Source organism: Comamonas avium (assembly GCF_014836675.1).
GTDB lineage: Bacteria > Pseudomonadota > Gammaproteobacteria > Burkholderiales > Burkholderiaceae_C > Comamonas > Comamonas avium.
The window spans coordinates 114,015-169,968 of sequence record NZ_JACSQK010000003.1 but is presented as its reverse complement, the minus strand read 5'-3'; the positions used below and the strand labels follow the sequence as shown (position 1 = coordinate 169,968).

General features: G+C 59.5%; 53 protein-coding genes and 1 tRNA gene (2 of these 54 only partly in view). 27 read left to right on the top strand and 27 right to left on the bottom strand.

Going from position 1 to position 55,954, the window contains the following annotated elements:
• Both H9646_RS06110 and H9646_RS06105 read right to left on the bottom strand, forming a co-directional pair.
• Positions 1–270: the start of a class I SAM-dependent methyltransferase gene (locus tag H9646_RS06110; protein ID WP_191722460.1), read on the bottom strand. 996 nt of this gene lie to the left of the window's left edge; only the first 270 of its 1,266 coding nucleotides appear in the window; its start codon is at positions 268–270; its stop codon lies off the left edge, out of view.
• A gap of 127 nt (positions 271–397) precedes the next feature.
• On the bottom strand, positions 398–1,012 hold the full coding sequence (locus H9646_RS06105; protein ID WP_191722459.1) for a hypothetical protein: 615 nt from the start codon (positions 1,010–1,012) through the stop codon (positions 398–400).
• Positions 1,013–1,130: 118 nt separating this feature from the next.
• On the opposite strand from H9646_RS06105, the gene H9646_RS06100 reads away from it, so the two are divergent.
• On the top strand, positions 1,131–1,424 hold the full coding sequence (locus H9646_RS06100) for a polyhydroxyalkanoic acid system family protein (protein ID WP_191722458.1): 294 nt from the start codon (positions 1,131–1,133) through the stop codon (positions 1,422–1,424).
• 151 nt (positions 1,425–1,575) lie between these two features.
• Here the strand turns inward: H9646_RS06100 and H9646_RS06095 are convergent, their stop codons facing one another.
• A complete protein-coding gene (locus tag H9646_RS06095; RefSeq protein WP_191722457.1) occupies positions 1,576–1,830 on the bottom strand; it encodes an acyl-CoA-binding protein in 255 nt (84 codons plus the stop codon).
• Between the two features lie 145 nt (positions 1,831–1,975).
• Between H9646_RS06095 and H9646_RS06090 the strand changes: the two genes are divergently transcribed.
• Complete coding sequence (locus H9646_RS06090) at positions 1,976–4,051, top strand: molybdopterin-containing oxidoreductase family protein (RefSeq protein ID WP_191722456.1); 2,076 nt, start codon at positions 1,976–1,978, stop codon at positions 4,049–4,051.
• 6 nt (positions 4,052–4,057) lie between these two features.
• Here the strand turns inward: H9646_RS06090 and H9646_RS06085 are convergent, their stop codons facing one another.
• Positions 4,058–4,969, bottom strand: coding sequence for a LysR family transcriptional regulator (locus H9646_RS06085; protein ID WP_191722455.1), 912 nt, complete (start codon positions 4,967–4,969; stop codon positions 4,058–4,060).
• A gap of 135 nt (positions 4,970–5,104) precedes the next feature.
• Here H9646_RS06085 and H9646_RS06080 point away from each other — a divergent pair, with 135 nt between their 5' ends.
• A complete protein-coding gene (locus H9646_RS06080) occupies positions 5,105–6,007 on the top strand; it encodes a pirin family protein (RefSeq protein WP_191722778.1) in 903 nt (300 codons plus the stop codon).
• Between the two features lie 110 nt (positions 6,008–6,117).
• Positions 6,118–6,747 (top strand): isochorismate family cysteine hydrolase YcaC, encoded by a 630-nt coding sequence (gene ycaC, locus H9646_RS06075; protein ID WP_191722454.1) that lies wholly within the window; start codon positions 6,118–6,120, stop codon positions 6,745–6,747.
• A 95-nt stretch (positions 6,748–6,842) separates the two neighbouring features.
• On the opposite strand, the gene H9646_RS06070 is transcribed toward ycaC, so the two are convergent.
• Positions 6,843–7,226, bottom strand: a complete 384-nt coding sequence (locus H9646_RS06070) for a winged helix-turn-helix transcriptional regulator (RefSeq protein ID WP_191722453.1) — start codon at positions 7,224–7,226, stop codon at positions 6,843–6,845.
• A 168-nt stretch (positions 7,227–7,394) separates the two neighbouring features.
• Here H9646_RS06070 and H9646_RS06065 point away from each other — a divergent pair, with 168 nt between their 5' ends.
• The 3 genes from H9646_RS06065 (at position 7,395) to H9646_RS06055 (ending at position 11,367) form a co-directional block, all read left to right on the top strand.
• Positions 7,395–8,402, top strand: a complete 1,008-nt coding sequence (locus H9646_RS06065) for a zinc-dependent alcohol dehydrogenase family protein (RefSeq protein ID WP_191722452.1) — start codon at positions 7,395–7,397, stop codon at positions 8,400–8,402.
• Between the two features lie 178 nt (positions 8,403–8,580).
• The gene (locus H9646_RS06060) at positions 8,581–10,275 is read left to right on the top strand and encodes an ABC1 kinase family protein (protein ID WP_225214021.1); all 1,695 of its coding nucleotides are present in this window, start codon (positions 8,581–8,583) and stop codon (positions 10,273–10,275) included.
• 9 nt (positions 10,276–10,284) lie between these two features.
• The gene (locus H9646_RS06055) at positions 10,285–11,367 is read left to right on the top strand and encodes a DUF3108 domain-containing protein (protein WP_191722451.1); all 1,083 of its coding nucleotides are present in this window, start codon (positions 10,285–10,287) and stop codon (positions 11,365–11,367) included.
• Positions 11,368–11,370: 3 nt separating this feature from the next.
• On the opposite strand, the gene H9646_RS06050 is transcribed toward H9646_RS06055, so the two are convergent.
• Together H9646_RS06050 and H9646_RS06045 are read right to left on the bottom strand one after the other, a co-directional pair.
• Complete coding sequence (locus H9646_RS06050) at positions 11,371–11,976, bottom strand: cytochrome b (protein WP_225214020.1); 606 nt, start codon at positions 11,974–11,976, stop codon at positions 11,371–11,373.
• Between the two features lie 207 nt (positions 11,977–12,183).
• Entirely contained in the window at positions 12,184–13,206 is a 1,023-nt protein-coding gene (locus tag H9646_RS06045) for a fumarylacetoacetate hydrolase family protein (RefSeq protein WP_191722775.1), read from the bottom strand.
• A 126-nt stretch (positions 13,207–13,332) separates the two neighbouring features.
• Here H9646_RS06045 and H9646_RS06040 point away from each other — a divergent pair, with 126 nt between their 5' ends.
• Both H9646_RS06040 and H9646_RS06035 read left to right on the top strand, forming a co-directional pair.
• The gene (locus tag H9646_RS06040) at positions 13,333–14,154 is read left to right on the top strand and encodes a DUF3108 domain-containing protein (RefSeq protein ID WP_191722450.1); all 822 of its coding nucleotides are present in this window, start codon (positions 13,333–13,335) and stop codon (positions 14,152–14,154) included.
• 166 nt (positions 14,155–14,320) lie between these two features.
• Positions 14,321–14,617, top strand: a complete 297-nt coding sequence (locus H9646_RS06035; RefSeq protein WP_191722449.1) for a BTH_I0359 family protein — start codon at positions 14,321–14,323, stop codon at positions 14,615–14,617.
• A 65-nt stretch (positions 14,618–14,682) separates the two neighbouring features.
• On the opposite strand, the gene H9646_RS06030 is transcribed toward H9646_RS06035, so the two are convergent.
• The gene (locus H9646_RS06030; protein WP_191722448.1) at positions 14,683–17,022 is read right to left on the bottom strand and encodes a putative bifunctional diguanylate cyclase/phosphodiesterase; all 2,340 of its coding nucleotides are present in this window, start codon (positions 17,020–17,022) and stop codon (positions 14,683–14,685) included.
• A 53-nt stretch (positions 17,023–17,075) separates the two neighbouring features.
• Between H9646_RS06030 and purU the strand changes: the two genes are divergently transcribed.
• From purU to H9646_RS05995, 7 genes are all read left to right on the top strand, one after another.
• Entirely contained in the window at positions 17,076–17,924 is an 849-nt protein-coding gene (gene purU, locus H9646_RS06025; RefSeq protein WP_191722447.1) for a formyltetrahydrofolate deformylase, read from the top strand.
• A gap of 148 nt (positions 17,925–18,072) precedes the next feature.
• Positions 18,073–18,993, top strand: a complete 921-nt coding sequence (locus H9646_RS06020) for a LysR substrate-binding domain-containing protein (RefSeq protein WP_191722446.1) — start codon at positions 18,073–18,075, stop codon at positions 18,991–18,993.
• Between the two features lie 249 nt (positions 18,994–19,242).
• On the top strand, positions 19,243–20,727 hold the full coding sequence (locus H9646_RS06015) for an FAD-linked oxidase C-terminal domain-containing protein (RefSeq protein WP_191722445.1): 1,485 nt from the start codon (positions 19,243–19,245) through the stop codon (positions 20,725–20,727).
• Positions 20,728–21,119: 392 nt separating this feature from the next.
• Positions 21,120–22,571: an efflux transporter outer membrane subunit gene (locus H9646_RS06010; RefSeq protein ID WP_191722444.1), complete on the top strand. Its 1,452-nt coding sequence runs from the start codon at positions 21,120–21,122 to the stop codon at positions 22,569–22,571.
• A gap of 4 nt (positions 22,572–22,575) precedes the next feature.
• Positions 22,576–23,667: an HlyD family secretion protein gene (locus tag H9646_RS06005; protein ID WP_370551128.1), complete on the top strand. Its 1,092-nt coding sequence runs from the start codon at positions 22,576–22,578 to the stop codon at positions 23,665–23,667.
• A 6-nt stretch (positions 23,668–23,673) separates the two neighbouring features.
• On the top strand, positions 23,674–26,478 hold the full coding sequence (rbbA, locus tag H9646_RS06000) for a ribosome-associated ATPase/putative transporter RbbA (protein ID WP_191722443.1): 2,805 nt from the start codon (positions 23,674–23,676) through the stop codon (positions 26,476–26,478).
• 83 nt (positions 26,479–26,561) lie between these two features.
• Positions 26,562–27,689, top strand: coding sequence for an ABC transporter permease (locus tag H9646_RS05995; RefSeq protein WP_191722442.1), 1,128 nt, complete (start codon positions 26,562–26,564; stop codon positions 27,687–27,689).
• A gap of 19 nt (positions 27,690–27,708) precedes the next feature.
• On the opposite strand, the gene H9646_RS05990 is transcribed toward H9646_RS05995, so the two are convergent.
• Positions 27,709–28,977 carry a serine hydrolase domain-containing protein gene (locus H9646_RS05990; RefSeq protein ID WP_191722773.1) on the bottom strand — a complete coding sequence of 423 codons (1,269 nt, stop codon included), beginning with the start codon at positions 28,975–28,977 and terminating at the stop codon, positions 27,709–27,711.
• A 385-nt stretch (positions 28,978–29,362) separates the two neighbouring features.
• On the opposite strand from H9646_RS05990, the gene H9646_RS05985 reads away from it, so the two are divergent.
• Both H9646_RS05985 and H9646_RS05980 read left to right on the top strand, forming a co-directional pair.
• Positions 29,363–29,713: an ankyrin repeat domain-containing protein gene (locus tag H9646_RS05985; RefSeq protein ID WP_225214019.1), complete on the top strand. Its 351-nt coding sequence runs from the start codon at positions 29,363–29,365 to the stop codon at positions 29,711–29,713.
• A 92-nt stretch (positions 29,714–29,805) separates the two neighbouring features.
• Positions 29,806–30,240: a hypothetical protein gene (locus tag H9646_RS05980; protein ID WP_191722441.1), complete on the top strand. Its 435-nt coding sequence runs from the start codon at positions 29,806–29,808 to the stop codon at positions 30,238–30,240.
• A gap of 291 nt (positions 30,241–30,531) precedes the next feature.
• Here H9646_RS05980 and kdgT read toward each other — a convergent pair whose 3' ends face one another.
• Positions 30,532–31,491: a 2-keto-3-deoxygluconate transporter gene (gene kdgT, locus H9646_RS05975; RefSeq protein ID WP_191722440.1), complete on the bottom strand. Its 960-nt coding sequence runs from the start codon at positions 31,489–31,491 to the stop codon at positions 30,532–30,534.
• 299 nt (positions 31,492–31,790) lie between these two features.
• On the opposite strand from kdgT, the gene H9646_RS05970 reads away from it, so the two are divergent.
• From H9646_RS05970 to H9646_RS05955, 4 genes are all read left to right on the top strand, one after another.
• Positions 31,791–32,561, top strand: a complete 771-nt coding sequence (locus H9646_RS05970) for an SDR family oxidoreductase (protein ID WP_191722439.1) — start codon at positions 31,791–31,793, stop codon at positions 32,559–32,561.
• 123 nt (positions 32,562–32,684) lie between these two features.
• The gene (locus H9646_RS05965) at positions 32,685–33,542 is read left to right on the top strand and encodes a fumarylacetoacetate hydrolase family protein (protein ID WP_191722438.1); all 858 of its coding nucleotides are present in this window, start codon (positions 32,685–32,687) and stop codon (positions 33,540–33,542) included.
• Between the two features lie 331 nt (positions 33,543–33,873).
• Positions 33,874–34,710, top strand: coding sequence for an IclR family transcriptional regulator (locus tag H9646_RS05960; protein ID WP_191722437.1), 837 nt, complete (start codon positions 33,874–33,876; stop codon positions 34,708–34,710).
• A 248-nt stretch (positions 34,711–34,958) separates the two neighbouring features.
• Positions 34,959–35,105, top strand: coding sequence for a hypothetical protein (locus tag H9646_RS05955; RefSeq protein WP_191722436.1), 147 nt, complete (start codon positions 34,959–34,961; stop codon positions 35,103–35,105).
• A 148-nt stretch (positions 35,106–35,253) separates the two neighbouring features.
• Here H9646_RS05955 and H9646_RS05950 read toward each other — a convergent pair whose 3' ends face one another.
• Positions 35,254–36,219 (bottom strand): siderophore ABC transporter substrate-binding protein, encoded by a 966-nt coding sequence (locus tag H9646_RS05950; RefSeq protein ID WP_191722435.1) that lies wholly within the window; start codon positions 36,217–36,219, stop codon positions 35,254–35,256.
• 201 nt (positions 36,220–36,420) lie between these two features.
• Between H9646_RS05950 and H9646_RS05945 the strand changes: the two genes are divergently transcribed.
• Complete coding sequence (locus tag H9646_RS05945; RefSeq protein ID WP_191722434.1) at positions 36,421–38,637, top strand: FepA family TonB-dependent siderophore receptor; 2,217 nt, start codon at positions 36,421–36,423, stop codon at positions 38,635–38,637.
• 168 nt (positions 38,638–38,805) lie between these two features.
• Here the strand turns inward: H9646_RS05945 and H9646_RS05940 are convergent, their stop codons facing one another.
• Positions 38,806–40,095, bottom strand: a complete 1,290-nt coding sequence (locus tag H9646_RS05940; protein WP_191722433.1) for a DUF445 domain-containing protein — start codon at positions 40,093–40,095, stop codon at positions 38,806–38,808.
• Between the two features lie 310 nt (positions 40,096–40,405).
• Here H9646_RS05940 and H9646_RS05935 point away from each other — a divergent pair, with 310 nt between their 5' ends.
• Positions 40,406–42,562 (top strand): TonB-dependent receptor domain-containing protein, encoded by a 2,157-nt coding sequence (locus tag H9646_RS05935; RefSeq protein ID WP_191722432.1) that lies wholly within the window; start codon positions 40,406–40,408, stop codon positions 42,560–42,562.
• Between the two features lie 161 nt (positions 42,563–42,723).
• On the opposite strand, the gene H9646_RS05930 is transcribed toward H9646_RS05935, so the two are convergent.
• From H9646_RS05930 to H9646_RS05920, 3 genes are all read right to left on the bottom strand, one after another.
• Positions 42,724–43,131 carry an FKBP-type peptidyl-prolyl cis-trans isomerase gene (locus H9646_RS05930; RefSeq protein ID WP_191722431.1) on the bottom strand — a complete coding sequence of 136 codons (408 nt, stop codon included), beginning with the start codon at positions 43,129–43,131 and terminating at the stop codon, positions 42,724–42,726.
• 32 nt (positions 43,132–43,163) lie between these two features.
• Positions 43,164–44,315, bottom strand: coding sequence for an aminotransferase class V-fold PLP-dependent enzyme (locus H9646_RS05925; RefSeq protein WP_191722430.1), 1,152 nt, complete (start codon positions 44,313–44,315; stop codon positions 43,164–43,166).
• A 155-nt stretch (positions 44,316–44,470) separates the two neighbouring features.
• Positions 44,471–45,193, bottom strand: coding sequence for a YggS family pyridoxal phosphate-dependent enzyme (locus H9646_RS05920; protein WP_191722429.1), 723 nt, complete (start codon positions 45,191–45,193; stop codon positions 44,471–44,473).
• A 100-nt stretch (positions 45,194–45,293) separates the two neighbouring features.
• Here H9646_RS05920 and H9646_RS05915 point away from each other — a divergent pair, with 100 nt between their 5' ends.
• Positions 45,294–46,337 (top strand): type IV pilus twitching motility protein PilT, encoded by a 1,044-nt coding sequence (locus H9646_RS05915; RefSeq protein ID WP_191722428.1) that lies wholly within the window; start codon positions 45,294–45,296, stop codon positions 46,335–46,337.
• Between the two features lie 23 nt (positions 46,338–46,360).
• A complete protein-coding gene (locus tag H9646_RS05910; RefSeq protein ID WP_191722427.1) occupies positions 46,361–47,497 on the top strand; it encodes a PilT/PilU family type 4a pilus ATPase in 1,137 nt (378 codons plus the stop codon).
• A gap of 62 nt (positions 47,498–47,559) precedes the next feature.
• Here the strand turns inward: H9646_RS05910 and H9646_RS05905 are convergent, their stop codons facing one another.
• The 3 genes from H9646_RS05905 to H9646_RS05895 form a co-directional block, all read right to left on the bottom strand.
• The gene (locus H9646_RS05905; protein ID WP_191722426.1) at positions 47,560–48,216 is read right to left on the bottom strand and encodes a BON domain-containing protein; all 657 of its coding nucleotides are present in this window, start codon (positions 48,214–48,216) and stop codon (positions 47,560–47,562) included.
• A complete protein-coding gene (locus H9646_RS05900; RefSeq protein ID WP_191722425.1) occupies positions 48,216–48,812 on the bottom strand; it encodes an SIS domain-containing protein in 597 nt (198 codons plus the stop codon). The genes H9646_RS05905 and H9646_RS05900 overlap by 1 nt, the downstream gene beginning before the upstream one ends.
• 92 nt (positions 48,813–48,904) lie before the next feature.
• Positions 48,905–49,303 (bottom strand): YraN family protein, encoded by a 399-nt coding sequence (locus tag H9646_RS05895; RefSeq protein WP_191722424.1) that lies wholly within the window; start codon positions 49,301–49,303, stop codon positions 48,905–48,907.
• Between H9646_RS05895 and rsmI the strand changes: the two genes are divergently transcribed.
• The gene (rsmI, locus tag H9646_RS05890) at positions 49,303–50,226 is read left to right on the top strand and encodes a 16S rRNA (cytidine(1402)-2'-O)-methyltransferase (protein WP_191722423.1); all 924 of its coding nucleotides are present in this window, start codon (positions 49,303–49,305) and stop codon (positions 50,224–50,226) included. The genes H9646_RS05895 and rsmI overlap by 1 nt on opposite strands.
• A 285-nt stretch (positions 50,227–50,511) precedes the next feature.
• On the opposite strand, the gene H9646_RS05885 is transcribed toward rsmI, so the two are convergent.
• From H9646_RS05885 to secY, 9 genes are all read right to left on the bottom strand, one after another.
• Positions 50,512–51,762 carry an Hsp70 family protein gene (locus tag H9646_RS05885; protein WP_191722422.1) on the bottom strand — a complete coding sequence of 417 codons (1,251 nt, stop codon included), beginning with the start codon at positions 51,760–51,762 and terminating at the stop codon, positions 50,512–50,514.
• Between the two features lie 407 nt (positions 51,763–52,169).
• Positions 52,170–52,246, bottom strand: a tRNA-Met gene (locus tag H9646_RS05880).
• 24 nt (positions 52,247–52,270) lie between these two features.
• Entirely contained in the window at positions 52,271–52,657 is a 387-nt protein-coding gene (gene rplQ / locus H9646_RS05875) for a 50S ribosomal protein L17 (RefSeq protein WP_191722421.1), read from the bottom strand.
• Between the two features lie 129 nt (positions 52,658–52,786).
• Positions 52,787–53,785, bottom strand: a complete 999-nt coding sequence (locus H9646_RS05870; RefSeq protein ID WP_191722420.1) for a DNA-directed RNA polymerase subunit alpha — start codon at positions 53,783–53,785, stop codon at positions 52,787–52,789.
• 114 nt (positions 53,786–53,899) lie between these two features.
• Positions 53,900–54,523, bottom strand: a complete 624-nt coding sequence (gene rpsD, locus H9646_RS05865) for a 30S ribosomal protein S4 (RefSeq protein WP_191722419.1) — start codon at positions 54,521–54,523, stop codon at positions 53,900–53,902.
• Positions 54,524–54,614: 91 nt separating this feature from the next.
• A complete protein-coding gene (gene rpsK / locus H9646_RS05860) occupies positions 54,615–55,016 on the bottom strand; it encodes a 30S ribosomal protein S11 (protein WP_174862330.1) in 402 nt (133 codons plus the stop codon).
• 17 nt (positions 55,017–55,033) lie between these two features.
• A complete protein-coding gene (gene rpsM, locus H9646_RS05855) occupies positions 55,034–55,399 on the bottom strand; it encodes a 30S ribosomal protein S13 (RefSeq protein WP_191722418.1) in 366 nt (121 codons plus the stop codon).
• Positions 55,400–55,421: 22 nt separating this feature from the next.
• Positions 55,422–55,535: a 50S ribosomal protein L36 gene (gene rpmJ / locus H9646_RS05850; protein WP_003050535.1), complete on the bottom strand. Its 114-nt coding sequence runs from the start codon at positions 55,533–55,535 to the stop codon at positions 55,422–55,424.
• 140 nt (positions 55,536–55,675) lie between these two features.
• Positions 55,676–55,954, bottom strand: partial view of a preprotein translocase subunit SecY gene (gene secY / locus H9646_RS05845; protein ID WP_191722417.1) — the 3' portion only. Its footprint extends 1,035 nt past the window's final position; 279 of the gene's 1,314 nt are visible here — the last part of the coding sequence; its start codon lies beyond the right edge, outside the window; it ends in the stop codon at positions 55,676–55,678.

Genomic DNA, 55,954 nt, shown 5'->3' with positions numbered 1-55,954 from the left:
GCCGCGCACCGGGTCTGTCTGCAGCAAGCTGGTGGCGGCAGCCATGACGTTGCGCATGCTGCCCTCCAGATCGACCCAGCCCTCAACCACGGCAGCCCCCAGCGATCCAATCTGCCCCTGGGCCAGAGCCACCAGTGCCGCCGGTGAACGCAGCGCGATATGCACATCCCCTTGGGCAGGACCAATCCGCTGCCCGCTGGGCAATGCCACGGACACGCGAACGGGAAGTTCAGCGAGCCGGGTCTCCAGGGCGGCGAGCATGTTTTTCATGCTGCCTATTTTTGGGACAGCACGCGGCCCTCGTCAATACACCACAGCACATAGGTTTGACAGGTTTTTTCCCGTTTCACGGGTTTTCAGGCCCCGGGGCCACCAAACTCCGATCTGACCGTGTGTGTCAGCCTTTACCAATCAGGCGCTGGTAGGCCGACAAGGTGCTGGCTGATACGGACTTCATCACCTGCTCATACGATGTTTTCTGGCGCGCCATCAAACGCATGGAGGCGATGGTGCGCGTCTTGCAGAACCAGTGGCAGGTGTGCTGCAGCAGCAGCAATTCCGCCGTCATGGTGAATGCCATGCGCTTGCGCGTTTCCAGGTCCACATCCTCGGGCGCACAGGCATCGCGCACGGCTTTGGCATGCATCTTCAGTGCTTCGCGCATGTCAAAGGTGTGCGATGGGATCAGGCGGTCAAAGTACGGCAGTGCCAGCGGCAGTGTGCTGACGCGCGTGTCCTGTGCGTTTTCCTGGCTGAAGCTGGTGGCCAGCCGCTGCAGCTGGTCAGCCAGCGTTTTTTCGCTGTTGCTCAAAATGTCCCAGACCTGCTGACGGCGCTCGACGTCTTTTTCATCCAGTGCGCGCATATAGCCTTCAATCAGGCCTCCCATGAGCTTTTCGACCTGCGTGGGTGCCAGGTGTGCCCCCAGCAAACGCACACGGCGACGGTGCTCTATGCCTTGCAAGACATAGACGGCAATGGAGCCCACAATAATCCAAGTGAAAAAGTCCATAGTGCGGCGCTTGCTTTTCTGAAAACCAAACCCCAAGTGTATTCAGCCCCCGGGCCTTCTAAAGCTTGCAGGACTTTTATGATTCACGCCCTTTCTGCAGTTTTCAAAGATTTGGCCCGTGTCTCACATCCTTATTGAACGCCAGCACACGCTGGGCTTACCCACCGCCCGTCAACATGCCCAGAGCTGGGCTGAAAAAGCGACGGCCAAATTTGGCGTGCAATGCCGTTATGAAGCGGGCGACGCGCACGACGTGCTGCACTTTGACGGCAACGGCATGCAAGGCTTGCTGCACGTCAGTGCCACCCAGCTCAAGCTGGAAGCTGAGCTGGGCTTTTTAGCAGCCATGTTTCAGGAAAAGATTGAAGCCAAGCTGAACGCGCAGTTTGATGAAATGCTGCAAGCTGCTTAAAAATATAGCTGCATGCTCTTGATACAAAACACTTTCAAAGTGTTTTGTATTTGAAAGTGTTTACTGATAAGCGCTAACAGCTACTTTATTCAAAGCATTAACAAAAACGGCAGCCAGTGGGCTGCCGTTGTGCGTGGTGCGCAGGTCGCCATCAGCGCAGCGAGTTAATCAAATCAATGTATTGCTGCTTGGCGTCATCCAGCGAGGTGTCCTTGAGCTTTTCCCATGCATCCCACTTGGCACGGCCAACCATGTCGGTAAAGCTGGGCTTCTTGGCCTCGTTGTCACCCTCTGTGGCTTGCTTGTACAGCGCGTAAATCTTCAGCAACGTGGCGTTGTCCGGGCGCTCGCTGATGGAAGTGGAATTTTTGACGGCTTCTTCAAAAGTTGCGTTCAGATCCGACATGGGACAGGTCTCCTTATGGTTAGTGTGCGGACAGTGTAGCCAAAACACGTATAAAAAGCACGGTCGTTCTAAACGTTTTCACATACCGTTTCGACGGTGCGGTGCAGCGCCGTCTCATAATGTTTCACCTCCTCACGATTGAGCCATGAACGCTGCTTTACACCGCACTGTGCTGGGTGCCTGCCCCCACGATTGCCCCGATACCTGCTCGCTCGTCACCACCGTGGTGGACGGCATTGCCACCCGCGTTCAAGGCAACCCCGGCCACCCCATGACCGGTGGTGTGCTGTGCACCAAGGTCAGCAAATATGCCGAGCGCACCTACCACCCCGAACGGGTACTGACACCGCTCAGGCGCAGCGGCCCCAAGGGCAGCGGCCAGTTCACCCCCGTCAGCTGGGACGAGGCGCTACGCGATATCGCACAGCGCCTGCACGGCATTGCGCAGCAACAGCCCGAAGCCATCCTGCCCTACAGCTATGCAGGCACCATGGGCATGGTGCAGGGTGAAAGCATGGATCGCCGGTTTTTCCACCAGCTCGGTGCCAGCCTGCTGGACCGCACCATCTGCGCCAGCGCAGGCAGTGAGGCGCTGGCGGCCACCTACGGCGGCAAGCTGGGGATGCGCATGGAGTTTTTTGCCGAAAGCCAGCTGATCCTGATCTGGGGCAGCAACAGCATCAGCAGCAACCTGCACTTTTGGCGGCTGGCGCAGGAAGCCAAACGCAACGGCGCCAGACTGGTATGCATTGACCCGCGCAAGAGCGAAACAGCCGACAAATGCCACGAACACCTGCAGCTGCTGCCGGGCACCGATGCTGCCCTGGCATTGGCGCTGATGCACGAGCTGATCGTGCACAACTGGCTGGACCACGACTACATCGCCCAGCACACGCTGGGCTGGGAAGCGCTTAAAGCCCGCGCCCTGCAATGGCCACCCGAGCGTGCGGCCCAGGTCTGCGGCCTGCCGGTCGAGCAAATCATCCAGCTGGCGCGTGACTACGGCACCACGCAAGCTGCCGCCATTCGCCTGAACTACGGCATGCAGCGCGTACGCGGTGGCGGCAATGCCGTGCGCGCCATTGCCTGCCTGCCTGCACTGGTGGGGGCCTGGCGCCAGCGGGCCGGCGGACTGCTGCTGTCCAGCTCTGGTGTGTCGCCGTTCAACAGAGCCGCACTGCAAATGCCCCAGTTGCTGGGCACACGCCGCCCGCGCTTGCTGAACATGAGCACCATTGGCGACGTGCTGCTGCACCCCGGCGATGCGCAATGGGGACCGCAGGTGCAGGCCGTCGTGGTCTACAACAGCAACCCCGTGGCGGTTGCGCCAGAGTCGGCCAAGGTGGCCGCAGGCTTTGCGCGTGAAGACCTGTTTACGGTGGTGCTGGAGCATTTCATGACCGACACCGCCGACCATGCCGACTACGTGCTGCCCGCAACCACGCAGCTGGAGCACTGGGACATCCACGGCAGCTATGGCCACACCGATGTGCTGCTGAACCGCCCGGCGATTGCGCCGCAAGGTCAGGCGCGCAGCAATGCGCAGATTTTTCGTGATCTGGCCGCGCAGATGGCGTTGCTGCAGCCTGCCTACGCAGCGGCGCACTTCCAGGCCACGGATGAGGAGTTGTGCCGCTCCAGCGTTGCAAACACGGCCATTGATTTTGATGCCCTGTTGCACCACGGCTTTGCACACATTCCTGTGAAAGAGGCACCGTTTGCACACGGTGGCTTTGCCACGCCCTCGGGCAAGTGCGAGTTTGACAACCCGCAACTGGCGCGGCTGGGCATCGGCACCTTGCCGGACTATCTGCCCAACTACGAGCCACCCACCGCCAAGTTCCCGCTGGCCATGATTTCACCGCCGGCGCGCAACTTCCTCAACAGCACCTTTGCCAATGTAGCCAGCCTGCAGCGCATGGAGCAGCGCCCCCTGCTGGAGCTGCACCCCGATGATGCCGCTGCACGGGGCATTGCCGACGGTGATGTGCTGCGCGTATTCAACGACCGGGGCATGCACGTGTGCCACGCGGCCGTTAATGGCCGGGCACGGCCCGGCGTGGTAGTGGGGCTGGGCATCTGGTGGCGCAAGCACGGAGCCAACGGCACCAACGTCAATGAGCTGACCCACCAGCAGCTCACCGACATTGGCCGCGCCCCCTGTTTTTATGACTGCGCGGTGCAGGTAGAACGTATTACGCCGGCCACCGCACCGGCGTAGGCAACCTCAGTCTTCGGCCACCGCCTGAAACTGCTGGACCAGAAAATCCAGCAGCGCCCGCACCGCTGGCAATTGCCCCCGGCGCGATGCGTAGACCGCGTGGATGATCTCCGGGCGTGGTGCCCAGCCCGGCAGCACTTGCACCAGCGCTCCGCTGCGCAGCTCATCGCGCACAAACATGGTGGGCAGCTGCACCACGCCCACACCCTGCAAAGCCGCATCACGCAGTGCCAGCATGGACTGCGTCACCAGCCTTGGCTGGTGGCGCACTTCCGCCCGCTCCTGATTGGGGCCTTGCAACAGCCATCGGTATGTTTCCTGCGGCACACCCATCTCCAGACTGGGCCAGTGCGACAGGTCCATGGGCCCGCTGGCCTGGCCGCACTGCGCCAGCAGCGCCGGGCTGGTTACCAGACACTGGCCACGCTCTGCCAGGTTGCGCAGCACCAGATCACTGTCTTGCAGCGGTGGGGGGCGCACGCGAATGGCCAGGTCCAGCCCTTCGGCCACCACGTCTACACGGCGGTTGGTCTCATCCACCTGCAGCACCACACGCGGGTACAGCACCATGAAGGCCGCCAGCATGGGCCCCACGCGCGCTGACAGCAGCGCCACCGGGCAACTCATGCGCACCACGCCACACGGCTCGCTGTGGGTCATGGCCACCGATTCTTCAGCCGCCTCGGCTTCGGTCAGCATGGCGCGGCAATGTTCGTAGTAACGCTTGCCCACCTCTGTGACTGCAAAGCTGCGCGTGGAGCGCAACAGCAACTGCACGCCCAGCCGCTCTTCCAGCAAGGCCACCCGCCGGCTGAGTTTGGACTTGGGCATGCCCAAAGCACGCCCTGCGGGGGCAAAGCCGCCGTGCTCTACCACCTGGGCGTAGTAGTACAGCTCATTGAGATCAGGCAACTTCATTGTTTCAAAAATAGAACTCTGCAGTAGATTTTTGCAGTCTACCGCAAACATCGTTCTGATTTCATACTTAGCACCATGTTCAACACATCGCTGCAAGCCGCAAAGCCCAGCGATGGATTCCAAGGAGAAAAAGCCATGCTGAAGAAGATTCTGGGTGTCTACGAAGCCCCACGCCCCCACTGGGTGGGCAACGGCTTTCCTGTGCGTTCACTGTTCAGTTACGGCGATCACGGCAAAGCACTGACCCCCTTCCTGCTGCTGGTCCATGCAGGCCCCCACCACTTCACACCGACCACAGGCCGACGCGGCGTGGGCGCACACCCCCACCGCGGGTTTGAGACCGTGACCATCGTCTACGAAGGTGAGGTGACCCACCGTGACTCCACCGGCGCAGGCGGCACCATTGGCCCCGGCGATGTGCAGTGGATGACGGCGGCTTCGGGCATCTTGCATGAGGAGTTTCACTCTGAAGCCTATGCCCGCACGGGTGGCCCTTTCGAGATGGTGCAGCTGTGGGTCAACCTGCCAGCCAAAGACAAAATGTCTGCGCCTGGCTATCAGACCTTGCTGAACAGCGACATCCCTGAGCTCAACCTGCCCAATGGTGCAGGCACCGTGCGGGTGATTGCAGGCGATTACGGACAGGGCGATGGCCCCGCCAGGACCTTCACCCCCATCAATGTCTGGGATGTGCGGATCAAGGCTGGTGCCACGACCGAGCTGCAGGCCCCGCCCGGCCACACGCTGGCGCTGGTGGTGCTGCATGGCACCGTCTTGATCAACGGCACCGAGGTGGCCCGTGCTGGCCAGCTGGTGCACATGGACCGTGCAGCAGATACCGTGCACCTGGAAGCCAACAACGAAGTCGCGCTGTTGTGGCTGTCGGGTGAACCGATTGACGAACCTGTGGTGGGCCACGGCCCCTTCGTCATGAACACGGCCCAGGAAATCGACCAGGCCATGGACGATTTGCGCAGTGGTCAGTTTGGCCGGATACCTGCTGCAAAGCAGGGCCAGCCTGCTGAGCTGAACCACTGAACCCATGCGTGCGAGCCACACGCACGCATGGATCCACGCAGCGGGCGGGCAAACCGCCAGCCCACTGCGGCTTCTCTCTTTTTTCACCCCCTGCTACCTTGGAGATCACCATGAGCAACAAGCCTTACGTTCGCCTCGATAAAGACAATGCCGCCGTGCTGCTGGTCGACCACCAGACCGGACTGCTCTCGCTGGTGCGCGACATCGACCCCGACAAGTTCAAGAACAACGTGCTGGCACTGGCCGACATGGCTGAATACTTCAAGCTGCCGACCATTTTGACCACCAGTTTTGAAAACGGTCCCAACGGCCCTCTGGTGCCTGAGCTGAAAGCAAAATTCCCCTCTGCGCCCTACATCGCACGCCCAGGCCAGATCAACGCATGGGACAACGAAGACTTCGTCAAAGCAGTGAAAGCCACTGGCAAGAAGCAGCTCATCGTGGCCGGCGTGGTGACTGAAGTGTGTGTGAGTTTCCCTGTGCTGTCGGCACTGGAAGAAGGTTTTGACGTGTTCGTGATTGCCGATGCGTCGGGCACCTTCAACGAGATGACACAAAAGGCCGCATGGAGCCGCATGGAACAAGCCGGCGCCCAGCTCATGACCTGGTTTGGCGCAGCCTGCGAGCTGCACCGCGACTGGCGCAATGACGTGGAAGGTCTGGGCACACTGTTCTCCAACCACATCCCTGACTACCGCAACCTGATGCACGGCTACAGCGCGCTGACAGCAGGCAAGTAAGCGCAGCGCTGTCGTTGCACAGCCTCACAAAAAACCAGCAGCGCTGCATGCCTGCTGGTTTTTTTCATCATTGCTGGCAGTGACTGCCGCTGGGTTCAGACCGTTTCGTGTTCCAGCTCCTCGGCACAGCGGGCAACGGGCAAGGGATCGCCCTGCTCACGACCTCTGGCATAGGCCTCGCCCCAGTTGCGCATGGCCACCAGCACCGGCTGCAGCGAACGGCCCAGTTCGGTCAGTTCATAGTCCACCCGCGGAGGCACCTCGGCATGCACGGTGCGCAGCACAATACCTGATGCCTCCAGCTCGCGCAGTTGCAAAGTGAGCATGCGCTGGGTAATGGAGCCAATCGTGCGGCTCAGTTCACTGAAGCGTTTTTTGCCGTGCAGCAGGTGAAACAGGATAACGGGCTTCCAGGTGCCCCCCATGACCGACAGCGTCACCTCTACAACGCAGCCGCTCTTGCTGTTTAAACGTTTCATGGTGGCCCCTTTGCAGTCATCATCATGCACAGCATCCTAGCGTCAGGCCCATGGCAGCGCATTACTTACATTTTTAATACTACCCAACAAATATGTTGGTTCTGGCGTATTACGCCGTTGCGTTGCAACATGCGAGGCATCCCTTACCCTTTTTCCTGAAAGATACGCATGAAAGCCATTCAACTGGCCGCCCCCGGCGGTTTGGAGAACCTGCAACTGGTAGAGCTGGCAGACGCCGCCGCGCCCCAGGCCGGTGAGATTCAGGTGCGCATCCATGCCACATCGCTCAACTACCACGACCTGCTGGTCGTCAGCCGTTCCGGTGCCACAGAGCCCAACCGCATTCCCATGGCCGACGGCGCAGGCGTCGTCACCGCCGTTGGCACCGGTGTCACAGAATTTTCCGTGGGCGACCACGTGGTCTCCACTTTCTTTCCGCAGTGGCTCAGCAGCCGCCACGCACCCAGTGACTTTGCGCTGGTGCCCGGCGATGGCTGCGATGGTTTTGCGCGCGAAATGGTCACCCTGCCTGCCACCGCTTTCACGCTGGCACCCCAGGGCTACAGCCACGCACAAGCGGCCACACTGACCACCGCCGGCCTGACCGCATGGCGTGCACTGGTGGTCAATGGCAAGCTGCAGGCAGGCAACACCGTACTGGTGCTGGGCACGGGCGGCGTCTCCATCTTTGCGCTGCAAATGGCCAAAAGCATGGGCGCACGCGTCATTGCCACCACCTCCAGCGCCGCCAAGGCCGAACACCTGAAGGCTCTGGGCGCAGACGTGGTCATCAACTACGCCGAGACCCCCGAATGGGGCAACGCCGTACTGGCCGCCACCCAGGGGCGTGGTGCAGACATCGTGGTCGAGGTGGGTGGCCCCAACACCTTGCCGCAATCGATCCGCGCCTGCGCCGTGGGCGGGCACATTGCCCTGATTGGCGTGCTGACAGGCTTTGCAGGCAGCATTCCGACCGTGGAACTGATGGCCAAGCAGCAAACACTGCAGGGCTTGATTGTGGGCAGCCGCGAACAGCAACAAGACATGGTGCGTGCGCTGGAGCGCTTTGACTGGAAGCCGGTGATTGACAGCAGCTACCCGCTGGCCCAGATCACCGAGGCCTTTGCCCACCAGCAGGCAGGCAAGCACTTTGGCAAGATCTGCCTGGCTTACTAATGCATAAAAGGAGCTGCCTGCGCTTTATTTACCAGCACTTCAGATACAAAAGTATCTGAAAATCAATAAATATAAGCGTTAGCAGCTCATTTTTTTGATTCTACTTTTTGATTCTCCTTCATCAAACCCACGGCCCTGCCCGTGGGTTTATGCTTTTGGCTTGCCTTCAGGAGATGCCATGGCCATGTTGCACACTGCGGTGGTTGCCGTCCGAGACCGCGCCCGCTTACAAGAAATTGTGGGAACGCTGCTGCGTTTTGGGCTGGCTGACGTGGTGCAATCGCTGGGTCTTTCGCGCTGGGCACAGTGGCGCACCAGCAATGCCCACCGCGCGGCCAATGAAGACGCCGACCACCCCATCGCCCAGGCCAGCCGCCCCGAGCGCGTGCGCATGGCGATTGAGTCGCTGGGGCCCACCTTCGTCAAACTGGGGCAAATTTTGGCCACCCGCTCTGACCTGCTGCCCACTGAATGGACACAGGCGCTGGAGCAATTGCACAACCAGGCCACGCCCCTGTCCTGGGAGGTCATGCGCCCGCACATCGAAGCCCAGCTGGGGCAGCCCATTGCGCAGGTTTTCACGCGTTTTGACACCACGCCGCTGGCCGCTGCCTCTATCGCTCAGGTCTACCGCGCACAGGTGCAGCGCCCCGACGGATCATTGCGTGAAGTCGTGGTTAAAGTGCAGCGCCCCGGCATTCGTGCGGGTCTGGAGGCCGATGCCCGTCTGCTGCGCCACGTGGCCACCATGGTCGAAGAAAGCTTTCCGCAGCTTGAGCGTTACCGCCCCGTGGCCGTTGCCCGGCAGGTGGGAGAAGCGTTACAGGAAGAGCTGGACTTCACCATCGAAGGCCGCAACAACGAACTGGTGGCACAGGCCTTTTTGCAGCAGCCCGATATTGTCATTCCACGCATTGCGTGGGACTTGAGCACCCCCGAGCTGCTGGTGCAAGACTGGCTGGATGGTGTACCCGCCAACCAGGCAACGCTGGACACGCGCTTTCACGGCGCCTTGCTGGCGCAGCGTGGGGCGCACGCCTTTTTGCACATGGTGCTGCGCGATGGCCTGTTTCACGCCGATCCACACCCTGGCAATGTATTTGCGCTGCAGGGCAACCGCGTCGGTTTTCTGGACTTTGGGCTGGTAGGCCATCTGTCACCCCACCGGCGCGATCAGTTTCTGGTGCTGCTGCGCGCCATGGTGGAGGGCGATGCCGATGGCCTGGTCATGGTGCTGCTGGAATGGACTGGCGACGTGCGCATCGACATTGCCCTGATGGAATCGGCCGTGGAGCGCTACATTGCCCGGCGCGACAATGGCCCGCTGAAACTGGGTGACTCCATCAAGGAGTTCATGGATCTGGCACGCGAGGCCCAAATCTCCATGCCCTCGGATATGGCCTTGCTGTTCAAGGCGCTGATCACTGCCGACCGCGTGCTGCTGCAGCTGGACCCGAACTTTGACGTCGTCGCCACCGCAAAGCCGCTGGTGCAAGAGCAACTGCGCGCACGCTACCACCCCAGGCGACTGCTGCGCGAGCAACGTGCCGCCACCATGCAGATGTTTGAAATGGCAGCCGATGCCCCCAAAACGCTGCGCCTGCTGATGTACCGCCTCAAGCAAGGACGCATCGGTGTCGACATGGAGGTGCGCCACCTGCACCGCGTCTCTGTGGCGCTGGAGCGTGCGGCCACCCGCCTGTCACTGGCCGTAGTGGCGGGGGCCTTCATCCTGGGCATTGGCCCCACATTGCTGTCCTGGAATGTGCGCGTGTTTGGCATTCCCCTCTTCCCGGTGCTGGGGGGCCTGGGTGCCGTCATCAGCCTGGCAGTCCTGGTGATGACCATGCGCAGACAGCGAGCGCTCGATTAAGCTGCACGCATGCGTCTTCGCCTTGTTTTCAGTGTGACGGCTTTGGTGGCGGCAGCGCACTGGGTGGTGCTGTTTGGCAACATCCATCTGCCCCCCATCACCGCCGCGTTCACACCCGATGCACCCCAGCGTCTGCACACCATCTGGGTACAGCCCACCCCCGCCGCACCGCCTGCACCACAGGTGCAGGCAGCTGGCCAGACCACACCCCCAAAACCCATTGCCCCCCGCCGCCCACCTGCAGCGCCTGACGCTGCGTTAACTGCTGCACCAGCGCCACGGGCCACTGCCGCCACACCTGCCCCCCCCGTGGTGGAGACAGAAACGCCAGCCGTGGCAGCTGACGCAGCCAACGCACAGGCCATGGAACCTGCCGCTGCACCGACCCAGCCACAGGGTCCCAGCCTCCAAGTGCGCAATGCAGCAGACATGCCCGTCACCATGGTGCTGCCCCCAGACGGTTCTGCCCTGACCCAGCACATGGAGCTGCGCTTCAAGGTGGAGGGTTTTGTCAAAGGCATGCAATACCACGCCAACGCCCAGCTGCAATGGCAAACCGATGGCCACACCTACCAAGCCAGACAATCGATCAGCGCCTTTTTGCTGGGCTCACTCGAACAAACCAGCACGGGCTTGCTCACCCCCCAAGGCCTGCAACCCTTGCAGTTTGTGGATCGCCGCCTGACCAAGCGCCGCACAGTCAATCTGGACTGGACTGCGCAGCAGGCCTTGTTTGAGCCTGAACGCACCCCCGCGCCAATTGGCCCAGGCACCCAAGACCGGCTGAGTGTGTTTTTGCAATTGGCCAGCATGCTGCAGGCCATGCCCGACTTGCGCGCACCCGGCACACGCATCGACATTCCCACACTGGGTGCGCGGCGCATGCAAATATGGTCGTTTGTGGTGGAAGGCCAGGCGCAGCTGGAGCTGCCTGACGGCCCTGTGCCCACGCTGCGCCTGCACCGCCTGCCCCAGGCCGGTGACGATGAAACAGCCCAGTTGTGGCTGAACCCCGCGCTGGGCTATGTGCCCGTGCGCATGCACATGAAAGAGAGCAACGGGGATGTGATGGATTTGACGCTCAAGCCTTGAGGTTCAGGGCTGCATGCGCCCGAGCATGCGCTGCGCCACATCGTCTTTCCAGAGATAGCGGTGCACCAGCACCATCAGCATGTGGCCAATGATCAAGACCAGCAACACCCAGCCCAGCAACCCATGCACAGCGCTGGCCGGAGCCACCATCCACTCCACTTTCTCACCCTGCCCGTCGTTCAGAGGAATAACGCCAAACCAGTTGAAGGGCCGGTTGTTGCCCAGCATGCGCAGCATGGCCAAGAAAGGCACGACCAGCATCAAGGCGTACAAAGCCAGATGCCCCAGCCCTGCAGCGGCCCCCATCACCCCTGCGCCATGGCGTGGACGGCGCCCCTTATTGGCCCAGCCCCACAGGCAGCGCAGCACCGCCAGTACCAGCAACAGCAAACCCACGTGTGCATGCGCACCTGCCAGCACCGATGTGAGGGCCGCGTCTTTGCCCAGCGTGACTTTGGCCACCATGCCTGCAAACTGCCACACAAGCAGCAATGCCATGGCCCAATGCAAGCCACGGCTGATCAGGCCAAAGCGCTGTGGTGTATCGCGCCACACACTGGCCGCAGTGGGCAAAGGGGGCATGGCCGGACGCTCAGACATAGGGGACATCACAATGCTCCTCGTTGAAAAAACTGCTCGGCCGCGCGGCCAAAAGCGGCACACAGCACGCCTCACGCAGCGCCCAGTGCCACAAAGCAACCTGGCCATCCGCACCCATGGCACCTTGCTCTGCTCTACCTGAGCGTTGACGCAATCAAAAATAGCGCGTTTCGTGTGGACTGCGCAAGCACCAGGCGTCCGCTGGATGGCAGCGAATTACGCACTGCTGCCATCACCCTGGGGCGAAACAATGGTCTGGTCAATCGCACCAAAGATGCTGAGCCCGTCCTTGCCCTTCATTTCAATGCGTACCGTGTCGCCAAACTGCAGATAGGCCGTGCTGGCTGCCCCGCTTTGCTGCAGCTCCATGGCACGTTTTTCAGCAATGCAGTGGTAGCCCCGTGGCCAGTCCATGCGCTGGTTTTGCCCTTTGCCACTGACCACGCCCTGGTTGCTGACCACCCCTGCTCCCACAATGGCTCCTGCATACAGCGCGCGAGTTTTGGCAATGTGGGCCACCAGTTGTCCAAAGTGAAACGTCATATCTTCCCCCGCTTCGCACATGCCCACTTTGCGGCCATTGCAGCTACTGTGCAAAGGCAGATGTATGCGGCCACCGCGCCAGGCATCGCCCAGTTCATCCACCGTCACGGCCACGGGGCTAAAGCCCGTTGCAGGCCAGCTTTGCAGATGGCTCCATGGCTGTGCTGGGGCACTGGGCATGAGGTGGCGCAGACTCAGTGTATTGCTCAGCATGAGCAGACGAATGGCATGCAGCGCCTGCTCTGGCGAGCTACCCATAGGCACATCCCCCGTAATGGCCGCCAGCCCCGCACCAAAGTCGATGCCCATCGCCGCACTGCCGACCACGGCTTCATCGCATGGGCCCATCAAGCTGTCGCCCGCGCCTTGGCGCATCAGAGGCTCTGTCGTGCTCAAGGGCCATTGTGGCTGGGTTAATGCCAGATGACACGGGTAAGCGGCGGCCTCTGCCCATTGGTGTGCACGCGGCAGTGCAGCCATGCACTGCGTGGCATCGAACGCAAACGCATGGGGCGCACGGCCTGTGTTGAGCTGGTGGTAGAGGTCTTGCAGCTGCGGGGCCATGAAGCTCCAGTCATCCAGCACCTGCTGCATGCGTGAAGCAATACCCGTGGCGTAATGAGCGAACCGCAGGTCACGCGAGACCACAATCAGTTGTCCATCGCGAGAGCCGTCTTTGTAAGTGGCGAGTTTCATGAGCAAAGAGGTGTAGGCGCTAAGGCCATATGGCAGCGACATTCAACTGCTGCTGCCAAAATAGAAGAACTGGCGTGAACTGTTATCCACAGTTCACGTGTATGCCACAAATTCTAAGGTTCGCCCATGCCATTGCGCCCCTCAGTTTTCACCATTGCACTGCGCAATGCCCAAACCAGTCTGCCGCTGGCCCTTGCCTTGATACTGGGCATGTCTGCCACCGCCTCATACGCGCAGAGCACCACAGCGCCCATCGAAGTGCGCACAGCGCAAGGTCAACGGGCCAAAGCACCTCTTGCCTGGCGCGCCCCGGATGCCGCACGACTGCAATTTACCGTGCAAGGCAAGTACAAAGGCATGCCGTATCAAACCAAGGCGCAGATCGACTGGCTGCCACAGGGGCAGCGTTATGAGGCTGCACAAGAAGTGCAGATACCCATCGTTGGCAGCCGTCGCCAATCGAGCGTGGGCACCATCGGCCCCACCGGCCTGTTGCCAGAAATTTTTATAGACCGCGCCCGCAAAGAAAACAGCGCCACCTTTGATGCCAAGGCCGGGCAGATTCTTTTTAGTCGGGGCAACGAGCCTGCTGCATGGGTGCGCGGCACCCAAGATCGCATGAGCGTGTTCTTTCAAGTGGCAGGCATGATTGCAGCGGCTCCACAGCGCTATCCACAAGGCACCAAGATCACCATTCAGGCTGCCAGCAGCAGCCGCGTAGCCCCATGGACGTTTACAGTGCGTGGCACCGAAAACCTGCAACTGCCTGCAGGACGCATGCAGGCCCTCAAACTGGAACACAGCTCGGACAGCAGCGCTGAAGACAACCTGCAGTCTGCCCTGTGGCTGGCCCCCGGGCTGCAGTATCTGCCTGTACGCATCCGCATGCAGGAAGACGGCGGCCGCGATGAACTGGACCTGAAGCTGCAGTCCCACACCAAGCCCTGAGCTCTGCTGACGGTGCCCCCCCCTGTGCAGTTTTCACTTTCATGGAATACTCACAGTGCACGATAAACCGTCATGCACCTTGAAACGCTCTGCTTAGCACCCATCTGACATCACCTGGGATGCCCCAGCGCCAGAAACGCAACGCAGGCAAGGAAGGAGGACCACCATGCAAATGCTTTATGACTCGGATTCTTTTGTGGTGCTCCATCTCAAACCCGATTTGGGTCTGCCCACACAAGTGACACTGGCTGACGGTGAAACCCCCGCACCAGCGCTGCCCCGCCACGGTTTTGAAATTGTGGACAAACGTTCGGGCAAAGAGGTGTATCTGGATGGTTCCTGGGCAGAGATGTTTCAGCTCATCATCCAGGAGTGGCAGCGAGAGTCGCCCAGCGAAGAGGAAGTCGAAGACATCCTGGAGCGTTATGCGCAATTGGCGCAGAACCCCGTCTTGATCCACTGATACGCAGCCAGTCTGCAAAAAAAGAGGCCCTGGAAGGCCTCTTTTTTTTGAACCCATGTGCGGTCTCAAATTTCAAATATTTCAGCCTCTGGCCCTTGCTGCATGAGGCGCTGTGCTTCACCGCGCAACAGCTTCTCAAAATCTGTCGCAGCCATGGGTTTGCTGCAAAAGTAACCCTGGTAGAAATTGCAGCCGTGCTGGCGCAGAAACTCCAGTTGCGCCGCGGTCTCCACCCCCTCGGCCAGAACCTCCATGCCCATGCTCTGCCCCATGGCAATCACAGCATGGCTGATCGCCATATCGTCAGCACTTTGAGGAATGTCGCGAATGAAACTCTGATCGATCTTGAGCAGATCGATGGGGAAACGCTTGAGGTGTGCCAGCGATGAGTAGCCGGTGCCAAAGTCATCAATCGCCAGGCGCAAGCCCAGGTTCTTCAAGTTGCGCAGCACCACCAGCGCTTCATCTGGGCGCTCTGCCAGTGCGCTTTCTGTGATTTCCAGCTCCAGACACTCTGCAGGCAGGCCCGAGCGCTCCAGCGCCTTGCGCGTGCAGCCGACAATATCGGTCAGCAGAAACTGGTGCAGCGACACATTGACCGCCACAGAGATGGCGGGCAAGCCCTGATCCCGCCACGACTGCGCCTGGCAGCATGCCTGCTCCAGCCCCCAGGCACCCAGCGGACCAATCAAGCCAGAGGTTTCCGCCACAGGGATAAAGCGCCCCGGTGAGATCATGCCTTCTACCGGATCGAACCAGCGCATCAGGGCCTCGCAGCCAATGATGCTGCCTGAGGCGATATCAATTTGCGGCTGGTAAAACAGTTGCAGATGCCCTTGCGCCAAGGCGTTGCGCAGGCGTGACTCCAGCGCTATGCGCTCACGGGCGGCCAGCGTCATGTTTTCGCTGAAGAAACACCACAGATTGCTGCCGCCCTTGCCCTCTTTGGCGCCATACACCGCCGCATGTGCGCCCTGCACCAAAGACGCAGCATTTTGCGCATGCTGCGGGTAGCAGCAAATGCCGGCACTCACGCTCACCACCACGGCAAAACCATCGGGGGATTTCCATGGCTGGCCCGCCGCCTGAATCAGAGACTCGGCGATAGCTGAAGCGTCTTCAGGACGACTCAGATGGCGCGCCAGGACAACAATTTCATCACCGGCCATGCGCGCAATGGCATCACCGCGGCGCAGTGCCGTTTGCATCTGCCTGGCGGCATGGCGCAGCACCTCATCGCCCACGGCATGGCCATAGCTGTCATTGACGTCCTTGAACCGATCCAGATTCAGCAAAATCACGGCCATGTTTTCACCACGGCCATCGGCAGACTCGACCAGTCGTGTGAGCTCATGCACAAACCATGTGCGATTGGACAGGCCCGTCAACGCATCACTGTGTGCCATGACCTGCAACTGGTGCTCACGCTCTTTCTCTTGCGAGATATCGGTAAACATGCACACGTAATGCGTTGTCTTGCCGCACGCGTCGTGCACTGCATTCAAGGACATGCGCTCGGGGAAAACTTCCCCGTTCTTGCGTTTGTTCCAGATCTCTCCGCGCCAGTGGCCTGTGCGGTGCAGGCTGTCCCACATGTCGTCGTAAAAGGCTTTCTCGTGCTTGCCAGACTTGAATTCCGAAGGACGCTTGCCAATCAACTCTGAGGGTTCGTACCCCAGCAGACGAGAAAATGCGGCATTGGTCGACAAAATATTGCTGTGTGCATCGGTCACCACAATGCCTTCGGCCGTGTTGTCCACCACCGTGGCCGCCAAGCGCAGGCGCTCTTCTTCCTGACGCTGCTGGGTTTTGTCCGAAATGATGCCGGAAAAGCGCACAGGCTTGCCCAGTGCATCCAGATGGCGAGCGCCACGCGCTTCAAACCAGCGGTACTCGCCATCAAAGCCCAGTACACGGGCCGTCACTACAAACGGGCATCCGGTCTTCAAAGTCAGGCGGGCTTGCTTGCGCACCATCTCCCGGTCTTCCGGGTGAATGCGGGAGCGGAAACGAAAGTCACGCGCGAAATCAGCGCCCTCGTAGCGCATCATGCTGGCGACGCCCTGAGAGAAGGTGTGACGCAGGTGCTCCAGATCCCAGTCCCACATGCCGCTGCCATCCAGTGCCAGGCTCAGCTGCTCTTCACTCTTGACCAGATCGTTGCGTGCAGCCACGCGGCGCTGCTCAGCACGCCGGGCCTGGTGCAACAGCCAGCCGGCATAGCAGCCAGAGACCAGTACAAATATGTAATCCTGTGCACGCAGCAGCACGACATAAAGCTCGCGGTCCTCCACCAGCTGCGCCAGCACGACATTACCCGTACTAAACCACAGCACTCCTGCTGCCAAATACAGCACCACGGCACGCCAAGGCGCCAGATGCGGCACAGAGCCCTCGTGTTGCATGTATTCCCTCAAATCCCATTGAACCCCGGCCATGCTGCGACAATTGCCGTGCTATGACCCAAGCCTATATCCTTACTCTATCCTGCCCAGACCGCCGTGGCCTGGTGCATGCCGTCTCTGGTTTCTTGCTGGAGCAAGGCGCCAACATTGAAGAAGCCTCGCAGTTCAACGACAGTGCCACGGGCCTGTTTTTCATGCGGGTCCAGTTCGCCTGTGACAGCGCTGACATTGCAGCCCTCAAGGAAGCCACCGCCACCATGGCTGCCACCTATGGCATGAAATGGGGCCTGCACTCCATTGCCGAACGCATGAAGACCGTTCTCATGGTCAGCCGCCAAGGCCACTGCCTGAACGACTTGCTGTTCCGCTGGAAATCTGGCCAGCTGCCTGTCGATATCAAAGCCATCATCAGCAACCACCGCGACTTTTACCAACTCGCGGCCAGCTACAACATTCCCTTCCATCACATTCCTGTGACGGCAGCCACCAAAGCCCAAGCCGAAGCAAAACAGTTTGAGATTATCGAGGCTGAAGGTGCCGAGCTTGTGATTCTGGCGCGTTATATGCAAGTACTTTCCAATGACTTGTGTCAAAAACTAGCAGGACGTGCCATCAATATTCACCACAGTTTCCTGCCCAGCTTCAAAGGTGCCAAGCCTTACTATCAGGCGCATGATCGCGGAGTGAAGCTGATTGGTGCTACGGCCCACTATGTGACCGCCGATCTGGACGAAGGCCCGATCATCGAACAAGACGTGGCGCGTGCAGACCATACAGACACCGTAGATGACCTGACCACCCGCGGCCAGGACACCGAAAGCCAGGTATTGGCCCGCGCCGTGAAGTGGCACAGCGAGCGCCGCGTCATTTTGAACGGCCACAAAACCGTTGTGTTCCGCTGATCACGCACCGCTCACAAAGAAAAAGCATCAAGCGCTTGTTGTATCTTACTTTCAGAGTGATTACATTATGAAAACAAATACCAGCAAGTGCTTTTTGCTTTTAAAAGCATAGCTTTTGCGATTTTCCCCCTCGACCGCGAAAAGCCCCATGTCAAGCCCACGCAACAACGGCCAGCGCCCCACACGTTTTTTTGACAGCCGTTCGGCCCGGCGCATTCCGCCTATCCAATGCCTGCTGACCTTTGAAGCCCTGGCCCGCTTGCGCAGCGTGACGCAAACGGCTGAAGAGCTCAACGTCACCCCCAGTGCGGTCAGCCACCGCATGCGTCAGCTCGAGCAGGTGCTGGGCACACTTCTGTTTGGCCGCACCGATTTTTCGCTCACCTCTGACGGGCAGAACTACCTGCAGCAAGTGCGCGAAGGTCTTGGAGCTTTGCAGTGCTTTCCCAATCACCCGGTGACAACGGGCCGCGCACGGCTCAAGATTGCGGTCACTCCTACATTTGCACGTTGCATGCTGATACCGCGCCTGGCGCAGTTCACCGAGGCATACCCGGAAATTGACCTCACCTTGCAAGTCGCCATTCCGCTGCTGGATGTGGTGGCTGAAGACGCCGACCTGATGGTGCGCTACGGCCCCGGCCACTATGCCGACGTGGAGCACCGCGAAATTGCACGCGATGTTTACACCCCGCTGGCATCGCCCGCCTTTCTGCGCCAGCATGGCCCGGTTGAAAAGCCTGAAGACCTGATGGAGCTGCCATTGCTGCGCAGCCCGCTGGAGTCGTGGCGCCCCTGGTTCCAGGCCGCCGGGCTGGATTGGGCAGAGCCTACCGAAGGCTCACAGTTCAATGACGTAGGTTTGCTGTGCGATGCGGCAGCCGCCGGATTAGGTGTTGCCCCCGTGCGGCTCAAACTGGGAGCCCCCTGGCTGGACAACGGCACGCTGGTGCGCATGTTTGACCTGGACGTAGAGAGCCAGCATGCCCACTACCTGTGCTGGCGCACCGGCACCATGGACCGCTGGGAATGCCAGGCCTTTGCCGAATGGCTGGCCAAAACGATGTGATCTGCCGGTACACCCACCTCGTAGCAAAGGGCTTGCCGCAGCAGGCAGGCCGCTTTCAGCACAATATCCAGCGGTACTCAATGCCCTGGCGCCTCTGACTTCCAATAAAAACAGGCTGCAGCGCTTATTCAAACAGCGCAAGCAGCTCACTTTTTACAATCTCAGAACGCCCTTGGCGTGATGCTTTCACGCCCGCTTGCAAGAAAAATCACAAGGCACGCATCGCCACTTGCTCTACAGTCAAGCGCTATGACGACTGCCAGCCTTTCCGAACGTGCTGCCCGCCAAGCCGAGGTAGTGCACGCCCTGTCCCAGCACGTGCCTGCGCACGCCTTGCTGTGGCACAGCGAAGACACCACCCCCTATGAGTGCGACGGCCTGACCGCCTACCGCCAAAGGCCCCTGGTGGTCTGCCTGCCCGAAACGTACGAGCAAGTGCAGGCCGTGCTCCAGGCCTGCCATGCCATCAACGCACCTGTTGTGGCACGTGGTGCGGGCACGGGGCTTTCTGGCGGTGCCATGCCCCATGCGTTGGGAGTAACGCTGTCGCTGGCCAAGTTCAATCAGATCCTCAAAGTCGACGCCACCAGCCGCACAGCCGTTGTGCAGTGCGGCGTGCGCAATCTGGCGATCAGCGAAGCTGCCTCGCCCCACGGCCTGTACTACGCCCCCGATCCCAGCAGTCAGATTGCCTGCACCATCGGCGGCAATGTGGCTGAGAACTCCGGCGGTGTGCACTGCCTCAAATACGGCCTGACCGTGCACAACGTGCTGAAGGTCAAAGGCTTCACCATTGCGGGCGAGCCCGTGGAGTTCGGCTCTGACGCGCTGGATGCCCCCGGCTACGACCTGCTGGCCGCCATGGTCGGCAGCGAAGGCATGCTGGCCGTGGTGACCGAGGTCACCGTCAAGCTCATTCCCAAGCCCATGCTGGCGCGCTGCATCATGGCCAGCTTTGACGACATACGCAAAGCGGGCGATGCCGTGGCCGCAGTGATTGCCGCAGGCATCATCCCCGCCGGGCTGGAGATGATGGACAAGCCCATGACCGCCGCGGTAGAAGATTTCGTCAAGGCAGGCTATGACCTGACGGCCGAAGCCATTTTGCTGTGCGAGTCCGACGGCACCCCTGAAGAGGTGGAGGAAGAAATCGGCCGCATGAGCGATGTACTGCGCAGCGCCGGTGCCACCGCCATCACGGTGAGCAACAGCGAAGAAGAGCGCATGCGCTTTTGGAGCGGGCGCAAGAACGCCTTTCCTGCCAGTGGCCGTATCAGTCCCGACTACATGTGCATGGACTCGACCATTCCACGCAAGCGGCTGGCTGACATCCTGCTGGCCATCCAGGAGATGGAAAAAAAGTACCAGCTGCGCTGCGCCAACGTTTTCCACGCCGGCGACGGCAATCTGCACCCGTTGATTCTGTTTGATGCCAACGATGCCGATCAGCTGCATCGCTGCGAACTGTTTGGTGCCGACATTCTGGAGACCAGCGTGGCCATGGGCGGCACCGTGACCGGCGAACACGGCGTGGGCGTGGAAAAGCTCAACAGCATGTGCACACAGTTCACCACCGAAGAAAACCTGCAGATGTTTGCGCTCAAGGCAGCGTTTGACCCGGCAGGCCTGCTCAACCCGGGCAAGGTCATTCCCACGCACAACCGCTGTGCCGAATACGGCAAGATGCTGGTGCGTGGCGGTCAGATCAGCCACCCCGATCTGCCGCGTTTTTAACCGTGCGCCCGCACTAAAACACCCCGTCTTGCCACCACAACGTGGGGCTTGGCATCTGACTTTGCCCGTGTCTCACGGGCATTTTCTTTTCCAGCCTTGCTCCTGACGAATGTGCGCCATTTTTGCAAACGGGCACCTGCACGTGCGCGCACGGCCCTGTCTGAAAGACCTCCCCAGGCCAGCACAGCGCTGAATACCCCGTTCATTCGTCCAACACCCTCAGAGCACCTGCAGGCGGGCGTGTGATCGTGGAGAGAAAACCGGCCATCGGCCCAAAAACTTGACTTTGCTCAAGAAGTCTCCGACATATGGCTTTCACACTGTCAGGCAAGCATGGTCATACCCCGTGACCCATGTACCGATTCTGGACAGGCCTTACCGAGTGTTTTGCGATGCATCCACCTGCTTTTCCACCTCATTTGCACCGCTGCGTGTGTGTGGCAGCCGCGCTGTGTGCCGCCTTGCTCAGCGGTTGTGCCCCGGCCTCCCGGCCACTGGCCCAGCCAGACATCACGGCCCTGCCCAGCCAGTGGCCTGCAGACAGCCATGCCAGCAAAGTGCAGCACGCCACCGTTTTGCCCGACTGGCGCACCATGGTGCAAGACCCCACGCTGGCCCAGCTGCTGGAGCGGACACTGATCTACAACCACGACCTGAAGCTGGCGCTGCTGCGCGTGCAGGAGGCCCGCGCCGCCCACGGCATTCAGCGTGCCGACCGCTTTCCCACACTGGCAGTGGGCAGCAACCATGCCCGTGCCCGCGTACCGGGTGACCTGAACATCAGCGGCCGCCCGGTTACCGGCAGCGACCACGAAGTGTTCGTGGGACTCAACAGCTGGGAGCTGGATCTCTGGGGCCGCGTACGCAGTCTGGACGAGGCCGCGCTGCAGCAGTATCTGGCCACTGCCGCTGGTGCGCAGGCCACCCAGCTGAGCCTGATGAGCCAGGTGGCGCGCAGCTATCTGGCACTGCGGGAGCTGGATGACCGCTTGCACCTGGCGCGCAGTACGGTGGAAAGCCGTGCAGAAACGCTGCGCATTTTTACCCGCCGCTATGAAGTCGGAAGTACGTCCAGATACGCGCTCACTCAGGTGCAAAGCCTGCACAACCAGGCGCGTTCACTGGCTGTGTCGCTGCAGCAGGAGAGGGCGCAGATTGCGCACGCGCTGGCACAAATGACGGGGCAGGCAGTGGTCGCACTGCCTGCCATGGCTCCTGGAACACCCATCTTTCGCGAAGTCCCGGCAGGCTTGCCCTCAAGCCTGCTGCAGGCACGGCCCGACATCGTCTCGGCCGAATACCAGTTGCAGGCTGCACAGGCCCAGGTGTCAGCTGCACGGGCGGCCTTCTTTCCACGCATTGCGCTGACCGGCAGTTTTGGCACCGGCAGCGCGCAGCTGGACGGCCTGTTTGATGCAGGCAGCAGAGCATGGACTTTTGCACCCAGCATCTCGCTGCCCATCTTCGACGGTGGCCGCCGCAGCGCCAATCTGGATCTGGCCACCGTGCGCCAGCACAGCGCTGTAGCCAGCTACGAGCGCAGTGTGCAGAGCGCGTTCCGCGAAGTGGCCGATGCACTGTCGGCCCGCCACTATCTGGCCCAGCAAACCCAGGTACAGCAAGACAACCTGCAGGCGCTGCAAGAACGCGCCCGGCTGGCCCAGTTGCGCTACGACAACGGTGCCTCGCCCTATCTGGACGTACTGGATGCCCAGCGCGAACTGCTGACCGCCGCGCAGCAGGCCGTGCAGGCGCACTACGCGCTGCAGGCCGCTCAGATCAGCCTGTACACCGCCCTGGGGGGAGCGCCTGCTACTGCGCCGTCCTCCTTCGTCACCCCTTAACCGAATGTCTATCGCCATGCCTGTGTCTGCCCGTACCAAAAAATCCCTCACCCTCGTGGCCGTCGCCGCAGCCCTGGTGCTGGCCGGTGGCTATGCCTGGAAACAATGGCAGGACAGCCAGACAGACACCGGTCTGGCCAGCGGCAACGGCCGTATCGAGGCCACCGAGATTGATGTCGCCACCAAGCTCGGCGGTCGTGTGCAAGACATTCTGGTCACCGAAGGCGCTTTCGTGAAAGCCGGCGAGCCTCTGGCACACATGCAGATTCACACCCTGCAAGCCCAGCACGCCGAGGCCGTGGCGGGCAAGGACCGCGCCGTACATGCCGTGGCGGCAGCCAAGGCTCAGGTAGCCTTGCGCGAGAGCGACCACGTGGCCGCACTGGCCCTGGTGAGCCAGCGCGAAGCCGAACTGGATGCCGCCCGCCGCCGTCTGGCCCGCTCCGAAACGCTGACCAAAGAAGGTGCCAGCTCCATGCAGGAGCTGGACGATGACCGTGCCCGCGTGCGCAGTGCCGAGGCCGCACTCAAAGCCACGCAGGCCCAGGTTGCCGCCGCCAAAGCCGCCATCGAAGCGGCCCGCGCCAACGTGACGGGCTCGGACTCTGCCGTCACGGCAGCCGCTGCCACGGTGCAGCGCATCAATGCCGAACTCGACGACAGCACGCTCACCGCGCCACGCGACGGGCGTGTGCAGTTTCGTCTGGCTCAGCCGGGCGAAGTACTGGGCGCTGGCGGCAAAGTCCTGAATCTGGTGGACCTGTCAGACGTGTACATGGGCTTTTTCCTGCCCGAGACCGTCGCTGGCCGTGTGGCGCTGGGGTCTGAGGTGCGCATCGTGCTGGATGCCGCCCCGCAATGGGTCATTCCGGCCACCGTATCCTTCGTGGCCAGCACCGCGCAGTTCACGCCCAAAACGGTAGAAACTGCCAGCGAACGCCAAAAACTCATGTTCCGCGTCAAGGCGCAGATCGATCCGCAGTTGCTGCAAAAGCACCTTCAGCAGGTCAAGACCGGTCTGCCCGGTCAGGCCTGGGTACTGGCCGAACCCGGGGCACAGTGGCCTGCCCACCTGCAGGTGAAGCTGCCGGAGTAAACAGGCATGGCCGCATCCTCTTTGGCGCCCCCTGTCGCCCGCCTGCAGGACGTGCACCTGCGCTATGGCAAGACCGTCGCTTTGCGCGGCATCACGCTGGACATTCCTGCCGGTGGCATGGTGGGCCTGATTGGCCCTGACGGCGTGGGCAAGTCCAGTCTGCTGTCATTGCTGTCGGGCGCACGCGCCGTGCAGCAGGGCCAAATCCGGGCACTGGATGGCGACATGCGCAGCAAAGCGCACCGGGACCGTGTCTGCCCGCGCATTGCCTACATGCCCCAGGGGCTGGGCAAGAACCTCTACCCCACGCTGTCGGTTGAAGAGAATCTGCAGTTTTTTGGCCGCCTGTTTGGCCACAATGCCGCTGAGCGCAGCTCCCGCATTGATGATTTGACGCAAAGCACCGGGCTGTACAAATTTTTGCAGCGCCCTGCGGGCAAGCTGTCAGGGGGCATGAAGCAGAAACTGGGGCTGTGCTGCGCGCTGATTCACGACCCTGACTTGCTGATTCTGGACGAACCCACTACCGGCGTAGACCCGCTGGCACGTGCCCAGTTCTGGGACCTGATCCAGCGCATCCGCACCACACGCCCGCAAATGAGCGTGCTGGTGGCCACCGCCTATATGGATGAGGCCCAGCGCTTTGACTGGCTGGTCGCCATGGATGACGGCCAGATACTGGCCACCGGCACACCAGCTGAGCTGCTGGCGCGCACCGACACGCAATCGCTGGAAGCGGCTTTCATTGCCCTGCTGCCCGAGGCCAAGAAGCGCGACCACGCCGAGGTGGTCATACCGCCACTGCAAGCAGATGACGCCGACATCGCCATTGAGGCCCAAGACCTCACCATGCGCTTTGGCGACTTTGTGGCCGTGGACCATGTGAATTTCCGCATCCGTCGAGGCGAAATCTTTGGTTTTCTGGGCTCCAACGGCTGCGGAAAATCCACCACCATGAAGATGCTGACCGGGCTGATGCCGGCCAGCGAGGGCCAGGCCTGGCTGTTCGGCAAGGCTGTGAACCCCAACGACATCGCCACCCGCAAGCGCGTGGGCTATATGTCGCAGGCTTTTTCGCTGTATGGCGAGCTGACGGTGGAGCAAAATCTGGTGCTGCATGCCCGGCTGTTCCATGTGCCCGAAGCCGAGGTGCCCGCACGCGTGCAAGCAATGATGGAGCGCTTTGGCCTGACCCAGGAGCGCCACGATCTGCCCGACAAGCTGCCACTGGGCCTGCGCCAGCGCCTGTCGCTGGCCGTGGCCATGGTGCACCGGCCCGAGCTGCTGATTCTGGACGAACCCACCTCGGGTGTAGACCCGGTGGCGCGCGACCAGTTCTGGCGCCTGCTGGTGGAGCTGTCGCGCCGTGACCGGGTGACCATTTTCATCTCCACCCACTTCATGAACGAGGCCGCACGCTGCGACCGCATGTCCATGATGCACGCGGGCAAGGTGCTCGACAGCGACACTCCCGCAGCCCTGACGGCCAAGCGCGGCGCTGCCACGCTGGAAGAGGCTTTCATTGGCTATCTGGTGCAAGCCTCGGGCGAGGCCGCTCCGCAGCTGGATGCAAAAAAAGAAGCTGTTTTCGCTGACACAGCAAGCACTTCAGCAACGAATGCATCTGACAACCTTGATACAAGCGCGCAAGACGCCCCTGTATCTGCAGTATCTGCAGCCCCAGCCCGCTTCAGCCTGCAGCGCCTGTGGAGTTATCTGTGGCGCGAATCGCTGGAGCTGCAGCGCGACCCGGTGCGCGCCACGCTGGCGCTGGTGGGTTCGCTGGTGCTGATGGTGGTGATCGGCTTTGGTATCAGCATGGACGTGGAGGACCTGAAGTTCGCCGTCCTTGATCGCGACCAGAGCACCTTGAGCCAGAGCTACACGCAAAGCCTGTCGGGCTCACGTTACTTTATTGAGCAGCCGCCCCTGACTTCGTACGAAGACCTGGACCGGCGCATGAAGAGCGGAGCCATCGCACTGGCCATCGAGATACCACCCGGGTTTGGCCGCGACGTGCTGCGCGGCAGCCCCGTGGCCATCGGCGCATGGTTTGACGGGGCCATGCCCCAGCGGGGCGAAACCATCAAAGGCTATGTACAAGGCATGCACCAGCACTGGCTGGCGCAGCAGGTGCGCGAGCGCATGGGCGTACAAATGGGCAGCCAGGTGGCAATAGAAACCCGCTTTCGCTACAACCCCGATGTCAAAAGCCTGCCCGCCATGGTGCCTGCCGTCATCCCCATGCTGCTGCTGATGTTCCCTGCCATGCTCACTGCGCTGGCGGTGGTGCGCGAGAAAGAGCTGGGCTCCATCGTCAACCTGTATGTGACGCCGGTGACACGCACGGAATTCCTGCTGGGCAAGCAACTGCCCTATGTGGCCCTGGCTTTGCTCAACTACCTGCTCATGTGCGCTCTGGCGGTGTTTGCCTTCGGCGTGCCCATGACTGGCAGCTTTATCGCTCTGACGCTGGCCGCCGTGCTCTTTGCCATCATCGCCACAGGCATGGGGCTGCTGGCATCGGCCATCACACGCAGCCAGATTGCGGCCATGTTCTTTGCCATGCTGGGCACCCTGATTCCGGCCACGCAGTTCTCGGGTCTGACCGATCCGGTCTCGTCACTGGAGGGCGCGGGCCGCTGGATTGGTGAAATCTACCCCGCCACGCACATGTTCGCCATCAGTCGCGGCGTGTTCAGCAAGGCGCTGGGGCTGCACGATCTGGCCAGTGCCTATGTGCCGCTGCTGCTCGCTATCCCCATCATCATGGGCATTGCCATCTGGGCACTGCCCAAGCAAGAGAAATGATGGAACACCCCCATGAGTCGCTGCACGCCCTCCCCCTGCCTGCCGCTGCGGGGCAGCTCCTGTGAAGTATTGGAAAGACAGCCATGCTGCATAGCTTGAAAAACATCTGGCGCCTGGGCATCAAAGAACTGTGGAGCCTGTGGCGTGACCCGGTGATGCTGGTGCTCATCGTCTACACCTTCACCGCATCGGTCTACACCTCCGCATCGGCCATGCCCGAGACGCTGCACCACGCGCCCATTGCCATCGTGGACCAGGACCAGTCGCCCCTGTCGGCACGCATTGCCTCGGCTTTTTACCCGCCACAGTTCATGCCGCCACAGATGATGCAATGGCAGCAGGTAGACCCCGGCATGGATGCAGGTCGTTTCACTTTTGCGCTGATCATTCCCCCCGGGTTTCAGCGCGACGTGCTGGCAGGCAAGAAAGCACAGCTGCAGCTGAATGTGGATGCCACGCGCATGAGCCAGGCCTTCTCAGGCAGTGGCTACATCCAGCAGATCGTGCTGGCCGAGATCAACGAGTTCACCCAGCGCCACCGCAGCGCCAGCACACTGCCGGTGGACTTGGAGCTGCGTGCCCGCTTTAACCCCTCGCTGAACAAGATCTGGTTTGGCGGGCTGATGCAGATCATCAACAACGTGACCATGCTGTCCATCATCCTGACCGGCGCGGCCCTGATCCGCGAGCGCGAACACGGCACCATTGAGCACTTGCTGGTCATGCCTGTTACGCCCACCGAAATCATGCTGGCCAAAGTCTGGTCCATGGGTGCCGTAGTGCTGCTGGCGGCTGGCGTTTCTCTCAATCTGGTGGTGCGTGGCTTTTTGCAGGTGCCTATTGAAGGCAGCATTCCGCTGTTCATGGCCGGGGCGGCACTGTGCCTGTTTGCCACCACGGCCATGGGCATCTTCATGGCTACCGTGGCGCGCTCCATGCCGCAGTTCGGCCTGCTGATGGTGCTGACACTGCTGCCGCTGCAACTGCTGTCGGGGGGCATGACGCCGCGCGAGTCCATGCCTGAACTTGTGCAGAACATCATGCTGCTGGCCCCCACCACCCACTTTGTAGAACTGGGCCAGGCCATTTTGTACCGCGGCGCGGGGCTGGAAGTGGTGTGGAAGCCCTTTTTGGCGCTGGCCGTGATCGGGGCCGTGCTGTTTGCGCTGTCGCTGGCGCGCTTTCGCAAAACCATCAGCCAGATGGCCTGAGCGCACCCCGCACAGGCCGCTACCGCGCTGCTGCCTTGCTGCGCTGCATCAGGTGCAAGGCCAGCGCGTGGTAGGCCGGCAGCGACGTGGCATCGCTGGCCGCATTGGCAGCCACCGGGTGCGAGGCAAAGCGGGCAATCACCATCTCGGCTTTCGGATCCACATAGATGGTTTGCCCATGCACCCCGCGTGCAGCAAAAGCGCCGTGGTCGTTGTTCGTAACCCACCACATATTGGCGTACGACCAGCCGGGCAGCTGCGTGTAGCCCGCTTTGGCAAAGGCGGCAGGGTCTCCACCGCGGCGAATGTCTGCCACGGCTGCGGCTGGCAGCACGCGCTGGCCATGGAACACACCGCCATTGCGCACCATTTCACCGAAGCGTGCCATGTCGCGCAGCCCCAGATTCAGGCCACCTCCCGCAAATGGTGTGCCAATCGAGTCCACACTCATGTACGCGTCCTGTTCGGTGCCCAGGCGGCTCCAGATACGCTCTGACAGCAGTTGCGCGACCGAACGCCCCGTGACCCGCGCCAGCACCCAGCCCAGCGCATCGGTATTGGCCGTGCGGTAACCAAACGCCTCACCATGCTTGCCTTCGGGCTGCACGGTCTCCAGAAATTCATAGTACGTACGCGGGCCGCTGTAATCGGCCGGCTTGGGCAGCGGATTGCCTGCTGCGGCATGCGCCCAGACTTCGGCTTTCGGGTCGGCATAGTCTTCGCTGAAGCGAATGCCGGTGGTCATGTCCATCACCTGCCGCACCGTCGCGCTGCCAAAGGCCGAAGTGGCCAGCTCAGGCACATAGTCGGCCACACGCCGCGCAGCATCGAGCTTGCCTTCGGCCACCAGCATGGCGGCCAAGGTGCCGACAAACGATTTAGTGACCGACATGGCGGCATGCTGGCCGTCTGGCTTCAGTACCCCGAAATAGCGCTCATAGATCACCTTGCCCCGGTGCAGCACCACGATACCGTCGGTGTAATTGACGGGCAGCGATTGCTGCCACGTCATGGGCCTGTCTGAGCCAGTGGGGATAAACGTCACCGCGTCAATATCGCTGCGCAGCGCTCGTGGCAGAGCCACCGGGGCACCCAAGCCGCGCGAGACGTTCACCGTGGGCATCAACTGGCGAAAATGGGACACGCTCCAGCGCATGGCGGGAAACTGAAAGTACGAGCCATCGTCAAAACGCAAAATGCGGTCTGCTGGCGGTGGCGAGCCCACCATCCAGCCCAGCTTGGCGGGGTCGCTGGCTGCGGCATCGGGGTAGTCGGGTTGCGCGGCCATGACACTGCCTGCCAGCGCACTGAGGCAGGCCAGAGTGACCAGGGATGGCACCTTGGAGGGAATGCTGCGTCGCGATGTCTGTGTCATGGTCTGGCTCGCAAAAAATTCAATGAAAGAGGCCGTATCAGGCTGGGTCAGCCCCATCTTCGCTGCACCCAGTCTTGCTGGTCAAACCACAGCAAAAACCCCGTAAAGAACTTACCTAAAACCAGTACATGCAACGGCGTGTCTTGTCAGGGAAACCATGTCGTTGAGGCCTTGGGCGCACGGCGGTATTGAAAAGAACTTTTCACCCATTCGCTGACCGGCGCTTCTTCGCGCAAGCCCTGTAGCCGCGAGCCATGTTTGCTTTTACAGTGCAGCCAATCACTTCCAAGGAGCACCCATGGCCAGCGGCGGCGGAGACTGGAAAGACATGTACATGGCCGCCGAGCGCGGCGATGTGGACTGTGTGCGTTTTCATCTGAGCGAAGGTGTGGATGCCAACTACCAGCACCCTGAGGTGATGTTGTCGGCACTGGTGATCAGCATCATCCACGGCCACACCGAAGTGGCGCGCCTGCTGCTTGCGCACGGTGCCAACCCCAACCTGCCCGCACAGCTTGGCAGCCTCACCCCCTTGCAAGCCGCGCGGCAGTACGAACGCACAGAGTTGCAACAACTTTTGCAGACATTGGGTGCCAAAGAAACTGCAACTGCGCGCACACGCTTTTGGCAGCGCTGGTTACCGGTGTAGAACGCCCAGGCAGAAAGCTTGCAACGCACGCGATTTCAGGCATCGCGCCACAATGCCGGGTTCATGCAGATCGCCTTTCCTATTCGCACACCATGACTGAACTCAGCTTTGAAGAACACCTGAACTCGGGCAACGCCTTGGTCGAGCAGGCCCAGCAGGCAGCCACCACCGATTTCCAGCGCGCCCGCGCACTGTGGCAAGAAGCTGGCAAGCACTTTTATCTTGCCCATCAGGCTGATTTGAACCACACCGAAGCGGCTTTCCGCCTGGCACAGGCCTGGATGGCCGAAGCCTACGCACTGCAAAAAGAAGACTCTGCCAACGCCTTGCTCATGTGGAGCAACGCTGCAGCCCAATGCGAGCTGGCCTTTGATCTGGACCCAGAAAATGGCCGCATCGCCATGACGGCGGCCAGCTGCCACCACTTTTCGGGCGAGCACGACGCCGCCAAAGCCTGGAAGCAAATTGGTGAACACCTGCTGCAAGACGCACAGGCCGCCGCCCAGCAGGCACGCGACGACGCGTAAACGATAAAAAAAGAGCACCCAGCGCTGATAGCGCTTTGTTCTTGAATAGTTTGAATGCGTCCACGCTGATTCAAAGAGAGTAAGCAGCCCCTTTTCAAGGGGCACATCTTCGTAAAAAGCTCCCAGCGATGTGATGGAGTCAGTCTCCAATTTTGCTCACGACCTCAACCACAGCAGCCTGCCTCGCAGGCCATGCAGAATCTGCAAGTGCGGATGTCGTGCAACGCCACCACAAAAAAAGGGAGCGCATAAGCAGCTCCCCTTTTGATTGCGCTTTCGGTGATCAGCGGCTCAGCGCTGGAGTCGTGGCGCTACACGCGACGCCCACAACGTTGTCACAACGGGCGTGAGGATGGCCGTCACCACCACACAGGCGGCCACCAGGGCCGTAGCGGCAGGGGCCGAAGGGGCGAACTGAGGCGCGGCCTGGGCCACAAGGTGGGGCGTGGCCACCGCAGCACCCGCCGTGCTGGAAGCTGCAATGCCGGCAGTGCCGCGGCCACCGCCCAACACAATGTCCGACACCACCAAGGCCGTGCCCGACACCACCATCACAGCCACGCCTAGCAGCACGCCCAGCAGGCCGGTGTCCACAATCACGCTCAGGTTGATGGTGTTGCCCAGCGAAAACGCGAAAAATGGAATCAGGATGCGTGTGGCCTTGGAGAAGAATTCGCGCAGCTCCTCATCCAAATTGCCAAGCGTGAAACCAATCAGAAAGGGAATGATCACGCCCGCGAGCAGTTGTGGCTCAAAGACGGCCAGGCCTGTCGATCCTAGGATGATCATGGTCACCAGTGGACCGGACTCCATGCCGATCAGCACCGCAGCGCCAGCTTCCTCCTTGGAGCCGTACTCCTCCATCAAGGAGGCGTAAAGGCCCGCATTGGTCATATCCAGCGCCGCTACCACCGCCAGCACCGACAGGCCGACGAAAAAGCCCGACTGTATGCCTTCAATGGGCAGCCAGCGTGACAACACCAGCGCCACCAGCCATGCCATGCCGACCTTGGCACCGATCAGCGCCCCGGATTTACGCAGCACTGTGCCGGTGGCACGAATGTGGATGGATGCGCCCAAGCAGAACAGCCAGACCGCGAGGATAGGGACAACGCCGGTAATCAACCCGTTGGTGAACGAGCCGAAGTACTTGCCAGTGCCGGGCCAGAAAGTGTGCAGCACGGCCCCGAGCAATAAGGGAACCAGCATCATACCGCCAGGAATTTTTTCAATGGTGCGTTTGATTTTCATAAAACATCTCTGTGAAAGAACTACAAAAACCGCACCCATGCCATCCAATCAACGCAGTCCAGCGTATGAGTACAGCTTCAGCGGATGGTGATCTCGGGCGCTTCTTTTATATGAAATCATTTTTTGCTAATAAAAATAATGGCATTTACCCTTGCCTTCTACTTACGCAGCTTACTTAAGGGAAATTACTGATTCTTTTGCATTTCTTGCCTAGATACATTGCACATCTTGGTGAAATTTGATTTCATATAAGAAATCGTTTTTCACTTTTAATGATTTGCAGAGCCAAAGGAGCAGCAATGAAACGTGTAGAAGGCAAAACGGCCCTGGTCACCGCCGCAGGCAAGGGCATTGGCCGGGCCAGCGCCTTGGCGCTGGTGCATGATGGCGCCACGGTATGGGCCACAGATGTGGATGAGCAGGCGCTGGCCGAGTTGGCCACCGAGGCCGCGAAGGAAGGCCTGACCGGACTGAAGACCGCCCGGCTGGACGTGCTCGACACGGCTTCCGTGCAGGCCTTTGCCACGCGCACAGGCAAGGTGGATGTACTGTTTAATTGCGCCGGCTTCGTACACAGCGGCAGCATCCTGCAATGCGAAGAGGCAGATTGGGATTTCAGCTTCGACCTGAACGCCAAGGCCATGTATCGCACCATCCGCGCGTACCTGCCAGCCATGCTGTCTGGCGGCGGCGCGTCCATCATCAACATGGCCTCCGCCGCATCCAGCGTCAAGGGCGTACCCAACCGCTTTGTCTATGGCGCGTCCAAGGCAGCGGTAATCGGCCTATCCAAGGCCGTAGCGGCGGACTATGTGCAGCAGGGCATACGCTGCAACGCCATCTGCCCCGGCACCATCGAATCGCCCTCACTGCAAAGCCGCATCCGAGCTCAGGCCGAACAGGCTGGCGCCGACGAGGCCACCATTCGCGCCGCTTTCGTGGCCCGCCAGCCCATTGGCCGCGTGGGCAGCGCCGCAGAAGTGGCTGCGCTGGTGGTCTATCTGGCCAGCGATGAATCGGCATTCACCACCGGCACCATCCATATGATCGATGGCGGCTGGTCGAATTAAACCCTCTGAGGCGCTTCATACCCTCCCCCCCAAAGGGAGACGTCCCTTGTCGGAGCCCCCACCGATGGGCCGTACCGGTTGTACAGGCAGCGCAACAGACACCTACTCTGAAGGAGAAAGAGCATGAAATTGGTACGTTACGGCCAGGCAGGTCAGGAAAAACCGGGACTCATCGATGCCCAGGGCCAAGTACGCGACCTCTCAACCTACGTGGCAGACATTGACGGCGCTGCGCTGTCGCCTGAGACACTGCAGCAACTGGCAGCCATCGACCCCGCCACACTGCCTGCGGTGCCAGGCCCCGTGCGCTACGGCCCGCCCGTTACGCGCATCGGCAAGATCATCTGCGTGGGCCTGAACTATGCCGACCATGCCGCAGAGACCAACTCGCCGATCCCCGCCGAGCCGATCATCTTCATGAAGCCCACCTCATCCATCATCGGGCCGAATGACACCGTGGTCATCCCGCGCGGCTCGGTCAAGACCGACTGGGAAGTGGAGCTGGGCGTGGTCATCGGCAAGAAGGCCTCCTACGTGGGCGAGGACGAGGCGCTGGACTACGTAGCCGGCTACACCGTAATCAACGACGTGTCCGAGCGTGAATACCAACTGGAGCGCGGCGGCACCTGGGACAAGGGCAAGGGCTGCGACACCTTCTCGCCCATTGGCCCGTGGATGGTGACGCGCGACGAAGTGGTCGACCCGCAGAACCTCAGCATGTGGCTCGATGTCAACGGCAAGCGCTACCAGAACGGCAGCACCCGCACCATGATCTTCACGGTCAGCAAGCTGGTGAGCTACATCAGTGAATTCATGTCGCTGCTGCCCGGCGACATCATCAGCACCGGCACTCCGCCCGGCGTTGGACTGGGGCAAAAGCCCCCTGTCTACGTGCAGGCTGGCGACACCATGCGCCTGAGCATTCAGGGCCTGGGCGAGCAGCAGCAGGCAACACGCGCTTGGTCGCGCGAACTGGCTTGATATAAAAGACATAGCAATCAGCGCAAGCAATTAAGTGCTTGAAAGCAAGCGTGCGGAAAGTTCTGCCGGATAACCGACGGCAGAAGTGCTGCTTTCCCCCATATCTTGCCACCACAAGACATGGGGGTGCGCACCGGCTCCGACCTCCGGCCTTCAGACAAAAACTGCCTGCTATCAAAGAAGATATAAAACCATAGCTGCAGCGCTTTTTATTTCTATATTTCAGTATTGAAAATTCCTGAAATCATGGATTTATCTACGCTGGCAGCTCACTTCAGCGGGCCATATCCGCCCAACGGGCCGCCAAAACGGCGGGTATCATCCCCCCAGCATGACTACACCCGCCAAAGACTCTCCCGATGAAGACCTGGGCGCCGAACGCGGCAGCCCGCGCTACAACGCCCCCGCGTTGGACAAGGGACTGGACATCCTTGAGGTGCTTGCCGACTCTATGGATGGCTGCACCCTCAATGAAATCGCCCAAAAGCTCGGGCGCAGCGTGAGCGAAATCTTCCGCATGGCAGTGACGCTGGAGCGCCGTGGCTATGTGATGGTGGACAGTGGAGACCGCTACACGCTGTCGCTCAAAATGTTCGAACTGGCGCACCGCCAGCGACCACTGCGCTCGCTGATTGCCGTTGCGCTGCCGCTCCTGCGTGAATTGGCCCACCGCGCGCGCCAATCGTGCCACCTGGCCATGTACCAAGGCGGACGGGTGGTGGTGATCGCGCAGGTGGACAGCCCCGAACGCTGGTCCTTCGGGCTGAAGATCGGCGTCATGATGGGGCTGACGGATACCTCATCCGGTCATGTCCTGCTGGCGTTCCGCGATGAGGTGGAGCGCGCGCGCATGCTGGCCGCGCACATCAAGGTCGATGGTGAATTAGCCATGGACCCCGGCGAGCTGTTCGAGATACTGCGCCAAGTGCGCGAGCGCGGCCATGCCGTCATGGACAGCCGCCAGATTCGCGGTGTCACCAATGTCGCCTATCCAGTCATGGGCAGTGCCGGTCAGGTCATTGCAGCGCTCAACGTGCCACATATCGAACGCATCGACGGGCAGGCCAGCCCCTCGCTGGAGCAAGTGAAGGCCATCGTTCACAGCATCACAACCCGCATTTCAGGGCTGATGGGCTACAGCGCCGACAACGGCCCCTACCAGGAATGACGTACAGAGCCCTTGAACGCTGGGGAGCATAAAAGCATCGCACCTCCAAATAAGAAGGTTCATCGCACATCACCGGGGGAACACTGACCGAATCTTCAGGTAGCTGTGCAGGCTCTGAACGAACCTGCTCAGTGCCCCAATGCTGCTTTGATGTGCTTGCTCACACCAGCGCGACCAGACTCGTCACACAAGGCATATACCGTCACTAATCGCTGATTGGCCGCCAACAGCTCATTGAGCTGTACTGCTTGCTGCGGCTGCAACTTATTGCGATTGCGAAACAGCAACCAGCATCTGGAATTGAGCACGACGCCGCCAAAGCCTGGAAGCAAATTGGTGAACACCTGCTGCAAGACGCACAGGCCGCCGCCCAGCAGGCACGCGACGACGCGTAAACGATAAAAAAAGAGCACCCATCACTGGCTGCTCTTAGTTTTCATATAGATTTATATCTAAAACGATTGCCTGATAAGCGAAGGCCGCTTTTTTTAACGAAGCAACCTTCACACACGCTTTTCTCGCACAGCGCTTGGCGCTGAGCCCTCAACGCTGGGCTGCGGCATACACCTGCTTGAGCTGCGCCACATTGCCGAGCAAGGCCGTTGGGCCAGTGCTGCCCATCAAGTACCAGCCCTTGGGGTCCAAAAACACCACCTGCCCTTTTTGGCCAGCCGCCGTATTTTTGATCTGTGCGTTGTCAAACACCTTCTGCGAAGGAATGATCTCGCCACCACCGGCCGCAGAGCCCGTGGCCGTGTTGCGGTCAATCACATAAATCCATTGCGGGTTGAGTTTGGCCACATCCTCAAAGGTGTAGGCCGTGCCCCGTGCAGGTACGTCTTTGGCTGTGATGGCAGAACGGGCACCCAGGGTGTCAAACAGGAATCCAAAACGCGAGCCTGGCGCATTCGGCATGATGCGCTCGTTCACCGCCATCAACAGCAAGCCCGGCGCAGCCTGGCTTGACACATTGCGCAGCTCGCCCACGGCCTGGTGAATCTTGGCAACCAGTGCCTTGCCTTGTGCCTGCTTGTTGTACAGGTTGGCCATCTGCGTGATGTTGCGCTCCATGTCCTGCAGCATGTGCTCGCCCTTCACGGTGAAGTCCACCGTAGGGGCAATCTTGCTCAGTGCCTCGTACTTGGCTGCCGAGCGGCCACCCACAACGATCAGATCGGGCTTGATCTTGCTCAGCGCGTCGTAATCGGGCTCAAACAGCGTGCCCGCCACGGTGTACTTGGCATCACCATAACCCGCCATGTACTGCGGAAACTGCGCCTTGGGCACGCCTGTCACTGCAATGCCCAGCGCCTGCATGGTGTCCAGCGTTGCCAGGTCATAGACCACCACCCGCTTGGGGGCTGCAGGTACTGAAGTGCTGCCCATGGCGTGCACCACCGAGGTTGCTGCGGGCGAAGCGGCCCATGTCGCAGAGCCAAAAGCACAAGCGCCGGCAGCAATACAAGCCAGCCAGTAACGGCGTGATGCTTTGCGGTTTGAGATGGTCATGGGCGCATGCCCTCCTTCTAGACAGGTTGCTGGAGCCTGAATGCATCGCACCTCTTGCGAGGGGAAATGTCAGGCACTTAGAGGTGATCGTGACAAATGCGCCACAAACACCATGAATATAACAAGAATCACTCTTATTCATATTTCGAGTGATTACAATCTGATGCGAATAATTCCTATTTAACTATTGATTTTTTTGAAATGTCGCATTCCAGAACTTCCAAGCTTTTCGTACTCTCCGCAGTCACGCTGGCCGCACACACATTTGTTCAAGCTCAGGACACCGTCCTGGGAGAAACCACGGTGCGCGCCACCGCCGAGCAAGAACTCAAGCAAGCGCTCGGCGTCTCGGTGATCACGCAGGAAGAACTCACCGAACGCGCACCCGCTAACGACATTTCCGAGCTGGTGCGCACCATGCCCGGCGTCAACCTGACTGGCAACTCTGCCTCGGGCCAGTACGGCAACAACCGCCAGATTGACATCCGTGGCATGGGCCCGGAAAACACCCTGATCCTGATTGACGGCAAGCCCGTGCAATCGCGCAATGGCGCAAAAATGGGCCGCAGCGGCGAGCGCGACACCCGTGGCGACTCCAACTGGGTGCCTGTAGAAGCGATTGAGCGCATTGAAGTCATTCGTGGCCCAGCGGCTGCCCGCTATGGCTCTGGCGCTTCGGGTGGTGTGGTGAACATCATCACCAAGAAGCCCACAGACAAGCTGCAAGGCTCCGTCACGGTTTACGGCAAGTTCCAGGAAGACTCCAACGAAGGCGACACCAAGCGCAGCAGCTTTAACCTGTCCGGCCCTCTGGCAGAGAACCTGTCCTTTCGCCTCTTTGGCAATATGGCCAAGACCGATGCAGACAGCCCCGATCTGAACCGCACATCCAACACCACATCGGTGATTGCGCCCGCAGGCCGTGAAGGTGTCAACAACAAGGACATCAATGCCCTGCTGCGCTGGGACCTGACACCCCGCCAAGTGCTGGAGCTGGAGCTGGGAGCCAGCCGCCAGACCAACATCTACGCGGGTGAAACCCCGGTCAGCATTGATGCCAACGCCCCCATCCGCCAGTCGCTGATTGGCGAAGAAACCAATCGCACCAACCGCAACACCATTGGTCTGGCCCACCGCGGCACCTGGGACTGGGGTACTTCGCGCTTGCTGTTCCAGTATGAAAACACCCGCCGCTGGCAAAACCCAGTCGGCCTGGCAGGCGGCCCAGAAGGCTCGATTACCAGCGGAAATGACAAGGTCTCGTCCAAACTGGGCAACTACTTCCTGACCGGCGAAGTCAACACCCCGTTCACACTGGGCGGCACTTCGCACATGCTGACCAGCGGGTTCGAGTACCGCAATGAAAAACTCAATGACGCCGCTGCCATGGCACAGGGCACTGGCACGGGCGGCAACAATATTGGCGGTCTGGTCGGAAGCGCTGGCGAGCGCAGCGGCAAAGCAGATGCGCAAAACTTTGCACTGTTCGTTGAAGACAACTTTGAGCCCTTCCAGAACCTGATCCTGACTCCCGGCGTGCGTTTCGACCACCACAGCCAGTCGGGCAACAACTGGAGCCCCAGCCTGAACGCGACCTACCAGGTCAATGACAGCTGGCAGGTCAAGGGCGGTATTGCACGGGCGTTCAAGGCGCCCAACCTGTACCAGACCAACAAGAACTACCTGTACTACACCCGTGGTAACGGCTGCCCGGTCAACTCGCCCAATATGGGAGCTGGTTGCTACATTGTCGGCAACCCGGATCTGGAGGCAGAAATCAGTGTCAACAAAGAGCTGGGGCTTGCCTACTCCAACCACAACGGTCTGGACGCCAGCCTGAGCTACTTCCAGAACGACTACAAGAACAAGATCTACTCCGAGATGAACGATGGCACCCCCATCGTGGTCGGTACATCGCAGGTCTTCCAGTGGATGAATGCCAGCCAGGCCATCGTCAAGGGGGTTGAGGGTAACCTGACCCTTCCTCTGGATGGCAAGGATGGCAGCCGCCTGAAGCTGGTGAACAACTTCACCTACATGCTCAAGAACCACAACAAGGAAAATAACCAGCCTCTGTCCGTGATTCCCAAGTACACCGTCAACTCCACGCTGGACTGGCAAGTTAACGATGTCTTCTCGACCCAGTTGAACGCCACGTTCTATGGCCGCCAGGAGCCACGCACCGTGCAAACCGGCGGCGCAGTGTCCACAGGCAACCAGTTGCAGGAAATCGGTGCATATGCGCTGTTTGGCATCGGTGCCCAGTACAAGCTGAGCAAGGACTATTCGCTGAACTTCGGTATCACCAATCTGGCCGACAAGCGTCTGCTGCGCGAGTCCAACAGCTCCGGCGCTGGTGCCGCTTCCTACAACGAACTGGGCCGCGCATACTATGCGTCGATCACCGGCCGCTTCTAAGCGACACGCTGCCACAGACTATTGACTGTGCGATGCCTGAAAGCCTGCTGCCTGCGCAGCAGGCTTTTTTAATGCGGCGTTGCCATGGCCGCTGCACCTGAAACACGCCATCTTGGCCGGCCATGCATGAGCGCCAGGCCCATGATCTGCACACCGTGCCTGCCTGTACTACAGCGCAGCCGGTGCAGGCCCCAGCCAGACGCCCATCAAGAAAAGCAGCAGTCCAATCGCGCCGCCAACCAGGGTGCCGTTGATGCGAATGAACTGCAAATCTCTGCCAATATGCTGCTCCACCAGCGCAGACAGCTCCTTGGCATCCCAGCGCTGCACAGTGTCTTGAATATGCTTGGCAATGAACTGTGAAACGTCAGGAGCCAGACTATGCGCCCAGCGCTCCAGCCGCTCGTTCATCGATGCACGCAATGCGGCGTCTTGCGCCAGCGACTGCCCCAGCCACTGCCCTGCCCCCGCCAGCCTGCGCGCCACCCGTGAATGCTCATTGCCTAGGTCTGCCTGCAGCTTGCTGCGCATGCGGCTCCACAGGTTGTGCAGGTAGCTGGACATTTTTTCATCGTGCAGCATGTAATGGCGAATCTGCTCGCCCCTTTTTGCATATGCGGGGTCGTGCTTTAACCGTTCAATCCACTGCAGCAGCTGGCGATCAAATGCCTCACGCAAACGGTGCTGCGGGTTGTGCGCCATATCGGCCAGCACGCTATCAATAGCCTCGGCCATCACATCCGCGCCTTTGTCACTGAGCCAATCCGTGGGCAGCAGCTTCTCCTTGAGCGGATGCTCTCGCTTGAGCCATTGCACGATTGTTTCTGCCATGAAAGTGCGTGAGCGTTCTTCACGCAGTACCTCCGAAATTTTGACCAGCACATCATCCAGCACCGCCTGATGCTGCCCTTTGTGCGTCAAGGCAGACAGCACCGTGGCCATCGACTGGCTCAGGTCAACCTTCGACAGGGCGCTGCGCACCGTGCGCTTGAGCCAGCGCTCCACTTGCCTGTCTTGCACCATCTCCAGAGCACCTGCGGCCATGCGAGCCAGCTGCTGCCCGAGCAACTGGGTATTGCGCGGCTCCAGCAGCCACTGCGCCATGTGCTGTGCCAGGTCGTGCTGGCGCATCAGCGCAATCAGGGAAGGCGCATCCAGAAATTTATCGCGCACAAAGTGCGCCAGATTCTGGCCAATGCGGTCTTTGTTGCGTGGAATGATGGCCGTGTGCCGCCCCACCAGTGGCAAAGGAATGCGCCGGAACAGTGCCGTCACGGCAAACCAGTCGGCCAGCGCGCCCACCATTGCGGCCTCGGCCATCGCTTTGATGCAGCGCACGCCCCACGTGGCAGGCAAAAAATGGGTAGACACAAACACCATCGATACCGCGATGAGCAGCACCCCGGCCCAGCGCTTGGCGCGGCGTAGTTCGATAGAAACAGTCTGGCCTTGAGGCATCCGGCAATCTCCTTGCCCTGCCTAGCCTAAGCCCTTCAAACCGCGCCAGTGCAGGCGCTCGATACCCGATCAAGGTAGGAGCAGTGCTTGTGAAAGGCATGGAGGCAGTGATCTGCCGATCGTTTGTTTCATGCAACAGATCAAGGTAAACAAGGTCTTATTGAGAAGTATTCACATTCGTAACGCGATAATCGAGGAATCCAACGTCCATACAAAAATTCATAACTCGGACATAGCCTGCGCGATCACGTCGCATCGCAGCTCCAATTTCTCCATCCTTTTGAAGCCAGACTATCTGGCAGAAATTGCTATGTCTAAAATTTCATCTCCATTTTTGATTCGGCCCACCTTGCTGGCCTTGGCTGCCGCAGCATGCGCCTCTGCCAGCGCCCAGCAAGCCACCCAGACCATGTCTGAAGTGGTGGTTTCTGCCTCGGGTTTTGAGCAAGAGCTCAAGCAGGCGCCTGCTTCTATTTCCGTGGTGACACGTCAAGAGCTGGAGCAAAAAAACTTCCGTGATCTGGCCGAAGCGCTGCAAGGCGTTGAAGGTATCGACGTGATGGGCGGCACCGGCAAAACTGGTGGTCTGGACATCAGCATCCGAGGGATGCCCAGCGACTACACTCTGATCCTGATTGATGGCCGTCGCCAAAATGTGGCCGGCGATGTCACCCCCAATGGTTTTGGCGCTGCACTCAACAGCTTCATGCCGCCTGTTTCTGCAATTGAACGCATTGAAATCATTCGCGGCCCCATGTCTACGCTGTACGGCTCTGACGCCATGGGCGGTGTGATCAACATCATCACGCGCAAAGTTGCCAAAGAATGGGGCGGCGAAGTCAGTGTGAGCACAGGCATTCCCCAGGAAAGCGAATGGGGCTCAGAGAACAAGGCCAACATCTATCTGAGCGGCCCTATCAAGAAAGACGTACTGGGCCTGGCTGTGCGCGGTAGTGTCTACCGCCGTGAAGCATCAGACTGGGTGCTGACACCGGGCGCGGCACAACCCGCCGGCGCACGCAATCCCGCACCAGCAGAAAGCCGCCAACACAGTATTGGTGCACGCCTGACGCTGACTCCAACCAAAGAGCACGATCTGTGGTTGGATGTGGATCAAGGTCGCACCTGGTACAACAATGAAGACGGACGTCTGGGCAACCGTGATGCAGTGAATGCATCCCCTCCAGGCTACAAAGATGCGCTGCGCTTCAACCGTGATGAAGTGTCGGTGGGACATACCAGTCGTCTTGGTTTTGCCACTGTCGAAAGCAGCCTGATGCGCACAGTGACTGAAACCGAAGGCCGCACGATCCCAGGTGCTGCGGTTCCCGTCGGCGATCCACGCCGAGGCTCCGACCGTGAACTCAAGACCACCAATACAGTGCTGGATACCAAGCTGGTTGCACCTTTGGGCGATGCCCATGTACTGACCACAGGCGCTCAGTGGTGGGATGCCAAGCTGACCGATGGACTGCTGCCCGAGAAGCACAATCAGACCATGTGGTCCCTGTTTGCCGAAGACGAATGGCGCTTGACCGACAGCCTTACAGCAACATTGGGTGGCCGCTATGACCACCACGACGCATTTGGTGGCAATTTCAGCCCCCGCGCCTATCTGGTTTGGGGTGCCAGCTCCCAGTGGACCTTCAAGGGCGGTGTCAGCCAAGGCTTCCGTGCACCGCGCCTGAATCAATTGATTGATGGCGTCAGCGGTGTCAGTGGCCAAGGTGCCACCATCAATATTGGCAACCCCAATCTCAAGCCTGAAACCAGCACCAGCACCGAATTCTCCGCGCTGTTCGACAGCTTGAACGGTGTGACAGCTTCTGCCACGGTTTTCCACAACAAGGTCAAAGACAAGATCAGCAGCGGTGGTGACTGCGCAGCGAACTTCATTTCCAGCTGCAGCGCCAACCCTATTGCAACCTATTCAATCAACGTGGATGAAGCGAAGACCTGGGGTCTGGAGTTGAGCAGTCGTGTTCAATTCAACCCGCAATGGGGCATGAAAGCTGGCTACACCTGGACCAAGAGCGAAGTCATTGAAGCTGGCATCAAAAACGGTCAACTGGCCAATACTGCCAAGCACATTGCCAGCTTGCAACTGGACTGGAAGCCTACCGACAAGTGGGGCCTGTGGCTGCGTGGCGAGTACCGTGGTGGCAGCCCACGTTTCACGGGCGCCCCAGAGCGCCTGACAGGCAACAACCTGGCCATCTACCAAGCCGTGGGCGACATCAAGGCCTACCATCTGTTCCACTTGGGTGGCTCCTACCAAGTCTCGAAGAACGTCAGCCTCAACGCCAACATCTTCAACTTGTTCAACAAGGATTTCCGCAAGTTCCGTCAAGTGAATCTGAACGGCACACCAACTTGGGTCAACGAGTACTTCCAAGGCGGCGCGTCCGTCGCAGGCACCACCTTGCCCGGCCGTACGCTCTGGCTCTCTGCCAATGTGACGTTCTAAGCGATCACCTATCCACAAAAAAGGGAGGCTATGCCTCCCTTTTTTGATTGCGTCATATCATCAATTAAATGATCTATAAGCGCTTGATAGAAGGTGATTTCAAAGTGTTTTATATCTGAAAATCAATCTACATAAACGCTAACAGCTCATTTTTTAGATGTTCACTTGCCTTGCACGCCCAGCAGCTCCACCTCAAAATTCAGCGTGGCGTTGGGTGGAATGGCGCGCCCTGCGCCACGGCTGCCGTAGGCAATGGCGGGTGGGCACGTGAGCTTGGCCTTGCCGCCGACCTTCATTTTCTGCACTGCTTCGGTCCAGCAGGGAATGACGCGGTTCAGCGGAAAGTCGATGGGTTCACCACGCGCAATCGAGCTGTCAAACTCCTTGCCCGTCTCTGGAAACCAGCCGCGATAGTGCACGCGCACGGTATCCGTGGCCTTGGGCTGTGTGCCCTTGCCTTCGGTAATGACTTCGTAGACCAGGCCACTGGCGGTAGTTTCGGGCGCAGCATGGGCCGCACCCCAGGCCATCAGGCTGGTGGCGGCAATCACAAACAATGGTGTTTTCATGGGTGGCACTTTCATTGCACGGAAAGCCGCCATCATGCCTTGGCTGGCGGCACGCCAATGGCATCCAGCGCAGTGCGCAGGTGGCCCACCGAGCGATCGGCGTTGTGCCATTTGTCCAGACCAAACAATCCAATGCGGAAAGTTTGAAAGTCAGGCCCTTCATCGCACTGCAGCGGCACGCCGGAAGCGGTTTGCAAACCAACCTCCAGAAACTTCTTGCCGCTTTGAATGCCTGGGTCCGTGGTGTAGCTGACCACCACGCCCGGTGCCTTGAAGCCTTCTGCTGCCACGCTGGGGAAACCGCGTGCCTGCAGCAGCGCACGCACTTTGTCACCCAGCTCTATCTGCTCTTGGCGCACCTTGGCAAAGCCGTAGGCTCGGGTCTCCAGCATCACATCGCGCAGGCGCACCAGTGCATCGGTGGGCATGGTGGTGTGGTAGGCGTGAGCGCCTTTTTCGTAGCCTTCAGCGATTTGCATCCACTTTTTCAAATCGCACGAGAAACTGGAGCTTTGCGTGCCGTCAATGGCCTGCCGTGCACGTTCAGACAGCATCACCATGGCGCAGCAGGGTGAGCTGCTCCAGCCCTTTTGGGGGGCAGAGATCAGCACATCCACACCCGTCTTGACCATGTCCACCCACATGGCCCCAGAGGCCACGCAGTCCAGCACCATCAAGGCGCCGACTTCGTGGGCGGCATCGCTGATGGTGCGAATGTAGTCGTCAGGCAGCATGATGCCGCTGGCGGTTTCTACATGGGGGGCAAACACCACCTTGGGCTTTTCTGCACGAATGGCGGCCGCGACATCTTGCGCGGCACACGGTGCCCAAGGGTCCTGGCTGCCCGCGCCTTGCTTGCGTGCCTTGCAGACCACGGCACCGCCACCCAGGCCAAAGTTGCCGGTGTCAAAAATCTGCGTCCAGCGATAGCTGAACCAGCCATTGCGCACGATCAGCACCTTTTCACCATTGGCAAACTGGCGTGCCACGGCTTCCATGCCAAATGTGCCGCTGCCGGGCACCAGCACAGCAGTGTGCGCGTTGTAGACCTCTTTGAGGGTGCCCAGAATGTCTTGCACTACGCCGGTAAAGCGCTTGGACATGTGGTTGAGCGCACGATCGGTGTAGACCACCGAAAATTCCAGCAGTCCATCTGGATCGATATCAGGCAAAAGTCCGGGCATGTTTTCTCCAAATTTTCGGCAGTCATTCACTGCCTTATCTATGGAATCCAGCTTAGCATGCCGTCTTTTTCTGAGCGAGCGTGTTCACATCTTTTGTATACACAACACGGGCAAACACTGGGCCGTGCTTGTGCCACATCAACTGACACGGGGCCTCAGGTTTTGGTGCTGTAGTCACGCACACCAAAAATGCCGCTGCCCACGCGCACCATGGTGCTGCCAGCAGCAATCGCGGTGTGCATGTCGGCCGTCATGCCCAGACTGACGGTATCGAGCTGCGCTGCACCAGCAATGCCTGAGGCACGAATGCTTTCAAACACCTGCACCACCTTGCGATGAATGGCCAGCATGGCTTCGTCCGAGTCCTGCGGATCAGGAATGCTCATCACCCCGCGCAGCTGCAAGCGCGGCAATTGCGCAATCTTCTGGGCCAGAGCCAGCGCTTCTTGCGGGGAGCAGCCAGACTTGGTGGCCCCGCCATCCACGTTCACTTGAATGCACACTTGCAGCGGTGCCAGATCATCAGGGCGCTGCTCACTCAGGCGCTGCGCCACCTTCTCACGGTCAACGGTGTGCACCCAGTCAAAATGCTGCGCAACCAGCCTGGTCTTGTTGCTTTGAATCGGGCCAATGCAATGCCACTGCAGCGGCCGCACATCTTTCATGGCGCGCACGGCGGCGATCTTTTCTACACCCTCCTGGATGTAGTTCTCTCCGAAAGCACGCTGTCCCGCCAGGGCCGCTTCGCGGACCGCCTCGGCAGGAAAGGTTTTAGAGACCGCCAACAATGCCACTGCTGTGGGCTGTATGCCGCACCTTTGACATGTGTCGGCAATCTGCGCGCGAACGCTTTGTAGCTTGTTTGCAATCGTGGTCATAATCTTGTCGAGCGTACCAAACCAGCCAAACTGCTGACACGAAGTCGCCCATAAAAAGCGTCGCTGCAGCGAACGCGACACCTAGAGAGGGAAAACTGCTGTGGACATTACCACCCTGCTGGCATTCAGCGTAAAGAACAAAGCATCGGACTTGCACCTGTCGGCAGGCTTGCCGCCCATGATTCGCGTGCACGGTGATGTGCGCCGCATCAACGTAGAGCCGCTGGACCATAAAACGGTACACGGCATGGTCTACGACATCATGACGGACGGGCAGCGCAAAGCGTATGAAGAGAATCTGGAGGTGGATTTCTCGTTCGAAATTGCTGGGCTGGCACGCTTTCGTGTGAACGCGTTCAACCAGTACCGGGGCGCGGCAGCCGTTTTCCGCACGATTCCCAGCAAAATCCTCACCCTTGAGGATTTGAATGCACCCAAGATTCTTGCGGACCTGGCACTCAAACCGCGTGGTCTGGTACTGGTCACGGGCCCCACAGGCTCGGGCAAGTCAACCACTCTGGCGGCCATGGTGGACTACCTCAACAACAGCCAGCACGGGCATATCCTGACGGTGGAAGACCCCATCGAATTCGTGCACGATTCAAAGAAATGCCTGGTCAACCAGCGCGAGGTGGGCCCCATGACCCACTCCTTTTCCACCGCTTTGCGCTCTGCTTTGCGCGAAGACCCGGACTGCATTTTGGTAGGTGAAATGCGTGACCTGGAAACCATCCGTCTGGCCATGACTGCCGCCGAGACGGGCCACCTGGTGTTTGGCACGCTGCACACCTCCAGCGCCGCAAAAACCATTGACCGTGTGATCGACGTGTTCCCGGCTGAAGAAAAGGAAATGGTCCGCGCCATGCTGTCTGAATCGCTGCAGGCCGTGATCTCACAGACACTGTGCAAAACCAAGGATGGCAGTGGCCGCGTGGCAGCCCATGAAATCATGCTGGGCACCAGCGCTATCCGCAACCTGATTCGCGAAGGCAAGGTTGCACAGATGTATTCCGCTATCCAGACCGGTAGCAATGCGGGCATGCAGACTCTGGATCAGAACCTCACAGAGCTGGTGCGCCGCAACATCATCAGCGCCGCAGAGGCACGTGGCAAGGCCAAGTCGCCTGAAAACTTCCCCGGCTAACCCCGGCTATTGGAGACAGCGACATGGAACGCGATCAGGCCAGTAAATTTATTAACGACCTCCTCAAGCTCATGGTGGCCCGCAAGGGCAGTGACTTGTTTATCACGGCAGATTTCCCGCCCGCCATCAAGGTCGATGGCAAGGTCATCCGCCTGATGGATCAGCCGCTGGTGGCCGCACACACTATGTCACTGGCGCGCTCCATCATGAGCGACAAGCAGGTGGCTGAGTTTGAGCGCACCAAAGAGTGCAATTTTGCGATCTCGCCTGCCGGCATTGGCCGCTTTCGTGCCAACGCTTTCATCCAGCAAGGCCGTGTCGGTCTGGTGCTGCGAACCATTCCGGCAACCATTCCCTCCATTGACTCCATGGGCCTGCCGCAAGTGCTCAAAGATGTGGCGATGACCCAGCGTGGCCTGTGCATCTTTGTGGGTGCTACTGGCTCTGGCAAGTCCACCTCTTTGGCCGCCATGGTGGACTGGCGCAACGAGCATTCCCAAGGGCACATCATCACCATTGAGGATCCGATTGAGTTTGTGCACCCCCACAAGAACTGCATCATCACGCAGCGCGAAGTGGGACTGGACACGGACAGCTGGGAGGCCGCCCTCAAGAACACGCTGCGCCAGGCCCCGGATGTGATCTTGATGGGAGAAATTCGAGACCGCGAAACCATGGAGCATGCCGTGGTGTTCTCTGAAACCGGCCACCTGTGTCTGGCAACGCTGCATGCCAACAGCGCCAACCAGGCGCTGGACCGCATCGTGAACTTCTTCCCGGAAGAACGACGCGAACAGCTGCTCATGGATTTGTCGCTCAACCTGCGGGGCATGATTTCTCAGCGCCTGCTGCCCCGTGAAGACGGTAAAGGCCGCGTAGCCGCCCTGGAAGTGATGCTCAACACCCCGCTGATCTCTGACCTGATTGCCAAGGGGGATGTGGTGGAGATCAAGGAAATCATGAAGCGCAGCCGTGAGCTGGGCATGCAGACCTTTGACCAATCGCTGTTTGAGCTGTATGAAAGCGGGGTCGTCATGTACGAAGATGCGCTGCGCAGTGCAGACTCGGTCAACGACCTGCGCCTGCAAATCAAGCTGCACAGCAAACGCGTCAAAAATACCGATCTGGCCGCTGGTACTGAGCACTTTCGCATCATGTAGCCACCGCTGCCATCACAAAAAAACCCGGCTATGCCGGGTTTTTTGCGTCCTGCTCTTTAGTTTTAGTTTTGAGCTGCAGGGTCTTGCTCAACGGGTGCCGGAGTGGTCCGGTAGCTGGCAAGTTCTTCTTCCGTGATCGTCTCAAACACACGCACTACCTTGCGTACATCGTTCACACCGCGTGCAATTTCTGCAGCACGCTTGGATTCGCGCGGTGTCAGGATGCCCATCAGATAGACCACATTCATCTCTGTCACCACCTTGATGGTGTTGGCCTGCAAGTCCTTGGCATCCAAAATGCTGGCCTTGACCTTGCTGGTGATGAACGTGTCTTTGCTGCGCTGTGCGATGGAAGAGATAAAGGGCACGACCTCCAGCTCATTGATCACGGTGCGCACGTTTTCTACGCCCGCCACAATGCGCTCTACCTGCGCTTTTTCAGCAGCGGTACGTACCTCTCCAGTCAGCAGCACCAGACGGTTAAAGCTGGTGACGCTCACGCGCTCGCCATTGTTCAGAACATCTCTGATCAAAGACGCTGCCTTTTGCTCGATACGCAGATCTTCCAGGTACATGCCAGAAGTTCTGCGGTCAGATGCCACCAATACACCCGTCACCGCGCCGCTGCCCACCAGCAATGGCACGCAAGCCGACAGGCTCCCCACCAGCATGCCCGCAGCCACGATGGCCAAACCTGTTCGACGCCACTGTTCTTTCATTACGACTCCTGTTCGCCTAGTAATTGGGTATCAACACCATCGCACAGGCAGTTGAGTACCAAGTCATGCACTTCGCGCACACGTGCTGGCCGTTCGTGGGGTACACAAATCAGCACATCGGTCTCCCGCACACGTCCAGCCAGTGCCCCCCCTGTATGCCCTGTCAGCACCACCACCATCATGTCGCGCTCATGGGCGGCTTCTACGGCCTCCAGCATGCTGCTTTCATGGCCGCTGATAGAGATGACCAGCAGCACATCACTGGCCTGGCCCAGTGCCCGTACCTGCCGCGCCACGTAGTGGTTCGACAAATTCGCTGCACCAGAGCCTGCGCTGAGAAAGCCGCTGTCTGATGTCAGTGCCAGGGCCGCCAGCTCCGGGCGATCGCGCTCAAAGCCGCTCACGCACAGACTGGCAAACATCTGCGCCTGGTTGGCAGATGCCCCCGACCCGCAGGCCAAAATTTTGCCGCCGCCTGTGATGCAGGCCAGCAAGGCCTGAACGGCCGAAGAGATGGGCAAACTCAACGTCTGCGCGGACTGGTACTTCAAGTCGGCGCTGTCGATGAAATGCTGTTGGATTTGTTGCTCAAGCATGGAGTGCTGATGATAACTGCGTGCTTTCTCAGATTTTGTAGCGTTCGGTTAACACCGCATCTGACTGAGACATCTCTACATAGTTCCGCTGTCTAGGTGGCATCAAAGGCCGCACGCAGCCACTGCTGGCGCTGTGCATCAATCAGCACCACATCAAAACGGCAGGCCGCCTGCACGCCACGTTGAAGCAGCCAATGCTGTGCGGCCAACATAATGCGCTGGCGCTTGGCATGCCCGATGCTGCCGCCCGCCCCACCAAAGCCCGCATGACTGCGACTGCGCACCTCTACAAACACCACGGTGCCATCCGCTTCTTGCAGGATTAAATCGATCTCGCCCCCTCCGCGTCCGGGCGTCCGATAATTGCGGGCAATTAGCTGCAGGCCCTGAGCCTGCAAATAGGCCAAGGCCTGATCCTCCCCCGCACGGCCACGCGCTTGCGCATTCATCGCGGGAGGAACGGCTGGCGGCTTTTTCCCAAGGAAAAACATTGAGCGCCTCTTTCGTTTCGGCATTGACGGCAGCGCGTGAAGCCGCTGCCACCCAAAACTATCCCCAGGGCACACTGTACGTTGTGGCTACGCCTATCGGCAACCTGGCCGATATCTCGCTGCGCTCTTTGCATGTGCTGCAGATGGTCGATGCCATTGCCTGCGAAGACACCCGCCATACCCAGGGCATGCTGCGCTCCTACGGGCTGGAGCGCTCTGGCAGCCAGCTGCTGGCCGTGCACCAGCACAACGAGGCAGAGGCCGCAGCAGGCATCATTGCGCGCCTGCAGCAAGGTCAGCGCATCGCCTATGTCAGTGATGCAGGCACCCCCGGCATCAGTGACCCCGGTGCGCGCCTGTGCGCAGCGCTGGCAGCCCACGGTTTGCGCAGCATGCCACTGCCCGGTGCCAGCAGCATCACCAGCGCCCTCAGCGTAGCGGGCTGCGTGCCACCCGGCCAGACCGATGGAGGCTTTGTCTTTGCCGGTTTCTTGCCCACCAAGAACGCTGAGCGCCAGACCAGCGTACAAAAATTGGCCGACGAAGCACGCTGCGTCGTACTGCTGGAAGCGCCACACCGTATCCAGGATATGGCCAAGGCCCTGGCGGTACTCGGTACACGCAAGGTCACACTGGCGCGCGAGATCACCAAGCAATTCGAACAGATCACCACCCATGCGGCCCAAGATGTAGCAGACTGGCTGGATGCCGATGCCACGCGCATCAAAGGCGAATTTGTGGTGGTTCTGCACCCCGTAGAAGTGCAGCAGGAAAGCGGTGAAGGCGAACGCGTGCTGCGCCTGCTACTGGCCGAGCTGCCCACCAAAACCGCGGTCAAACTGGCCGCCGACATCACGGGCGCCAGCCGCAACACCCTGTACGACCGCGCTTTGCAGATCAAACGCGAAGCTCAAGACGAGTAACCGCTGAAGTAGCAGCTAACGCGTACTCAGCCAGCGTTCAACTGAGCACGCATTTTCAGATTTGGCATAGCTTGCAAGACAGGGACAGTGGAGGTCATTTGTCACCACCTGCCTTGCAACGATGCTGCCTCGCGAGTGTGCTGATTCCGACTGAGTGCTGCTACCGCGGCTCAGCCAGTCACAAGTTTGCGCCTCATACGAGGTTTAATACGCTGCAGACAGTACGCAGGGTTCGCAAACAGGCATACGGGCAATCACGGCTCACCAGAAGCCGTTGAGTGGCCCTTATGCGTAGGCAAGCCCAGAAGCCACACCACCAAACAAATCACCAGCCACTTGCGGCACACCGGGAAAAGCCACACCCAGCGCATCACGCAAGGTTTGCAAGGCTGAAGAGCCACCCGTCAGGTACAAAGCCGTCACCTGATCTTTTTGCAGGCCTGCCGCCTGCACGCACTCCTGGGCACACTTGACCACATCAGCCAGCAGCAGCTGCAGATGCTGGGCCAAGCCTTCGGGCGTGATCTGCGCTGCCAGTCCGGCCTCCAGCCAGCCCAAATCCAGCGCAGCGGTCGCTGCCATGCTGGATGCACTGATCTTGCCTTGCTCCACGGCATCCGCCACACGGTGGCCTGCCTGCTCCTGCAAGACACGCATCAACCGTGCGTGCAGGTTGCGATCGCTGTAGTCATTGCGCATTGCCTCAGCATCGCGTAGCGCCTTGGGGCTGTAGAGCCACTGGATCAAATGCCAGGTCGACAGGTCATAAAAAGTGCGGCTGGGTACCTCACGACCCGAAGGCCCTTGGTGGCCCAGACCCAGCAGAGGCTGCACCTGTGCAACGTTGAGCCTGTGGTCAAAATCAGTCCCGCCAATGTGCACACCAGTGGTGGCCAGAATATCTTGCGTACGATCGCGCTTGCCCGCATGCTGCGGCCCCAGCCGCACCACGGTGAAGTCAGACGTTCCGCCGCCAATGTCCACCACCAAAATGCACGCTTCCTGGCTCAAACGCTGTTCATAGTCCAGCGCAGCAGCAATCGGCTCCAGCTGAAAAGCCACATCCTGGAAACCTGCCGTATGTGCAGCAGCTTGCAGCGAGGTTTGAGCCTGTGCATCGCGCTCTGGGTTGCCGTCCACAAAATGCACCGGGCGGCCCAGTACAACACGCTCAGGCATGCCGCCCATGTGCTGCTGTGCCTGTTGCGCCAGGTGCTTCAAGAACATGGCGATCACATCCTGGTAGCTCACCAGCTGGCCATGCACCGCTGTTTTATCTTGCAGCAAGCTGCTGCCCAGCAGACTTTTGAGTGACCGCATCAAGCGGCCCTCTTCACCCGCCAGATACTGGTGCATGGCATCACGCCCATAGTGCGTAGTGCGGTCTTCATAGTTAAAGAACAGCGCCGTAGGCATGGCTGCAGCACGCCCTTCCAGCGGCACCAATTGCGCTGTGCTGCCTGCAGTGCGCCATGCCATGGCCGAATTGGAAGTGCCGAAGTCAATACCCAGCGTCGTATGTGGAAGGATGTGCATGCGAAATTTCAACCGAAGGCAGCTCTCATAAAAAAATGAGCTGCTAGCGCTTATGAGATAAGGTTTTCAGATACAAAACCATTTGAAAACCTTATTTGACAAGCGTTGCTAGCTATTTATTTGTAGAGGCCATATCTAACAAGGGGCGTCATTTTGGCAGCAACTGCCCATCATTGCAGAGCTTCTGAAAACGCCCAGCAACTGCCATGGTTACGCTCGCACTTCTGGCATTGAAGACTCTTTAGGCCTGCTCAGGGCTCTTTAGGCACGCCACCTCCTCCACCCTCCAAGCTGCACCCAGCGTCTGTGCAGCCGCACGTGCTGCGCTTGCTCTTGAATGTGCGAGCCGTATTCAGAATGCAAACAACAAAAAACCCTGTTGAATTGCTTCAACAGGGTTTTTGATTTGGTTGCGAGGGCCGGATTTGAACCAACGACCTTTGGGTTATGAGCCCAACGAGCTACCAGACTGCTCCACCTCGCGGTATTTCCAAATTATAGCACAGAATTATTCTGCAGCTTGTGTTTGCGCTTCTTCAGCTTGCTCAACCAGTTCCACGAAAGCCATGGGTGCATTGTCACCAACGCGGAAGCCCATCTTCAGGATACGTGTGTAGCCGCCAGGACGCTTTGCGTTGCGGGGGCCCAGCACGTTGAACAGCTTGGTGACGCTGTCGCGGTCGCGCAGACGGTCAAATGCCAAGCGGCGGTTAGCCACTGTGTCAACCTTGGCCAAAGTGATCATGGGTTCGATCACGCGGCGCAGTTCCTTGGCCTTAGGCACAGTGGTCTTGATCGCTTCGTGTTCGATCAAAGAATTCATCATGTTCTGCAGCATCGCCTTGCGGTGCGAAGAAGTACGATTCAGTTTACGGAGTCCGTTGCCGTGACGCATGGTGCTTTCCTTTTAGGTAGTTTGGTCGAGTGGCCGTAATCAGGTACCGCTCGGTGCACGTATGTGAAAAATAACTGGCCCTCTACCCTTGCAGGTAAAGAGCCAGCGATTATAGCTTGAAGTCGCGAATTAACGCTTTTCCAGGCCTGCTGGTGGCCAGTTCTCGAGCTTCATGCCCAGAGTCAGACCGCGGGAAGCCAAGACTTCCTTGATTTCGTTGAGCGACTTACGACCCAGGTTAGGTGTCTTGAGCAACTCGTTCTCGGTGCGCTGAATCAGATCACCGATGTAGTAAATGTTTTCTGCTTTCAGGCAGTTTGCGGAACGTACGGTCAGCTCCAGCTCGTCCACAGGACGCAGCAAGATAGGATCGAACGTTTGTGCGCTGGTGCGGCTGCCGCCAGCTTGCAGGATGCCGCCTTCGCCAAATTCGCCATCCAGCTGAGCAAACACAGCCAGCTGCTCCACCAAAATCTTGGCGGATGCGCGCACTGCGTCTTCAGCGTTGATTGCGCCGTTGGTTTCGATTTCGACAACCAGCTTGTCCAGATCGGTACGCTGCTCTACACGTGCAGATTCCACGGTGTAGCTCACGCGACGAACAGGCGAGAACGATGCATCCAGCACAATGCGGCCGATCGACTTGGTCGACTCGTCACCGTAGCGGCGCACGTTACCGGGCACATAGCCACGGCCTTGTTCTACCTTGATCTGCATATCCAGCTTGCCGCCTTGCGACAGGTTGGCAATCACGTGATCAGGATTGATGATCTCGACGTCATGGGGAGTCTGGATGTCACGCGCGGTCACCACGCCTTCGCCATCCTTGCGCAGACTCAAAGTCACTTCGTCGCGGTTATGCAACTTGAACACCACACCCTTGAGGTTCAGGAGGATGTTGACCACATCTTCTTGCACGCCATCGATGGACGAGTACTCATGCAGCACGCCGGCAATCGTGACTTCCGTCGCTGCATAACCCACCATGGACGACAGCAAAACGCGACGCAGGGAGTTGCCCAGCGTATGGCCATAGCCACGCTCAAAAGGCTCCAGCGTTACCTTGGCACGGTTGTGGCCAAGCTGCTCAACATTAATCGTCTTGGGTTTCAGCAGATTTGTTTGCATGCAGACTTCCTCTCAATACCCCCGGCTCGTTACACCGGTAAGGCTGGTGAAGCACCTAAACCGCGATGCCTCGCGGTTTAGGGACGGGGTTGGTTAATAAATTAACCGGGACTATTAACGCGAGTACAACTCGACGATCAACGATTCGTTGACGTCAGCTGCGAATTGGTCGCGGTCAGGCACTTGCTTGAAAGTACCTTCAGCCTTGTCCAGGCTAACTTCCACCCAAGCGGGGAAGCCAACTTGTTGAGCCAATTGCAGGGCTTCAACAATACGGGCTTGCTTCTTGGACTTTTCGCGCACAGCAACCACGTCACCGGCCTTGACCAGGTACGAAGCGATGTTGACGGATTGGCCGTTCACAGTGATGGCCTTGTGGGATACCAGCTGACGTGCTTCAGCACGTGTAGAGCCGAAGCCCATGCGGTAGACCACGTTGTCCAGACGAGTTTCCAGCAGACCCAGCAGGTTCGCGCCAGTGTTGCCCTTCTTCTGGTCAGCAGCTTCGAAGTAACGGCGGAATTGCTTTTCCAGCACGCCGTACATGCGCTTGACCTTCTGCTTTTCACGCAGTTGCAGACCGTAGTCAGACGTACGCTGACCAGATGTGCGACCGTGTTGGCCAGGCTTGGTGTCGAACTTTGCCTTGTCCGCGATGGAGCGACGTGCGCTCTTCAGGAACAGGTCGGTGCCTTCACGGCGGGAGAGTTTGGCCTTGGGGCCGAGATAGCGTGCCACTTGAGCTTCCTTTATGTCATCTGCCGTGCTTAAACACGGGAGCCACCCGGGGTGTCATAAAACAACCCGGGTGGCGGTGGGCTTACAAAAATTAGATACGACGACGCTTTTGAGGGCGGCAGCCGTTATGGGGAACCGGTGTCACGTCCGCAATGGAAGTGATGCGGATACCCAGAGCACCCAGGGCGCGAACCGAAGATTCACGGCCAGGACCGGGACCCTTGATTTCGACGTCCAGGTTCTTGATGCCCTGTTCGATAGCAGCGCGACCAGCCACTTCCGACGCAACCTGAGCTGCAAAAGGAGTCGACTTGCGCGAACCCTTGAAGCCCTGGCCACCCGACGAAGCCCACGACAGAGCGTTGCCTTGACGGTCGGTGATAGTGATGATCGTGTTGTTAAACGAAGCGTGCACGTGTGCAATGCCGTCCGAAATGTTCTTGCGAACTTTCTTACGTACGCGTGCTGCAGCGTTGTTTTGTGCCTTAGCCATAGTGATCTCTCAATCCCTTATTTCTTCAGTGCCGCAGCGCCTTTGCGCGGACCCTTACGAGTACGGGCATTGGTACGAGTACGTTGACCGCGCATAGGCAGACCACGACGGTGACGGAAACCGCGGTAGCAACCAATGTCCATCAAACGCTTGATGTTCATGGTTGTTTCGCGACGCAGGTCACCTTCCAGAGTCATAGGAGCCAACACGTCACGGATCTTTTCCAGATCCGAGTCAGTCAACTCTTTGATTTTCTTGGAGTAATCGATACCGCAAGCTTCGCAAATTTTGCGAGCAGTCGTACGACCAACACCGAAAATGGCGGTCAGGCCGATTTCAGCATGCTTGTGGGGCGGGATGTTAATACCAGCAATACGTGCCATATTAGTCCTCTAATACTTTCAATCAGCCCTGGCGCTGCTTATGGCGCTGGTCTGTGCAGATCACGCGTACCACGCCTTTACGGCGGATGATCTTGCAGTTGCGGCAGATTTTCTTGACCGAAGCCGAAACTCTCATTTCATTCTCCTAAAACTTTGCATCCGTATTCACTTTTTCGACCTGGACACTGCCTGTGACCGCGAAAAAATGTAGAGCACTCATACTTGCCTGTTATGGGATTCCTTCTGGGATTTCCCAGAAGGAATGGCCTTCATATCTCAGTGACCTGATGCCTTGAAGTTGGCCTTCTTAAGAAGGGACTCGTACTGCTGCGACATCATGTAGTTTTGTACTTGCGCCATGAAGTCCATGGTCACCACCACAATAATCAGCAGTGATGTACCACCGAAGTAAAACGGAACGTTGTACTTCAGAATTAAGAACTCAGGCAACAGACATACAAACGTAATGTAGACGGCGCCAGCCAGTGTCAAACGCACCAAAATTTTGTCAATGTAGCGGGCAGTCTGATCACCAGGACGAATGCCTGGGATGAA

What these genes read in the sequence shown, in the direction of transcription:
- ycaC (WP_191722454.1), top strand. Translation starts at nt 6,118, where the DNA reads ATGAGCAACAAGCCTTACGTTCGCCTCGATAAAGACAATGCCGCCGTG.
- H9646_RS05945 (WP_191722434.1), top strand. Translation starts at nt 36,421, where the DNA reads ATGTCGCATTCCAGAACTTCCAAGCTTTTCGTACTCTCCGCAGTCACG.
- H9646_RS05985 (WP_225214019.1), top strand. Translation starts at nt 29,363, where the DNA reads ATGGCCAGCGGCGGCGGAGACTGGAAAGACATGTACATGGCCGCCGAG.
- rpsM (WP_191722418.1), bottom strand. Translation starts at nt 55,399, where the DNA reads ATGGCACGTATTGCTGGTATTAACATCCCGCCCCACAAGCATGCTGAA.
- H9646_RS05885 (WP_191722422.1), bottom strand. Translation starts at nt 51,762, where the DNA reads ATGCACATCCTTCCACATACGACGCTGGGTATTGACTTCGGCACTTCC.
- H9646_RS05930 (WP_191722431.1), bottom strand. Translation starts at nt 43,131, where the DNA reads ATGAAAACACCATTGTTTGTGATTGCCGCCACCAGCCTGATGGCCTGG.
- H9646_RS05870 (WP_191722420.1), bottom strand. Translation starts at nt 53,785, where the DNA reads ATGCAAACAAATCTGCTGAAACCCAAGACGATTAATGTTGAGCAGCTT.
- H9646_RS05970 (WP_191722439.1), top strand. Translation starts at nt 31,791, where the DNA reads ATGAAACGTGTAGAAGGCAAAACGGCCCTGGTCACCGCCGCAGGCAAG.
- H9646_RS05995 (WP_191722442.1), top strand. Translation starts at nt 26,562, where the DNA reads ATGCTGCATAGCTTGAAAAACATCTGGCGCCTGGGCATCAAAGAACTG.
- rpmJ (WP_003050535.1), bottom strand. Translation starts at nt 55,535, where the DNA reads ATGAGAGTTTCGGCTTCGGTCAAGAAAATCTGCCGCAACTGCAAGATC.
- H9646_RS06065 (WP_191722452.1), top strand. Translation starts at nt 7,395, where the DNA reads ATGAAAGCCATTCAACTGGCCGCCCCCGGCGGTTTGGAGAACCTGCAA.
- H9646_RS06005 (WP_370551128.1), top strand. Translation starts at nt 22,576, where the DNA reads ATGTCTATCGCCATGCCTGTGTCTGCCCGTACCAAAAAATCCCTCACC.
- H9646_RS05935 (WP_191722432.1), top strand. Translation starts at nt 40,406, where the DNA reads ATGTCTAAAATTTCATCTCCATTTTTGATTCGGCCCACCTTGCTGGCC.
- H9646_RS05900 (WP_191722425.1), bottom strand. Translation starts at nt 48,812, where the DNA reads ATGCTTGAGCAACAAATCCAACAGCATTTCATCGACAGCGCCGACTTG.
- H9646_RS05940 (WP_191722433.1), bottom strand. Translation starts at nt 40,095, where the DNA reads ATGCCTCAAGGCCAGACTGTTTCTATCGAACTACGCCGCGCCAAGCGC.
- H9646_RS06050 (WP_225214020.1), bottom strand. Translation starts at nt 11,976, where the DNA reads ATGTCCCCTATGTCTGAGCGTCCGGCCATGCCCCCTTTGCCCACTGCG.
- H9646_RS05950 (WP_191722435.1), bottom strand. Translation starts at nt 36,219, where the DNA reads ATGACCATCTCAAACCGCAAAGCATCACGCCGTTACTGGCTGGCTTGT.
- H9646_RS06040 (WP_191722450.1), top strand. Translation starts at nt 13,333, where the DNA reads ATGCCATTGCGCCCCTCAGTTTTCACCATTGCACTGCGCAATGCCCAA.
- H9646_RS06010 (WP_191722444.1), top strand. Translation starts at nt 21,120, where the DNA reads ATGCATCCACCTGCTTTTCCACCTCATTTGCACCGCTGCGTGTGTGTG.
- H9646_RS06020 (WP_191722446.1), top strand. Translation starts at nt 18,073, where the DNA reads ATGTCAAGCCCACGCAACAACGGCCAGCGCCCCACACGTTTTTTTGAC.
- H9646_RS05895 (WP_191722424.1), bottom strand. Translation starts at nt 49,303, where the DNA reads ATGTTTTTCCTTGGGAAAAAGCCGCCAGCCGTTCCTCCCGCGATGAAT.
- H9646_RS06060 (WP_225214021.1), top strand. Translation starts at nt 8,581, where the DNA reads ATGGCCATGTTGCACACTGCGGTGGTTGCCGTCCGAGACCGCGCCCGC.
- H9646_RS06105 (WP_191722459.1), bottom strand. Translation starts at nt 1,012, where the DNA reads ATGGACTTTTTCACTTGGATTATTGTGGGCTCCATTGCCGTCTATGTC.
- H9646_RS06035 (WP_191722449.1), top strand. Translation starts at nt 14,321, where the DNA reads ATGCAAATGCTTTATGACTCGGATTCTTTTGTGGTGCTCCATCTCAAA.
- rbbA (WP_191722443.1), top strand. Translation starts at nt 23,674, where the DNA reads ATGGCCGCATCCTCTTTGGCGCCCCCTGTCGCCCGCCTGCAGGACGTG.
- kdgT (WP_191722440.1), bottom strand. Translation starts at nt 31,491, where the DNA reads ATGAAAATCAAACGCACCATTGAAAAAATTCCTGGCGGTATGATGCTG.
- H9646_RS05965 (WP_191722438.1), top strand. Translation starts at nt 32,685, where the DNA reads ATGAAATTGGTACGTTACGGCCAGGCAGGTCAGGAAAAACCGGGACTC.
- H9646_RS06055 (WP_191722451.1), top strand. Translation starts at nt 10,285, where the DNA reads ATGCGTCTTCGCCTTGTTTTCAGTGTGACGGCTTTGGTGGCGGCAGCG.
- H9646_RS06090 (WP_191722456.1), top strand. Translation starts at nt 1,976, where the DNA reads ATGAACGCTGCTTTACACCGCACTGTGCTGGGTGCCTGCCCCCACGAT.
- H9646_RS06070 (WP_191722453.1), bottom strand. Translation starts at nt 7,226, where the DNA reads ATGAAACGTTTAAACAGCAAGAGCGGCTGCGTTGTAGAGGTGACGCTG.
- H9646_RS05910 (WP_191722427.1), top strand. Translation starts at nt 46,361, where the DNA reads ATGGAACGCGATCAGGCCAGTAAATTTATTAACGACCTCCTCAAGCTC.
- purU (WP_191722447.1), top strand. Translation starts at nt 17,076, where the DNA reads ATGACCCAAGCCTATATCCTTACTCTATCCTGCCCAGACCGCCGTGGC.
- H9646_RS06095 (WP_191722457.1), bottom strand. Translation starts at nt 1,830, where the DNA reads ATGTCGGATCTGAACGCAACTTTTGAAGAAGCCGTCAAAAATTCCACT.
- H9646_RS05925 (WP_191722430.1), bottom strand. Translation starts at nt 44,315, where the DNA reads ATGCCCGGACTTTTGCCTGATATCGATCCAGATGGACTGCTGGAATTT.
- H9646_RS05920 (WP_191722429.1), bottom strand. Translation starts at nt 45,193, where the DNA reads ATGACCACGATTGCAAACAAGCTACAAAGCGTTCGCGCGCAGATTGCC.
- H9646_RS06015 (WP_191722445.1), top strand. Translation starts at nt 19,243, where the DNA reads ATGACGACTGCCAGCCTTTCCGAACGTGCTGCCCGCCAAGCCGAGGTA.
- H9646_RS05905 (WP_191722426.1), bottom strand. Translation starts at nt 48,216, where the DNA reads ATGAAAGAACAGTGGCGTCGAACAGGTTTGGCCATCGTGGCTGCGGGC.
- H9646_RS06085 (WP_191722455.1), bottom strand. Translation starts at nt 4,969, where the DNA reads ATGAAGTTGCCTGATCTCAATGAGCTGTACTACTACGCCCAGGTGGTA.
- H9646_RS05980 (WP_191722441.1), top strand. Translation starts at nt 29,806, where the DNA reads ATGACTGAACTCAGCTTTGAAGAACACCTGAACTCGGGCAACGCCTTG.
- H9646_RS06045 (WP_191722775.1), bottom strand. Translation starts at nt 13,206, where the DNA reads ATGAAACTCGCCACTTACAAAGACGGCTCTCGCGATGGACAACTGATT.
- H9646_RS06030 (WP_191722448.1), bottom strand. Translation starts at nt 17,022, where the DNA reads ATGCAACACGAGGGCTCTGTGCCGCATCTGGCGCCTTGGCGTGCCGTG.
- H9646_RS06080 (WP_191722778.1), top strand. Translation starts at nt 5,105, where the DNA reads ATGCTGAAGAAGATTCTGGGTGTCTACGAAGCCCCACGCCCCCACTGG.
- rpsK (WP_174862330.1), bottom strand. Translation starts at nt 55,016, where the DNA reads ATGGCTAAGGCACAAAACAACGCTGCAGCACGCGTACGTAAGAAAGTT.
- rplQ (WP_191722421.1), bottom strand. Translation starts at nt 52,657, where the DNA reads ATGCGTCACGGCAACGGACTCCGTAAACTGAATCGTACTTCTTCGCAC.
- H9646_RS05990 (WP_191722773.1), bottom strand. Translation starts at nt 28,977, where the DNA reads ATGGCCGCGCAACCCGACTACCCCGATGCCGCAGCCAGCGACCCCGCC.
- H9646_RS05960 (WP_191722437.1), top strand. Translation starts at nt 33,874, where the DNA reads ATGACTACACCCGCCAAAGACTCTCCCGATGAAGACCTGGGCGCCGAA.